Source organism: Pseudoalteromonas sp. 1_2015MBL_MicDiv (genome assembly GCF_002407505.1).
Taxonomy (GTDB): Bacteria; Pseudomonadota; Gammaproteobacteria; order Enterobacterales; family Alteromonadaceae; genus Pseudoalteromonas; species Pseudoalteromonas fuliginea.
The window spans coordinates 3,114,263-3,171,933 of sequence record NZ_CP012737.1; the positions used below are offsets into that span (position 1 = coordinate 3,114,263).

44 protein-coding genes, 6 tRNA genes, 2 other RNA genes and 2 pseudogenes (1 of these 54 cut by a window edge) are annotated in these 57,671 nt (G+C 39.1%); 21 read left to right on the forward strand and 33 right to left on the reverse strand.

Translation table 11 applies throughout. The features are described 5' to 3' along the window. Nucleotides 1–23: 23 nt before the first annotated feature. From AOR04_RS13895 to AOR04_RS13920, 6 genes are all read right to left on the reverse strand, one after another. Nucleotides 24–308, reverse strand: coding sequence for an addiction module antidote protein (locus tag AOR04_RS13895; RefSeq protein WP_096793685.1), 285 nt, complete (start codon nucleotides 306–308; stop codon nucleotides 24–26). Between the two features lie 5 nt (nucleotides 309–313). Next, nucleotides 314–610, reverse strand: coding sequence for a type II toxin-antitoxin system RelE/ParE family toxin (locus tag AOR04_RS13900; protein ID WP_096793686.1), 297 nt, complete (start codon nucleotides 608–610; stop codon nucleotides 314–316). 316 nt (nucleotides 611–926) lie between these two features. Continuing rightward, the gene (gcvP, locus tag AOR04_RS13905) at nucleotides 927–3,818 is read right to left on the reverse strand and encodes an aminomethyl-transferring glycine dehydrogenase (protein WP_096793687.1); all 2,892 of its coding nucleotides are present in this window, start codon (nucleotides 3,816–3,818) and stop codon (nucleotides 927–929) included. Between the two features lie 161 nt (nucleotides 3,819–3,979). Then, the gene (gene gcvH, locus AOR04_RS13910; RefSeq protein WP_096793688.1) at nucleotides 3,980–4,369 is read right to left on the reverse strand and encodes a glycine cleavage system protein GcvH; all 390 of its coding nucleotides are present in this window, start codon (nucleotides 4,367–4,369) and stop codon (nucleotides 3,980–3,982) included. A gap of 73 nt (nucleotides 4,370–4,442) precedes the next feature. Continuing rightward, a complete protein-coding gene (gene gcvT / locus AOR04_RS13915) occupies nucleotides 4,443–5,525 on the reverse strand; it encodes a glycine cleavage system aminomethyltransferase GcvT (RefSeq protein ID WP_096793689.1) in 1,083 nt (360 codons plus the stop codon). A gap of 98 nt (nucleotides 5,526–5,623) precedes the next feature. After that, a complete protein-coding gene (locus tag AOR04_RS13920) occupies nucleotides 5,624–6,223 on the reverse strand; it encodes a hypothetical protein (protein ID WP_096793690.1) in 600 nt (199 codons plus the stop codon). A gap of 126 nt (nucleotides 6,224–6,349) precedes the next feature. Between AOR04_RS13920 and AOR04_RS13925 the strand changes: the two genes are divergently transcribed. Next, on the forward strand, nucleotides 6,350–7,195 hold the full coding sequence (locus tag AOR04_RS13925; protein WP_007378851.1) for a LysR family transcriptional regulator: 846 nt from the start codon (nucleotides 6,350–6,352) through the stop codon (nucleotides 7,193–7,195). A gap of 282 nt (nucleotides 7,196–7,477) precedes the next feature. After that, nucleotides 7,478–9,634, forward strand: coding sequence for a TonB-dependent receptor family protein (locus AOR04_RS13930; protein ID WP_096793691.1), 2,157 nt, complete (start codon nucleotides 7,478–7,480; stop codon nucleotides 9,632–9,634). Nucleotides 9,635–10,053: 419 nt separating this feature from the next. Here the strand turns inward: AOR04_RS13930 and rlmB are convergent, their stop codons facing one another. The 7 genes from rlmB to AOR04_RS13965 form a co-directional block, all read right to left on the reverse strand. Beyond that, nucleotides 10,054–10,797 (reverse strand): 23S rRNA (guanosine(2251)-2'-O)-methyltransferase RlmB, encoded by a 744-nt coding sequence (gene rlmB, locus AOR04_RS13935; RefSeq protein WP_007378377.1) that lies wholly within the window; start codon nucleotides 10,795–10,797, stop codon nucleotides 10,054–10,056. After that, nucleotides 10,794–13,274 carry a ribonuclease R gene (rnr, locus tag AOR04_RS13940; RefSeq protein WP_096793692.1) on the reverse strand — a complete coding sequence of 827 codons (2,481 nt, stop codon included), beginning with the start codon at nucleotides 13,272–13,274 and terminating at the stop codon, nucleotides 10,794–10,796. Before rnr ends, rlmB begins: the two co-directional genes overlap by 4 nt. Before the next feature lie 189 nt (nucleotides 13,275–13,463). Next, a complete protein-coding gene (locus tag AOR04_RS13945) occupies nucleotides 13,464–14,198 on the reverse strand; it encodes an enoyl-CoA hydratase/isomerase family protein (protein WP_096793693.1) in 735 nt (244 codons plus the stop codon). 430 nt (nucleotides 14,199–14,628) lie between these two features. Beyond that, on the reverse strand, nucleotides 14,629–15,795 hold the full coding sequence (locus AOR04_RS13950; protein ID WP_008133779.1) for an FAD-dependent monooxygenase: 1,167 nt from the start codon (nucleotides 15,793–15,795) through the stop codon (nucleotides 14,629–14,631). Further along, complete coding sequence (gene ubiH / locus AOR04_RS13955) at nucleotides 15,792–16,979, reverse strand: 2-octaprenyl-6-methoxyphenyl hydroxylase (RefSeq protein ID WP_096793694.1); 1,188 nt, start codon at nucleotides 16,977–16,979, stop codon at nucleotides 15,792–15,794. The genes AOR04_RS13950 and ubiH overlap by 4 nt, the downstream gene beginning before the upstream one ends. Before the next feature lie 15 nt (nucleotides 16,980–16,994). Further along, nucleotides 16,995–18,317, reverse strand: a complete 1,323-nt coding sequence (gene pepP, locus AOR04_RS13960) for a Xaa-Pro aminopeptidase (RefSeq protein WP_096793695.1) — start codon at nucleotides 18,315–18,317, stop codon at nucleotides 16,995–16,997. Nucleotides 18,318–18,345: 28 nt separating this feature from the next. Beyond that, complete coding sequence (locus AOR04_RS13965; protein ID WP_007378383.1) at nucleotides 18,346–18,909, reverse strand: UPF0149 family protein; 564 nt, start codon at nucleotides 18,907–18,909, stop codon at nucleotides 18,346–18,348. A gap of 193 nt (nucleotides 18,910–19,102) precedes the next feature. Here AOR04_RS13965 and ssrS point away from each other — a divergent pair. Then, a non-coding RNA gene (gene ssrS / locus AOR04_RS13970) (6S RNA) lies at nucleotides 19,103–19,285 on the forward strand. A gap of 184 nt (nucleotides 19,286–19,469) precedes the next feature. On the opposite strand, the gene AOR04_RS13975 is transcribed toward ssrS, so the two are convergent. The 9 genes from AOR04_RS13975 to AOR04_RS14020 form a co-directional block, all read right to left on the reverse strand. Then, entirely contained in the window at nucleotides 19,470–22,553 is a 3,084-nt protein-coding gene (locus AOR04_RS13975) for an efflux RND transporter permease subunit (RefSeq protein WP_096793696.1), read from the reverse strand. After that, nucleotides 22,550–23,866 carry an efflux RND transporter periplasmic adaptor subunit gene (locus tag AOR04_RS13980; protein ID WP_096793697.1) on the reverse strand — a complete coding sequence of 439 codons (1,317 nt, stop codon included), beginning with the start codon at nucleotides 23,864–23,866 and terminating at the stop codon, nucleotides 22,550–22,552. The genes AOR04_RS13975 and AOR04_RS13980 overlap by 4 nt, the downstream gene beginning before the upstream one ends. Next, nucleotides 23,856–25,271, reverse strand: a complete 1,416-nt coding sequence (locus AOR04_RS13985) for a TolC family protein (RefSeq protein WP_096793698.1) — start codon at nucleotides 25,269–25,271, stop codon at nucleotides 23,856–23,858. Before AOR04_RS13985 ends, AOR04_RS13980 begins: the two co-directional genes overlap by 11 nt. Nucleotides 25,272–25,874: 603 nt before the next feature. Beyond that, nucleotides 25,875–25,950: transfer RNA gene (locus AOR04_RS13995), tRNA-Thr, on the reverse strand. A gap of 102 nt (nucleotides 25,951–26,052) precedes the next feature. Then, a tRNA-Phe gene (locus AOR04_RS14000) sits at nucleotides 26,053–26,128 on the reverse strand. Nucleotides 26,129–26,195: 67 nt separating this feature from the next. Further along, a tRNA-Thr gene (locus tag AOR04_RS14005) sits at nucleotides 26,196–26,271 on the reverse strand. 57 nt (nucleotides 26,272–26,328) lie between these two features. Beyond that, a tRNA-Phe gene (locus AOR04_RS14010) sits at nucleotides 26,329–26,404 on the reverse strand. A gap of 55 nt (nucleotides 26,405–26,459) precedes the next feature. Beyond that, a tRNA-Thr gene (locus AOR04_RS14015) sits at nucleotides 26,460–26,535 on the reverse strand. 71 nt (nucleotides 26,536–26,606) lie between these two features. Further along, nucleotides 26,607–26,682 (reverse strand) — tRNA-Phe (locus AOR04_RS14020). A gap of 338 nt (nucleotides 26,683–27,020) precedes the next feature. On the opposite strand from AOR04_RS14020, the gene AOR04_RS14025 reads away from it, so the two are divergent. Continuing rightward, on the forward strand, nucleotides 27,021–29,795 hold the full coding sequence (locus tag AOR04_RS14025) for a hybrid sensor histidine kinase/response regulator (RefSeq protein WP_096793699.1): 2,775 nt from the start codon (nucleotides 27,021–27,023) through the stop codon (nucleotides 29,793–29,795). A gap of 59 nt (nucleotides 29,796–29,854) precedes the next feature. Here AOR04_RS14025 and AOR04_RS14030 read toward each other — a convergent pair whose 3' ends face one another. Next, nucleotides 29,855–30,127: an oxidative damage protection protein gene (locus AOR04_RS14030; RefSeq protein WP_007378389.1), complete on the reverse strand. Its 273-nt coding sequence runs from the start codon at nucleotides 30,125–30,127 to the stop codon at nucleotides 29,855–29,857. Nucleotides 30,128–30,160: 33 nt separating this feature from the next. Then, nucleotides 30,161–31,221: pseudogene (gene mutY, locus AOR04_RS14035) on the reverse strand (A/G-specific adenine glycosylase). A gap of 161 nt (nucleotides 31,222–31,382) precedes the next feature. Between mutY and trmB the strand changes: the two are divergent. From trmB to arcA, 4 genes and pseudogenes are all read left to right on the forward strand, one after another. Beyond that, nucleotides 31,383–32,108, forward strand: coding sequence for a tRNA (guanosine(46)-N7)-methyltransferase TrmB (gene trmB, locus AOR04_RS14040; RefSeq protein ID WP_008133787.1), 726 nt, complete (start codon nucleotides 31,383–31,385; stop codon nucleotides 32,106–32,108). Nucleotides 32,109–32,172: 64 nt separating this feature from the next. Further along, on the forward strand, nucleotides 32,173–33,198 hold the full coding sequence (locus AOR04_RS14045) for a methyltransferase (RefSeq protein ID WP_008133789.1): 1,026 nt from the start codon (nucleotides 32,173–32,175) through the stop codon (nucleotides 33,196–33,198). Between the two features lie 149 nt (nucleotides 33,199–33,347). Next, nucleotides 33,348–34,951, forward strand: a pseudogene (locus tag AOR04_RS14050) (ATP-binding protein). A gap of 475 nt (nucleotides 34,952–35,426) precedes the next feature. Continuing rightward, entirely contained in the window at nucleotides 35,427–36,143 is a 717-nt protein-coding gene (gene arcA / locus AOR04_RS14055; protein ID WP_007378395.1) for a two-component system response regulator ArcA, read from the forward strand. A 13-nt stretch (nucleotides 36,144–36,156) separates the two neighbouring features. On the opposite strand, the gene arcB is transcribed toward arcA, so the two are convergent. Beyond that, on the reverse strand, nucleotides 36,157–38,475 hold the full coding sequence (gene arcB, locus AOR04_RS14060; protein ID WP_096793700.1) for an aerobic respiration two-component sensor histidine kinase ArcB: 2,319 nt from the start codon (nucleotides 38,473–38,475) through the stop codon (nucleotides 36,157–36,159). A gap of 232 nt (nucleotides 38,476–38,707) precedes the next feature. On the opposite strand from arcB, the gene folE2 reads away from it, so the two are divergent. The 4 genes from folE2 (at nucleotide 38,708) to AOR04_RS14080 (ending at nucleotide 42,118) form a co-directional block, all read left to right on the forward strand. Continuing rightward, nucleotides 38,708–39,628 (forward strand): GTP cyclohydrolase FolE2, encoded by a 921-nt coding sequence (gene folE2, locus AOR04_RS14065; RefSeq protein WP_008133794.1) that lies wholly within the window; start codon nucleotides 38,708–38,710, stop codon nucleotides 39,626–39,628. Nucleotides 39,629–39,743: 115 nt separating this feature from the next. Then, entirely contained in the window at nucleotides 39,744–40,340 is a 597-nt protein-coding gene (locus AOR04_RS14070; RefSeq protein WP_007378398.1) for a DUF2726 domain-containing protein, read from the forward strand. Between the two features lie 125 nt (nucleotides 40,341–40,465). After that, on the forward strand, nucleotides 40,466–41,173 hold the full coding sequence (mtnN, locus tag AOR04_RS14075; protein ID WP_008133796.1) for a 5'-methylthioadenosine/S-adenosylhomocysteine nucleosidase: 708 nt from the start codon (nucleotides 40,466–40,468) through the stop codon (nucleotides 41,171–41,173). Continuing rightward, nucleotides 41,174–42,118: a cobalamin biosynthesis protein CobD/CbiB gene (locus AOR04_RS14080; protein ID WP_096793701.1), complete on the forward strand. Its 945-nt coding sequence runs from the start codon at nucleotides 41,174–41,176 to the stop codon at nucleotides 42,116–42,118. It abuts the gene before it with no gap. 63 nt (nucleotides 42,119–42,181) lie between these two features. Here AOR04_RS14080 and tyrS read toward each other — a convergent pair whose 3' ends face one another. Next, nucleotides 42,182–43,381: a tyrosine--tRNA ligase gene (gene tyrS / locus AOR04_RS14085; RefSeq protein ID WP_096793702.1), complete on the reverse strand. Its 1,200-nt coding sequence runs from the start codon at nucleotides 43,379–43,381 to the stop codon at nucleotides 42,182–42,184. 323 nt (nucleotides 43,382–43,704) lie between these two features. On the opposite strand from tyrS, the gene AOR04_RS14090 reads away from it, so the two are divergent. Continuing rightward, nucleotides 43,705–45,018, forward strand: a complete 1,314-nt coding sequence (locus AOR04_RS14090) for a peptidoglycan DD-metalloendopeptidase family protein (RefSeq protein ID WP_096793703.1) — start codon at nucleotides 43,705–43,707, stop codon at nucleotides 45,016–45,018. 74 nt (nucleotides 45,019–45,092) lie between these two features. Here AOR04_RS14090 and AOR04_RS21725 read toward each other — a convergent pair whose 3' ends face one another. The 5 genes from AOR04_RS21725 to AOR04_RS14110 form a co-directional block, all read right to left on the reverse strand. Further along, nucleotides 45,093–45,269 carry a hypothetical protein gene (locus AOR04_RS21725; protein ID WP_007378927.1) on the reverse strand — a complete coding sequence of 59 codons (177 nt, stop codon included), beginning with the start codon at nucleotides 45,267–45,269 and terminating at the stop codon, nucleotides 45,093–45,095. A gap of 13 nt (nucleotides 45,270–45,282) precedes the next feature. After that, nucleotides 45,283–46,254 (reverse strand): aldo/keto reductase, encoded by a 972-nt coding sequence (locus tag AOR04_RS14095; RefSeq protein WP_096793704.1) that lies wholly within the window; start codon nucleotides 46,252–46,254, stop codon nucleotides 45,283–45,285. 139 nt (nucleotides 46,255–46,393) lie between these two features. Further along, the gene (locus tag AOR04_RS14100; protein WP_007378925.1) at nucleotides 46,394–47,524 is read right to left on the reverse strand and encodes a sodium ion-translocating decarboxylase subunit beta; all 1,131 of its coding nucleotides are present in this window, start codon (nucleotides 47,522–47,524) and stop codon (nucleotides 46,394–46,396) included. A gap of 13 nt (nucleotides 47,525–47,537) precedes the next feature. After that, nucleotides 47,538–49,319 (reverse strand): sodium-extruding oxaloacetate decarboxylase subunit alpha, encoded by a 1,782-nt coding sequence (gene oadA, locus AOR04_RS14105; RefSeq protein WP_096793705.1) that lies wholly within the window; start codon nucleotides 49,317–49,319, stop codon nucleotides 47,538–47,540. Nucleotides 49,320–49,330: 11 nt separating this feature from the next. Next, nucleotides 49,331–49,573, reverse strand: a complete 243-nt coding sequence (locus AOR04_RS14110) for an OadG family protein (protein ID WP_007583814.1) — start codon at nucleotides 49,571–49,573, stop codon at nucleotides 49,331–49,333. A gap of 551 nt (nucleotides 49,574–50,124) precedes the next feature. Here AOR04_RS14110 and AOR04_RS14115 point away from each other — a divergent pair. The 7 genes from AOR04_RS14115 (at nucleotide 50,125) to AOR04_RS14140 (ending at nucleotide 54,832) form a co-directional block, all read left to right on the forward strand. Further along, nucleotides 50,125–50,298 (forward strand): DUF1328 domain-containing protein, encoded by a 174-nt coding sequence (locus AOR04_RS14115; protein WP_002961939.1) that lies wholly within the window; start codon nucleotides 50,125–50,127, stop codon nucleotides 50,296–50,298. 58 nt (nucleotides 50,299–50,356) lie between these two features. Continuing rightward, nucleotides 50,357–50,548 (forward strand): hypothetical protein, encoded by a 192-nt coding sequence (locus AOR04_RS14120; protein WP_007378921.1) that lies wholly within the window; start codon nucleotides 50,357–50,359, stop codon nucleotides 50,546–50,548. Between the two features lie 327 nt (nucleotides 50,549–50,875). After that, nucleotides 50,876–51,013 (forward strand): hypothetical protein, encoded by a 138-nt coding sequence (locus tag AOR04_RS21600; protein ID WP_157770549.1) that lies wholly within the window; start codon nucleotides 50,876–50,878, stop codon nucleotides 51,011–51,013. Nucleotides 51,014–51,056: 43 nt separating this feature from the next. Then, entirely contained in the window at nucleotides 51,057–51,569 is a 513-nt protein-coding gene (locus tag AOR04_RS14125) for a hypothetical protein (protein ID WP_157770550.1), read from the forward strand. A 209-nt stretch (nucleotides 51,570–51,778) separates the two neighbouring features. Next, nucleotides 51,779–52,624 (forward strand): hypothetical protein, encoded by an 846-nt coding sequence (locus AOR04_RS14130; RefSeq protein WP_096793707.1) that lies wholly within the window; start codon nucleotides 51,779–51,781, stop codon nucleotides 52,622–52,624. A 60-nt stretch (nucleotides 52,625–52,684) separates the two neighbouring features. After that, nucleotides 52,685–54,073, forward strand: coding sequence for a reverse transcriptase domain-containing protein (locus AOR04_RS14135; RefSeq protein WP_096793708.1), 1,389 nt, complete (start codon nucleotides 52,685–52,687; stop codon nucleotides 54,071–54,073). Nucleotides 54,074–54,232: 159 nt separating this feature from the next. After that, nucleotides 54,233–54,832 (forward strand): SLATT domain-containing protein, encoded by a 600-nt coding sequence (locus AOR04_RS14140; protein WP_096793709.1) that lies wholly within the window; start codon nucleotides 54,233–54,235, stop codon nucleotides 54,830–54,832. Between the two features lie 289 nt (nucleotides 54,833–55,121). On the opposite strand, the gene rnpB is transcribed toward AOR04_RS14140, so the two are convergent. Next, nucleotides 55,122–55,501: RNase P RNA component class A (gene rnpB, locus AOR04_RS14145), an RNA gene on the reverse strand. Nucleotides 55,502–55,542: 41 nt separating this feature from the next. After that, nucleotides 55,543–56,400, reverse strand: a complete 858-nt coding sequence (gene rsmI, locus AOR04_RS14150; protein WP_096793710.1) for a 16S rRNA (cytidine(1402)-2'-O)-methyltransferase — start codon at nucleotides 56,398–56,400, stop codon at nucleotides 55,543–55,545. 61 nt (nucleotides 56,401–56,461) lie between these two features. Here rsmI and AOR04_RS14155 point away from each other — a divergent pair, with 61 nt between their 5' ends. Then, nucleotides 56,462–57,671, forward strand: partial view of a penicillin-binding protein activator gene (locus tag AOR04_RS14155; protein ID WP_096793711.1) — the 5' portion only. It continues 668 nt past the right edge of the window; 1,210 of the gene's 1,878 nt are visible here — the first part of the coding sequence; it begins with the start codon at nucleotides 56,462–56,464; its stop codon lies beyond the right edge, outside the window.

Consider the following 57,671-nt stretch of genomic DNA (forward strand, 5'->3'; position numbering starts at 1 on the left):
GGTTTCGTTTCACTCAATCCAGCTTATGCAACTTGTGTTGTAAGGCGAAAGTTAAGTGCTTTCATCACTTTAAAAATCGTTTCCCAACGTGGCTTGGTTTTACCGTTAACTGCTTTATATAAGCTTTCACGGTTTAACCCCGTTGCTTTAGCAATATCACTCACGCCATGTTTTTTTACTAATAAGCCAAGTGCTTCAATAAAGGTATTTGGATCATCATCAGCTAAACACTCTTCTAAAAATGTATTAATTTCTTGCTGTGTTTCCATATAGTCAAACGGGTTAAAATCTGATGTTTGTAGCGTCATAGTAATTACTCCAATTCACTTAAAAGGGCTTTTGCTTTGGTAATGTCTTTACCTTGTGTGCCTTTGTGTCCACCATTGAGTAGTAAAATAACTTCACCGCCTCTAATTATGTAATAAACACGATAGCCTTTCCCTACGAAAATTCGCATTTCAGATATGCCACCACCAACAGATTCACTATCGCCAAAGTTTCCATTTATGGCACGTGTAATACGTTTAGCTATTGCCATAAAAGCTTGACGATCTTTGAGCTTTTTAAGCCATTTATCGAACTCGTTGGTTTTCTTAATACGATATTTCATAAAACCATTGTAGCCCAAAGGCTACATACGTGCAATTTTATTTAAGGGATACCGAATTTTGATTTAGCAATCAACGCGTCAGCAAGCTAAACGCCTACAATAAATAACACATACTCTTGGCTTTTGAGCGAGTAAATATATTTGTGATTTGTTGAGTTTCGTTTCCCTCTACCCAACCTACGCCCATATAATTTATGGCGAATCACCACACACAAAAAAGCCGTTGCATTGCTGCAACGGCTTTTATAATTTTGATAAATCCCCAAACTATAATGGAACTTACTACCCATTAAAGTTCAAAAATTAGTCTCTGCTCTTAATCGCGATATGTCTCAACCGCAGGGCATGAACACACCAAGTTACGGTCGCCGTATACGTCGTCTATACGTGTAACGGTTGGCCAGAACTTGTTTTTAGCCACTGCAGGCACTGGGAATGCAGCGTAAAAACGGTCGTACGCGCGGTCCCATTCGTTACCTAACACATCGCCTTGTGTATGCGGTGCAAACACAAGTGGGTTATTTTCGATTGACCATTCGCCAGAGATTACTTTTTCAATTTCGCCTTTAATCGATACCATTGCTTCGATAAAGCGGTCAATCTCACCTTTTGATTCAGACTCAGTTGGCTCAATCATTAATGTGCCAGCTACTGGGAACGACATAGTTGGTGAATGGAAGCCGTAATCTTGCAAACGCTTAGCTACGTCCATTTCAGTAATGCCTGATAGCTCTTTAAGCGGGCGTAAGTCAACAATACATTCGTGAGCAACACGGTTGTTACGACCACGGTATAAAATTGGGAAGTGCTTGCTTAGCTCATGCGTTAAGTAGTTAGCATTAACAATTGCCATTTCAGTAGCTTGTTTTAAGCCCTCTGAACCCATCATGGTGATGTAAGCCCATGAAATAGGTAAAATAGCGGCTGAGCCGTAAGGCGCTGCCGATACCGCACCATTACCAATGTTAGTACCTGGTACGTTAATTACGCTATGGTTTGGCATAAATGGCGCAAGGTGCGATTTAACACCAATTGGGCCAACACCTGGACCACCGCCGCCGTGTGGAATACAAAACGTTTTATGCAAGTTTAAATGCGATACGTCTGAGCCGATAAAGCCTGGGCTTGTTACGCCAACTTGCGCGTTCATGTTTGCGCCGTCCATGTAAACTTGGCCGCCGTGCTGGTGAATAATGTCACAAATTTCGCGAATTGTTTCTTCGTATACACCGTGCGTAGACGGGTATGTGATCATGATGCACGATAAGTTTTCAGACACTTCCTCAGCTTTCGCTTTAAGGTCGCTCATGTCTACGTTACCGTTTTTGTCACAGTTAACTACCACAATTTTCATGCTCGCCATTTGCGCTGATGCAGGGTTAGTACCGTGCGCAGAGCTTGGTATTAAACATACATTACGGTGTGCATCACCGCGTGACTCGTGGTATTTACGAATCGCGATTAAGCCTGCGTATTCACCTTGTGCGCCAGAGTTTGGCTGAAGTGATACTGCATCGTAACCAGTAATGTTTACTAGCCAGTCGTGTAGCTCGCCAATCATTATTTGGTAACCCTCTGCTTGATCTAGCGGGCAGAATGGGTGAAGGTTTGCAAACTCAGGCCACGTAATTGGGATCATCTCTGCGGTCGCGTTTAGTTTCATGGTACATGAGCCTAACGAGATCATTGAGTGATTAAGCGATAAGTCTTTGCTTTCTAGTCGCTTAATGTAGCGAAGCATGTCTGTTTCGCTGTGGTAGCTGTTAAAGTTTGGATGCGTTAGCACTTCGTCATCACGTACTAAACTTGCAGGAATTGACTCGCTGCCATTTGCTTCAACGTCAGCTGCTATAGCGTCAACACTTAGGTCATGGTCTTCGCCTAAAATAATATCGAATAACTGCGCTACGTCTTCACGTGTTGTTGTCTCAGATACCGAAATTGAGTACTCGCCTTCGTGGTTTGTTGCAAAGTTTACGCCTTTTGCAATTGCACGTGCTGTTATGTCGTCTTTGCTGTCGTCAACGATTGTTAGCGTATCAAACCAAGTGCTGTGCTTAAGTGCGATGCCTTTAGCTTTAAGGCCAGCAGCTAAAATATCAGCAAAGCGATGTATACGCTGCGCGATAGTTTTTAAGCCTTGTGGGCCGTGGTACACCGCGTAAAACGCTGCCATGTTGGCAAGTAATACTTGCGCTGTACAAATGTTTGAATTGGCTTTGTCGCGGCGAATGTGTTGTTCGCGCGTTTGCATTGCCATACGTAGTGCGTCGTTACCTAAACGGTCTTTAGATACACCAATAATACGACCTGGTAATGAACGTTTGTATGCGTCACGTGTTGCAAAAAATGCAGCGTGTGGACCGCCGTAACCCATAGGTACGCCAAAACGTTGAGCCGAACCAAGTACTACGTCTGCGCCTAGTTTACCCGGTGCTTTTAATAGTAATAAACTCATTATGTCGGCAGCAACACAGGCAATGGCCTTTTTGCTTTGTACGCCAGCAATTAGGTCAGTTATGTCTACCACTTCGCCTGATGTAGTTGGGTATTGGAACAATGCGCCAAAAATATCGTGCTTTACGGCATCTTCTGCTTTACCTACAATTATTTCAAAACCAAACTGCTCGGCACGCGTTGTTACTACGTCGATAGTTTGTGTGTGTACGTCGTCGGCAATAAAAAAGGCATTGGCTTTTTTAGCTTTTGATACGCGTTTTGCAAGGCCCATAGCCTCTGCAGCGGCTGTTGATTCGTCAAGTAGTGATGCACTTGCTAAATCAAGACCAGTTAAATCTAGGGTCATAGTTTGGAAGTTTAATAATGATTCTAAACGCCCTTGTGCAATCTCCGGCTGATACGGTGTGTACGCTGTATACCAACCTGGATTTTCTAGTACGTTACGTAAAATTACGTGCGGTACGTTAGTTGGGTGGTAGCCTTGGCCAATGTACGATTTGAAAACTTTATTTTTGCTTGCTACTGATTTTAAGTAGCTTAGTGTTTCAACTTCAGTACGGCTTTGTCCAACTGTTAACGGTTGCTCTAGACGAATGCTAGCCGGTACAGTTTGGTCAATGAGCTCTTGCACACTCGATACTTCTAAAGCACTTAGCATATCGCTTACTTGTGCTGGGCTTGGCCCAATATGGCGGCGAATAAAATCTTGCTTTTGCTCTAGTTCTTCAAGAGATTTGGCGTTTGACATGTGTCCAGATTCCTATGATCCTAAATGCTAATGGGTAACTAGCATTAATTAAAATATTTGACGATTTTACAACTCACTAAGTATGGGGTGGTGAGCTGTAAAATCATAAAAGCCCCATTTTTGTACATTAAACGGGGCTTTTAGTTATCTTCAAAAAATTATTATTCTTCGTCGATAGTGTGCGAGTAACCTTCAGCGTCTAATAAGTTGTCTAGCTCAGACTCGTCAGATGCTTTAATACGAAATAACCAACCGTCGCCGTAAGCGTCGTTGTTTACTGTTTCTGGTGAATCTTCAAGTTCTTCGTTAATAGCAACAACTTCGCCACTGATAGGTGCGTAAATATCTGATGCCGCTTTAACCGACTCTGCTACTGCACAGTCTTCGCCGGCGTCTACTTCGTCGCCAACTTCTGGTAATTCAACAAATACCATGTCGCCAAGAAGTTCTTGTGCATGCTCAGAAATACCAACAGTAAATGTACCGTCGCCTTCGTTACGAACCCACTCGTGTGAAGGTGCGTATTTTAACTCGCTAGGAATGTTGCTCATTTTATTTGTCCTTTGGTTTATATTGGGAGGATACCAATCACTGTAATTACACTGATTGGTATAACCAAATTATTTAAATTATTGATTTACCGTTACGTACAAAGCTAGGCTTTACTACTTTAACGTTTACTAATTTTTTACGCATTTCTACTTGAGCTGTATCGCCTGTTGAACGTGGCACACGTGCAAGGGCTACACTAAAACCAAGTGTTGGTGAGAAAGTACCTGAGGTAATAACCCCTACCCCACCGTCAACAATTACTTTAGAACCGCTACGCAAAACGCCTTTTTCTTCAAACACTAAGCCAACTAGTTTGTCAGTGCTTTTTTCTGCGCGTTGCTTAACAAGTACGTCTCGACCAATAAAGTCACGACTCTCTGGTTCCCATGCAATGGTCCATGCCATGTTAGCTGCAAGTGGTGATACGCTTTCGTCCATATCTAGGCCATAAAGGTTCATACCTGCTTCTAAACGTAGCGTGTCGCGTGCACCTAAACCAGCAGGCTTAACACCTGCGTCTAGCAGTTGTTGCCATAAATCGGCTGCTTGGTCGTTCGGTACTACTATTTCGTAACCGTCTTCGCCAGTATAACCCGTTGTGGCAATAAATAAATCACCTACTTGAACACCAAAAAATGGCTTCATACCTTCAACAGCGGCTTGTTGCTCAGCATTTAAAAGAGTGGCTGTTTTTGCTTTAGCGTTAGGGCCTTGCACTGCAATCATTGCAAACTCTGGGCGCTCTGTAACAGCTACGTCAAAGTCGCTCGATACGTTAGCTAAATGCGCTAGGTCTTTTTCGCGCGTTGCTGAGTTAACAACTAGGCGGTAAAACGTTTCACTAAAGAAATAAATAATTAAGTCGTCTATTACACCGCCTTGCTCGTTAAGCATGCCTGTGTAAAGCGCTTTGCCTGGTACGGTTAATTTTGCAACGTCGTTAGCTACTAGCTTACGTAAAAATGCTTTTGCTTGAGGCCCTTCAATATCAACAATAGTCATGTGTGATACGTCAAACATACCAGCGTCGGTACGTACGCTATTGTGTTCTTCTATTTGTGAGCCGTAGTTGATTGGCATTTCCCAGCCATGAAAATCAACCATTTTTGCGCCCGCTTCTAGGTGCTTAGCATGTAGTACAGTTTTAGAAGTCATAACATTCCTTCACGTTTAAATTAACCCTGTTTAGGGCGTGGCTTAAATAGATATAAAAACAGGTAAACATTGTTATGCTTACCTGTTGTTTGTATTCGTTATGCGGCTTCACTATGCATAAGTGCAAAACCTTGCGCTTGCATGTAGCTTTGCCATTTTTGTAATTCTTGTTGTTTAGCGACTAATACAAAGTGTTGTTCGTCGTTTTTATCAATGGCGGTAATAAATACATCACCGCTTTGTGCACCGTAACAAAGTTGCGCGTCAGAAAGGCGCAAACCTGGTGTTAATTTAAAAGCATTTACTAGGGTGTCAAATGCATTGCTACCGCTTAAAGTAAAAGTAGCTAGGTCGGTTCGCATTACATAATCGATATCAAAACGAAGTTGTTGCTCATTTATAAGCGCTTGTAATTGAAGGCTTGCGCTGTGTGGCAGTACGAATCTAAACGCAGTTTCGCTAAAGTAATAAACAGCAAAGCTGTAGTCAGAATTATAGTCGCCATCAAGCGTGCCTTTTAAGCCTAAACCGCTGGCGGTAAGCTTAGTTAAATCAAGGCCTAAAATAGAACTTAAAAATACACTGGTTTCGGTGCCACTAAAATCCATTACAACATTGCTGCTGTTTGCTTGCAAAGCGTTAGTAACCGCACTACTTGCGTTGCTGTGGCGGGCAAACATTATTGGGTTAAAAGTCATAACAAACACCTGTGTATTTTCAATGCTAAAAGTATATTGCGCGAGGTGTGTAACAACAAATTGTAATTATTTATCAATTGATAAATAATACTTATATATATAGCCATATAAATTGTAATTATAAATATGAAAAACATATCAACCGACAGTTTACGCACCTTTGTAATGGTAGTTGAAGTAAGTGGTTTTGCTAAAGCAGGCGACTTACTTGGCCTATCGCAACCTGCGGTAAGCCTACAAATAAAACGTTTAGAAGATGTGCTTGGCTATAAACTATTTAAAAAACAAGGACAGCGCCAAGTATTAAACCAGTACGGCGAGCTATTACTGCCTATGGCAAAGCAGATGATGCAACACAACGATGCTATTTTGCAGCAGTTCACCTCAGAAAACATTGCAGGTAAAGTGCGCTTAGGTATTCCGAGCGAATTTGCGGCGCGTATTTTACCCTCAATTATTGGCGACTTTGTGGCACTCTACCCAGAGGTGTCGTTAGAAGTTAAATCGCGTTTAAGTAAACATTTGCTTTCGGCCTCAAGGCAAGATCAGTTTGATTTAGTGCTGGCGCTAAATGAGCGTCTCAGCTCTGAAAAATTCCCTATTTTTATGCAAGACAAACTCGTATGGGTGGGGGATCTATCACTTGCACAAAACGACGTGGTTACGCTGGTTACCGCACCAGAGGGGTGTATTTATCGTCGCCGTGCTACTGATGCATTAAAAAGTGCAGGTATAAAATACCGAATTGTCTATAGCAACGCCGATTTAACCGGTCTTATTGCCGCGTTAAAAGAAGGCTTAGGTATTACGGTACTTGCTAAAAGCACAGTACCGAGTGAACTTAACTATCAAGTTCAAACCAAGCATTTACCTGCTCTTGGTAATATTGGTATTAGTTTGGTTAAAAGTTCGGGCGAGTCGGAAAATGCAGTAGATAAACTTGCTGAGTTTATCGCACTGCGTTTAGGCTAACACCAATAAACATAACCAATTGAAAAGCAAACAAATTAGCAACAATCACATCTAAGCTAGTTAATATAAAGCGCTTAAAAGTAAATATACCTAGTTCAAACTTTATAACTAGTTAAGTAATTACAAACTGCTACAAAAGAAATAATTTAGTTAACTAAGTTGCATAAGTAGGTGTTTTTAGTTCTAAAAAACTGAATCATTAAATAGTTAATAACATTGATTCGTATTCGTTAACGTGTTCAAATTACGCCAATTAAGATAATTGACATGATTAGGAACACAATGAACCCTAAGTTTTTAGTATCTACTTTGGCAACTGCGGTTGCTTTGTCTTTTAGTGCTACTGCAATAGCAAAAGACACCAGCAATAAAGAACAACGCTTTGAACAAATTACTGTTATTGGCTCTCAGCAGGCAATTAACGATATTCCTGGTTCGGCTACGTTTATTTCTGAAGAAGATCTGCAAAAATTCCAGTTTACCGATATTTCTCGCGTTTTAGCGTCTGTTCCGGGCGTTTACGTGCAAGAAGAAGACGGTTATGGCCTTCGTCCTAATATTGGTATGCGCGGTACAGGTACTGGCCGTAACGATAAAATATCAGTAATGGAAGACGGTGTATTAGTTGCACCAGCACCATATTCAGCACCTTCTGCATACTACTTCCCTACTATGGGTCGTATGGAGTCTATTGAAGTATTAAAAGGCGCAGCCTCAGTTAAGTACGGCCCTCGTACTACAGGTGGTGTTTTAAACTTACTTTCGCGCAGCTTACCAACTGAGCCAAATAGCTCAAAAGGTATGGTAGATGCAGCCCTTGGTAGCGACGGTTACTACAAAGGCCACGCTTACTTTGGTAAAGAAAAAAATAACACAGCAGGTTTAATTGAAGTATTTACTTACGGCGCAGATGGCTTTAAAGAGCTGCCAGTAGGTAATGACAACACCGGTTTTGAAAAAACAGATTTACTATTAAAGTTTGGCCACACGTTTGGTCAAAACGATGCGCATAATCTTGAGCTAAAAATTAAGTACTCTGACGAAACATCAGACGAAACATACATGGGCTTAACTGACGAAGACTATCAAGAAAGTCCTTACCGTCGTTATGCTGCATCGCAAAACGATGAAATGAATACGCGCCACAACGCATATCAACTTAACTACGCGTACCGTTTTGGTGATGGCTATGAGTTTTTAGCAACAGCTTACTTAAACGATTTTCATCGCAACTGGTACAAAGCCAGCAAAGTAAGCGAAAGCTACCTTGAGCAATACAGCGAATTTGAAGCAAACCCGACAAGCGAAGGCATTGAAGGTATTGGTGTTAAAGCTAATAATCGCGATTACCAAGCTAAGGGTATTCAGTCTGAATTACATATTCCGGCAGGCGATCATTACATCACTGTTGGTGTGCGTTACCACGAAGACGAAATGGATCGTTTTCAGTGGGAAGACAAATACACACTTAATCAAGACCTAAGCTTAACGCTTACAGAGCAAGGCGTTCCGGGCTCTGATAGCAACCGCGTAGATAGTGCCGAAGCAAGCACCTTGTTTATTCAAGACGAGTGGACAATTGATGCATTAGTAATAAGTGCTGGTCTTCGTTATGAAGACATTACTATTACGCGTGAAGAGTGGTCTAAATCAGATCCAACGCGCAGCAACGGTTTAACTAAAGATGTGTCGAACGATACCGAAATTTTAGTTCCGTCGTTAGGTGCTACTTACACGCTTAACGAAAACGTAACGCTACTTGCGGGCATTCAAAAAGGTTATGCGCCAGCAGCACCTGGTAATGCAGACCAAGAAGAAGAAGAAAGCGTAAACATTGAGTTTGGCTCTCGCTTCAACATGGATAGCTTTAGTGGTGAAATAATTGCCTTTTATTCTGACTACGACAACATGCACGGTAACTGTACTGCAGCGGTTGGTTGTAGCGACGACAACATTGGCGACCAATACAACTACGGTGAAGTAGAAGTAGCAGGCTTTGAATTTAGTGCAGCACGTACGTTTGCAACTGATACAGCTATGTTCCCAGTTAAATTAACATACACCTACACAGACTCTGAGTTTAAAAACGATTTTGATTCAGAAATTTGGGGCGCGGTAGAAAAAGGCGATGCAATGCCTTACGTACCAGAAAACCAAGTAGCGTTATCGTTAGGTGCTGAGTTTTCTGCGTTTGTAGTTAACAGCCAAATACGTTACGTATCTGATGCGCATGCTAACTTAACGCAGTCGGGCTTAAACGCAATTGATAGCCGCGTAGTATGGGATTTAGCTGCTAAATACTTAATCGATGAAAATCAAAAAGTATACCTAAGCGTTGATAACTTGTTTGATAAAACATACGTTGCTAACCGTTCAAACGGTGGCATTCAGCCAGGTAAGCCACGTACTGTACAGATGGGCTACACTTATAGCTTTTAAGCTTAAAGCTGGTTAAACGGTTCACTAACAGCGTTAATAATTTTTTATGTAAGACCACTACACATCTAAATTATTGCCTTGTTATTAAACCGTTTACCTGCGCTTTGTATAGGGTAAGTGGTTCACTAACAGCGTTGATAATTTTTTATGTAAAAGCACTACACATCTAAATTATTGCCTTGTTATTAAACCGTTTACCTGCGCTTTGTATAGGAGAAATCGTTCACTAGCTGCGTTAAAAATAACTCATATAAGAACAACTATATTGCGTTATTTTTGCCTTGCTATAGAGTTATTTTCCTATCGCTATAATAGAGTATCAATTGGTGTAAAGTTAAAGCGTAAATTACAGACACAAAAAAGCCGAGATTGAATTTCAATCTCGGCTTTTTAATACATAAAACTTATCGTTTTATATATTAGTTATTTGCGTTACGTTGGCGTAATACTTCAAACAAACAAATACCCGTGGCTACCGATACGTTTAAGCTTGAAACAGTACCCGCCATTGGGATTTTAACGAGCATATCGCAATGCTCACGCGTTAAGCGTCGCATGCCCTCGCCTTCTGCGCCCATAACAATAGCCATTGGCCCCGTTAAGCTTGCGTCAAATACATGGTTATCAGTTTCGCCAGCGGTGCCTACAACCCATACGCCTGCATCTTTAATTTCGCGAAGCGTACGCGCAAGGTTAGTCACTTGAATAAGCGGTACTGTTTCGGCTGCGCCACAAGCTACTTTACGTGCTGTGCCGTTAAGCTTTGCAGAGCGATCTTTAGGTACAATGATAGCGTGAACACCAGCAGCGTCTGCACTACGCAGGCATGCACCTAAGTTATGCGGATCGGTAATACCATCAAGCACAAGTAAAAACGGTGTGTCTTCACGAGCGATTATCGCATCAAGATCTTTTTCGTTAAACGTTGGCGCTGCTTTTACGTTAGCAATAATACCTTGATGCTGCTCACCTTTTGATTTGCTATCAAGGGCTTTGCGCTGCATAAACTGTACTGAAATACCAAATTTACGTGCTTCATCAATAATCGGAGTTGAGCGTTTGTCGTCACGACCTTTAAGGGCATAAATTTCTACAAAGCGCTCTGGTTCGCTTTCTAAAATTGCTTCAACAGAATGAAAGCCAAAAATTAATTCATTACTCACGTATTGTCTGCTCCTGGGCTAGTACGTTTACGGGCATTTTTGCCTGCTCTTTTAGGCTTTTTAACGGCCTTTTTCTTCGGTTTTTTCTTTACGGCAGTGTCTGCAGGTTTTGTTGCAGACTTATTTGCAGGCTTGCCTTTATCTTTATTTGCTGGCTTTTTTTTACCTTTAGGTTTGTCATCGCTGTGCGACTTTTTACCCGGTACTTTGCCTGCTTTTAATTGCGAACGCACACTTGCTGGCGCATGCTCAGATTTGCCTGAGCCTTTTTTAGGTGCACGACGACGTGAGTATCTGTCTTGTGCAACATCGCCTTTAAGCGTTAAGTTTATACGGCGATCGTCTAAACTAACCGATGCAACTTTAACTGTTACTTTATCGCCAAGGCGATAAACAGTATGCGAGTGCTCACCTATTAGGGTGTGTTTTGCAGCATCATGTGCAAAAAACTCATCGCCTAAATTAGTAACGTGAATAAGCCCATCAATTTGTAAATCATCTAAACGAATAAACAAACCAAAGTTAGTGACCGATGAAATAACACCGTTAAACTCGTCACCTACGTGATCTTGCATAAACTCACATTTAAGCCAGTCGGCTACTTCGCGAGTTGCATCGTCAGCGCGACGCTCTGTTGTAGAACACTGCTCACCTAGCTGATCAACTTCGTCGTCGGTATAAGCGTATTCGCCAGACGTTTGCTGACCTTGTGCTCTTATTACTGCTTTAATAGCACGATGCACGACTAAATCTGGGTAACGACGTATTGGCGATGTAAAATGCGCGTAAGCCGATAACGCTAAACCAAAGTGACCAATGTTATCTGGCTGATATACAGCTTGTTTCATTGAGCGCAGTAACATAGTTTGAATAAGTTCAGCTTCTGGGCGGTCACCTAGTCGCGCTAATACTTGCGTTATTTCTTTTGGTGTTGGCTCGTCGCTTAATGTACTTTCGATGCCTAACTCGCCTAAAAACTTAGTAAAGTTACCTAGTTTTTCTTGGTCTGGTTCGTCATGCACACGATAAAGCGCACTCGCTTCATGCTTTTCAAGAATTTTAGCCGCAGATACGTTGGCTAAAATCATACATTCTTCAATGAGTTTGTGCGCGTCGTTACGAATAACAGGCACTATTGATTCTATTTTACGTTGAGCGTTAAATACAAAACGTGTTTCTAGGGTTTCAAACTCAATGGCACCACGGTCTTGGCGTGCTGCTTTAAGTGCCATGTACATTTGCTGTAGATCAGTTAAATGTGGCACAACGGCTGAGTATTCTTCGCGTAGTTTTTCGTCGTTTTGTAGAATGGCATTTACTTTGGTGTAAGTTAAACGTGCATGCGAGTTCATCACGGCTTCGTAAAACTTATAACCCGAAAGTTTACCCGCGCTCGATACGGTCATTTCGGCAACCATACATAAGCGATCTACCTTTGGATTAAGCGAACATAATCCGTTAGAAAGCACTTTTGGTAGCATCGGAATTACTTGCTCAGGAAAATACACTGAGTTACCACGCAAAATTGCTTCTTTGTTAAGCGGCGTGTTCATTCCTACGTAATGCGATACATCGGCAATGGCAACCCATAAGCGCCAGCCACCTGATTTTTTAGGTTCACAGTATACGGCGTCATCAAAGTCGCGTGCATCTTCGCCATCAATAGTTACAAGTGGTAAATCACGTAAATCTACGCGACCTTGTTTGTCAGCTTCTTCAACAAATTCACCTAGGTGAGCAACTTGTGCTTCAACTTCTTCTGGCCATACATGTGGAATATCGTGATTGCGCAGTGCGACTTCAATTTCCATACCTGGGGCTAAATGCTCACCAAGTACATCTATAACTTTACCTACCGCGTTCATGTTACGGCTTGGATTTTGCGTAATTTTAACCTGCACCATTTGGTTATGGCGGGCACCGTTTTCGTTGCCTGGTAAAATCATTATATCTTGCGTTATGCGCGGGTCTTCAGCGACTACCACAGCAACACCGTGCTCAACAAAGTAACGGCCAACAATTGCCGCGCGCTCGTTAGTAAGCACTTTTATAATACGTGCATCGCATTTTGAGCCAGAACCACGTTTAGTGCCTTTAGCTAGTACAATGTCGCCATGTAACACCATATTCATTTGGTGCTTAGCAATAAACCAATCTTTACTCTCGCCTTCAACTTCTAAAAAGCCGAAACCGTCTCTGTGGCCTATTACTTTGCCTTTGGTTAAACCGGCTTCGTCAATTAGGGCGTAGCATTTAAATTTATTGAAATACAGCTGTCCGTCACGCTCCATAGCGCGAAGGCGGCGTTTAAATGCTATTTGGCGTTCGTCATCGTTTACTGCTAGTTCTTCACATAATTGCGCGTAGTTAGCAGGCTTTGAACGCTCTTGAAGGTGAGTAAGTATAAACTCACGACTAGGGACTGGGTTTTCGTACTTTTCTTGTTCTCGACTGAGATTTGGATCTTGGTTTGACATTCACTATCTTGTTAGTTGGTTATGTAGGTATTTTAACCCATATAGTTATAATGAGACAGGTAAAAGCTATTAAACTTTTAAGAAAGCACTTTTACCTTGGTGTATAGTTGAAAAATCTAGCGCAATGGGACTTAACGATCCCTTAACTGCAAAGTGTTTAGTCATTTCGTAGCAATGCTAAAACCTATACTATTTTTTTTGTAGGTTTTTCCACAGCAGTTTACTTATATTATCAATAAAGCTTGGATCTTCTTCTTTCATCGTAAGTAAAATCTGCTTATTCATTTGTGTTTTATTTTGAGCGTAAATCCAACGATTTTTATTAAACTGCTGAGCAAACTCAAGTACACCCGCTTGTAGTTCATCGTTATTTGCAAACACAGCTTCAACTACTTTGTTCTCTAGCAGCTGCTCTGCACCAACCCGCTCTCCTGACATAGCTAGACGATTAAAGAATGTTTGCGAAATTGCTTTATTAATTATAGGAAACATCGACGGAACAAACGGCACCATTACATCCACTTCAGGAAAACAAAAAAAGCCTTTGTCTGATTTCATAAATCTAAAGTCGCACGCACACGCAAATACAGCACCATTACCATAGGTATGCCCGTTTAACGCAGCAATAATAGGCATAGGAAAAGTAACGATGCGTTTAAATAAATCGCCTATTTGCACCATAAAGTCAGAAATTGCTGCTGGTAAAATACTTGGATTAGACATCCATTGAAGGTCGATACCCAATGACCAATTTTTATCACTTGAAGACGTTAAAATAACTGACTTAATATTTTGATCTGCTTCAATGTGGTCTAGGTGTAAATTAAACTCAGCCAAAAACGCTGGATTATGACGGTTTTCAGCGGTATTCATGGTGAGTATAGCGGTGTTATTTTTAGTTGTTAGTTCTATTAAATTTGCCATTAAATCCTCTTTTTTGCTTTTTAAGTTAACTCTAAGCGCAGTTCATTATTTTTATAGTTATCAATAATACCAACTCGATTAATTAAGTGGTCTATTTTGGGGCAAGAAAACCTTGTCGATTATAAGGCAAATTAGTTGTTCTATATCAAAAATTTTAACACAGTTAGTGTCAGATTTAATCCCTCAAATTGATTAAGTATTATTGCGGATTGGTATAAGGCATGTTTATTTTTTGAGGTTAAATTTTCAGCGGTATGTTTAACTTGGCGCTTATAATATTCGAGGTTTGGTAATTAATCGTCTTGAATTCAAGTATTTAGTTTGGATGAATTTCAAAAAATAAGAAGCACTTAATTTAACTCAATATAAACATTAAAAAAGGCGCTCTTAAATTAAGCATCGTTCTTTACAAAACTTATTGCTGATGTTTTTACTTTCCTATCGCTTCTTTGGCGAACAAGTGTTTTATTGGCCCTAGGTTATCAACTAGCGACAACCCTACTCCGCGAATAAGCTTTTTAAACGGATTAGCCCCTTCAAATAACTCTTTTAGCCCTTGCATCATGGCTATGTGTTTTTGTGCGTCGAGCTTACGGGTACGTTCGTAATCGCGAAGTGTGCGCGTGCTTGCAAATTCTTTATTATTACTTGTTAAAAGCTCAATTAAATAAGCGGCGTCTTTTAGGCCTAGGTTCATACCAAGCCCTGCAAGTGGATGGATTGTATGTGCAGCATCGCCAATGAGTACCACTTTGCCTGAAACCCATTGCTGAGCGTAGCGCATTTTAAGTGGGAAAGCCACGCGCTTACTTTGCACTTCACACAAACCGCATTGACCATCTATTGCAGCCATAACGGCTTTATTAAAGGCACAATCGTCCATTGCAAGCAGCTCATCGCAGTGGTTTGGGCTTGTAGACCATACTATTGAATGCGTATTTGCATCGCTCAGAGGTAAAAATGCCAGTGGCCCGGTTGGTAAAAACACTTGGCGTGCGGTATTTGCGTGCGGCTCTTTAGTTTTAACAGTCGCAACTAGCGCATGGTGGTCGTAATCTTTAAAGCTCAGCGCCATATTAAATTGTTTGCGAATAGCTGAGTTTGCCCCATCAGCGGCCACCAGCAGTTTTGCAATAATTGGCTCGCCGCTTTTAAGCGTTATAAATACATCTGATTCGCTTTGATGTATTTGCTGATACTGCGTATCGAACATTAGCGTGGCGCTTGGTTGTTGCTCTAGCTCTTTTATAAGCGCGTAGCGGATAATGTCGTTTTCAACAATATGGCCTAAATGTTCAAGCTCAAGTTGTTCGTTATTAAACGCTATTTTGCCAAAACTGTCGGCGTCGCGTACGTCCATATGCGTATAAGCGCACGCTCGCTGTGCGATAATTTCGGGCCATACGTTTAATTGCTCAAGCAAGGTTTGACTTGCAATGCTTAGCGCACTTACGCGCAAACCATATTCGTCAGTTGGCAACGCTTGTGTTGGTGCGCCGTCGAGTACAACTACGCTTATATCGGCTTTTGCCAATCCAAGTGCCAGTGTCAACCCTACGCAGCCACCACCTACAATACAAACCTGTGCTTGCTTCATAAACGCCTACCTTGTTTAACTTGCCCCATTAACTGTTTGGCTAATGGCGCTTTTAATGCGGGAAATAAATCCATCGAAAACAACCCAATACTGCGCCCCAATGCGAGCACTCGCGATGAGTTTGAAAAAAGCCTAACAAGTGCATCGGTTAAACTCATTACGGTTTTTATATCATCACAGCGCTTTTTTGAATATTCACGTGTAAACGCATAGCTGCCTAAATCGTGTCGGCTGTTTGCTATTAAATTACTAAGGACTTGCACGTCGCGAAGGCCTAAATTAAAACCTTGCCCTGCAATAGGATGAATAGCATGTGCAGCATTACCAATAACCACTGTACGGTGCGCAATTAAAGACTCAACTTGCCCGTAAACGAGCGGGTAACTCGTGCGCGTGCCTACTTTAGTAAATTGCCCACCGCGATAACCAAACGCGCTTTGCAGTGCACTTATAAAGTCTTGTTCATTAAGTGCCATGTGCTGTTCGACTTGATCTTGACGCATACACCATACTAACGAATAACGGTTATTGCTCATGGGTAATAACGCCATAGGCCCGTTTTGTGTAAAGCGCTCAAAGGCATGATTATTATGCCCACCAGCCACTTCTACATTAGCAATAATAGCGCCTTGTTCATAAGGCTGGGTATTAAAACCAAGCCCAAGTAAACTACGTGTTGGTGATTGTGCGCCATCAGCAATAACCAATAGCGCTGCGTTTAATTGCTCGCCGCTTTGTAGGGTGAGTGTATTGCTATGCAGAGTTTGCTCAATGGCAGTTACGCTATCGGGGCACAAAAGCGTAATATTTGACTGCGTTAAACGCAGGTGGAGCGCTCGGCCAAAAGGGTTAACTTCTACTACGTAACCAAGTGAGGGCTTAGCAAATTCGTCGCAATTAATGTGCGCTTTGCCAAAGTGGCCTCTATCAGACACGCTCACTTTTTTGATTGCTGCGGTGTAAGGGGCATTTTGCTCAAATAAATTGAGGCTTTGTAAATACTCTACCGATTGCTGAGCAAGTGCAATACTTCTGTCGTCAAAGCTTGGGTGGTAGTCGCCGGTCACTTGATTAGCTTCTACAACGGCAATATTTAACGCGGGATTAGTTTTAGCCACACTTAATGCGCAGCTTGCTCCTGCTAAACCACCGCCAATAATAACTACATCAAACTGCTTAGCCACTTTACTCTCCGAGCTTTATACGTTTTTAGCACTTTGCATAAGTGCTTCTATATCGCTAATTTTTTTAGGTACGCTTAGGGTCAAGTTTTCATGGCCGGTTTCGGTAACTAGCAAGTTATCTTCGATACGAATACCAATGCCTTTGTATTTTTGCGGTGCGCTTGAGTCTTCGCTTATATAAAGCCCAGGCTCTATAGTGAGTACCATACCGGGCTCAAATGCACGCTCAACGTTATTTACTTTGTAATCGCCAACATCATGTACATCTAAACCAAGCCAATGCCCAAGCCCGTGCATGTAATATTCTTTACATACCCCTTTTGCCATTAGCTCATCAAAGTCGCCGGTTAAAATACCTAAATCAAGTAAACCTTGGGTCATTACTTCCATTGCTAGTTTATTAGCATGCGACATAAACCCGCCGGGTTTAACCTCTTCAAAAGCAACTTCTTGCGCTTTAAGAACAATATTATAAAGCGCGGCTTGCTCTTCGCTAAATTGTCCATTTACTGGAAAAGTACGGGTAATATCGGCGGCGTAACCTTGTAGCTCGCAACCGGAGTCTATAAGTACCAGGTCGCCATTTTTTAATACGTCGCTATTTTGCGTGTAATGTAAAATATTGGCGTTGTCGCCACTACCAACAATTGTGCCGTACGCCGGGTGCGGCGCACCATTCATGGCATAATGATGATGCAGCTCTGCCTCTAGCTGAAATTCAGTAGCTCCGGGGTGTGAAAAACGCATAGCGCGCATGTGCCCTCGCGCACTAATTTCACAGCCTTCTCGCATAACATCTATCTCGCTTGGCGATTTAAACAAACGCATTTCATGAATAAGGCCGCGTATTTCTTTTAAAGTACTCGGTGCTTTAAGGCCTTTTCGTGAGCCACTTCGAAGTGTACCTAGTAACAAAAACACTTTAGTATCAAATGAAGGATAAGCACCTTGTGCAAAATAAATCGCATCTTTTCCATTTAGTATATCGAGCAGCTTATCGTTTAATTCACTTAGTGGGTAAGCTTCATCAAACAAGTAGTCACTTTTAGCTTTATCAAAGCCAACTCTGCGGCCATGCCAAATTTCTGCAAGCTTGTCTTTATCTAGGCAAAATAAAGTACTGGGTGCATCGCTGTTGTTACATAGTACAAGTACAGCGTCGGGTTCGTTAAAGCCAGTTAAGTAAAAAAAGTCGCTATCTTGTCTAAATGCATATTCGGTATCGCGGCTGCGCGTAACTTCGCTCGCAGCAGGGATAATAGCAACGCTATTTTTATCCATTTGCGCAAGTAAACGCTCGCGGCGTGCTTTAAATTCTGACTTTTGTACTTCAACCATTATTAACCAACCCGTTTAACTTTTTAAACTAATGAAGTGTTTTTTTAGTACTTTGCGTGTTTTGCTCTTTACCAAGCTCTGCAAAACAAAGTAGTGCTGATACGCGCACATATTCAATCACTTCGTGCAGCGCTTGGCTGTCTTCTTCGGTTTCTTCAAAAGTGGTATCTAGGCGAGTGATTTCGCTAAAATCAGTAATAACTTCTTTAACATCGCTCGATAGTTTACCGTAATCTTTTTGCTTTAAGCCAAAACCAAGCATAAAACCTGCTACCCATGATACGAGGCCATTAGCCTGATCGATGAGTGTTTCGTCGTCGCTTGGTAAAAATAAATCAAACTGAAATTCATCATCATTAAAGCTCGCGACTACTTGCTTATAAATAGTGCCAAAAAACTGCTTTAAATCGTTACTAAACGATTCACCATCGTTAAACACATCGCTTAAAAGGCCTAAGTATTCTTTGTCGTCAATGGTTAAACCACACGCAAGTAAACCACTAATTACACCATGCGCTTCGGCAGGTGATACAAATATTTCGTTTTTTTCTAAAAGCAGTTGAGCTTTTTCGTAATCGGGTAGATCGTTCATAATCGAATCTTCGCTTTGCAAGTTAAGGCAATGCTACCACTCGATAAAAAGCAACTCCAATTAATTGTATGATCAAGCTCAAAAACCATGCGATTAAGTAAATGACGGGTTAAAGATGCGGAAAAACTAAGCGAACAGTTTAATTTTTTACGTTTGGGGTTTAAGGATTGGATTATGTCTTATATACTTAAATTGTTCCCTGGGGTACCGGAGCTTAGTTAAGTCCCTGAGCCGATAAATTTTATACCAGGGTTTCTGTTCGTCTACTATTGTGCAGGCTCGGCATGTACCGAGAAGCCTACGGTAAACCGCAGATTCCCGCCCTGAAACCTTCTGGTTTCAGGACTGAAACCGAGTACCGTATCTTGGGGAACACCTTTTTTGCAAACCCTCGCCTTTAAAAGGCTTTATCAAAAAAATTAACCTTCCTGTTTACTCTTATATTTATCTAAATTTTTTATTCACTTATCTTCAATTGTCTAACATTACTATTAGCTTATAAAAAAGCCGTAGGTAATTACTTACCCACAGCTTTAATAGTCATGTATTTAAGAGTGGAGTTATTTAAACCAACCTTGAAAGCGCTCCATCATCATGTAGTTTATTGGTACTAACAATAAAGTAATAAAGGTAGCAAAAATAATCCCAAACCCTAAGCTCACCGCCATTGGTATTAAAAACTGTGCTTGAGTCGCTTTTTCAAACAGTAATGGCATTAAGCCAATAAAGGTCGTTAAACTAGTTAGCATTACAGGGCGAAAACGCGATGCTCCTGCAATTTTAACCGCATCTAATAACTTTCCACCTTCACTGCGCTTTTTATTAATAAAATCAACTAGTACAAGGGAGTCATTTACTACCACCCCGGTTAAGGCGAGCATACCAAGCAAGCTCATAATGGTTAAATCCATGCCCATAATCCAATGCCCGACTACAGCACCTATCATGCCAAATGGAATTACACTCATTACTATAATTGGCTGTAAGTAAGATTTAAGCGGTATTGCTAATAGCGCATAAATTATGAAAAATACGAACACAAGCGCCCAAGCCAACGACCCAAACGACTCTCGCTGCTCTTTAGCCTCACCTTCTAGTTTATAATCTACTCCAGGATATTGCTGCATTAATCCATCTAAATACTCTGTTAGGTCAGCCTGAAGTATGGTCATGTTGGTGTTATTTTTTTCAATATCCGCTGTTACATTTAAAGTACGGTAGCGGTCTATTCGGTTAATGGTTGATGGACTTTGCCCAGCAGTAAGTGTTGCCACGTGCGATAAAGGCACTGAGCCTCCATCAGGCGTATTTATAAGTATATTTTGTAAATCGGCTACAGAGCGACGCTCTTCAATAGGCAAGCGTACCATTACACGTACATCATCACGTCCGCGCTGAATACGTTGGACTTGCGAGCCAAAGAACGAGTTACGCACTTGCCCTGCAACATTAACTCTATTTAAGCCCAGCGCTAAGCCTTGCTGCGTAAGCTCTATTTGTAACTCTTCTTTACCATCAGACATGCTATCGGCAATATCAAACACCGTTGGGTAGGTCGATAAACGGGTTTTAATGTGATCAGCCACGTCTTGTAAAATAGTCAACGAAGTCCCGCTAAGCTGAACATCAATTGGGTCAGAACTTCGGCCAATTTCAGCTCTAAATGTTAAGCTTTCAGCACCTGGAATGACACCAATTAAATCGCGCCATTCGCTGGCAAGCTCTCTTGATCCTATGTCTGATTCACGCTTTTCAGCCGGTGTTATTTCAAAGCGTACTGAACCTGAGTTAGATACACCACCGCGCCCACCTGTTGTGGCTAATATATTTAAAATAACGCTTTCACCTGTATCTGGGTCGCGGTATTTTTCTTGTAATTGCTGCGCTTTTTGCGACATATCAATTACGTATTTATTAGTGACTTCAAACGGCGTACCTGTTGGTAGTGTTAAGTTAACGCGGACTGTTTCGCTTGGTATACGCGGGAAAAATACAAACTTAGTCCAACCGCTAGTGATCATGGTTAAAATTATAACAAATACACCAATAAACAAGCTTACCGAAGCCAATTTATGGCGCAGTGCTAAATTTAAAGTGGGTTGATAGTATTTTAAAATCGCGTTTTCAAATCCATCTGCAAAACGCTGTTGAATAACATCAAACTTTGAAGGTTCGCCTTTTTCGTGGCGTAGTTTTATATATTTTAAATGTGCTGGTAGTACAAATTTAGATTCAATCAATGAAAACAATAATACCGGAATAACCACTACCGGTATTTGTGCAAACAAGGCACCACGCGCCCCTTCAATAAAGGCCAAAGGTAAAAAGGCAGCGACGGTAGTCAACACACCAAATGTTACTGGTGTTGCTACTTCTTGAGTACCTAAAATTGCGGCCTGCTCGCCCGACGTAGCTGTTTTTAAATGGGTGTAGACGTTTTCACCGGTAACTATGGCGTCATCAACAACAATCCCCAGTACCAATATAAAGCCAAATAAGCTCATAATATTAAGGGTTACGCCAAAAATAGGCATCGCTATAAACGCGCCCATAAACGAAACCGGAATACCAATAAATACCCAAAATGCAATTGCAGGGCGTAAAAACAAAGTAAGTAAAGCCAGTACTAAAATACCGCCTTGTAGGGCATTGGTCGTTAGTGTGGCAATTCGACTTTTAACCAGCTCCGAATCATCATCCCAGTAACTTAGTTCAAACCCTTGTGGAAGGAAGCTTTGTTGCTCTTTTATATAGTTTTTAACATCGTCAGCAACTGTAATCGCACTTTGTGGACCAATTCGATATACGTCGATAAATGCAGCTTGCTTACCATTAAAGCGAGTACGTACTGGGGTTTCTTCAAAATCGTCTTTAATTATTGCAATATCGCCTAAACTAATAATAGTGCCGTCAGCTTGGTTTTTAACAACAATATTGGCAAATTCATCTTTACGATATGCTTGCCCTTTAGAGCTTATAAGTACGTCCCCACCTTCAGTTTTTAAGTTACCAGCAGAAATATCAGAGCTTGAATTAGCAATGGCACTCGATATTTGTGCAAGGCTTAAATCGTACTGGCGAAGAACGTCTTGGCTTACTTCAATGGCAATTTCGTAATCACGAACGCCACTTAGCTCTACCTGTGTTACATTAGGCAAACGTAGAATTTGATCGCGTACTGTTTCTGCATATTCGCGGGTTTCTTTTTCGCCGTAGTCACTCGATACGGTAACCGCGATAACTTCGCGAATTCGCTCAGCAAGCGCGACTATTGGCTTTTCAGCATCGGCTGGAAAAGTGTTAATTGCGTCTACACGACTTTTAATATCGGCTAAAAGCTCACGCGGGTCGTAGCCCGTTTCAACCTCTATTGTTACAGAGCCAGAACCTTCAGAAGAGCGGCTAAATATTTGCTTAATACCTTCTAAATCTTGTACGGCTTCTTCTATACGAATTGTTACGCCTTGCTCTACATCCTCTGGTGTTGAGCCACGCAAACTTACGTTCACGCTTATCATGTCGGTTTCGAATGAAGGGAATACTTCAAGCGGTATTTTGCTTGATAGGCTAAAAAGCCCCGACAGTAACAGTGTCACTAGCAATAAGTTAGCAGCAACATGGTTTTTGGCAAACCAAGCTATCATGGCTTATCTCCTTGCTTTGCTGCACGACGTTTTTTTAACTCTTCAACACTAATACCAAGCTCTTTTGCTTTTTGTTCAAGCTGCTCTGGAGTCGGGCGCTTTCCTTTACCTTGCCCATTCGCTCCACGGCTTTTAGGTTGATCTGCACTTTGTTCACCTAAAATACTTACTTGAGTTCCTGAACTTACTTGACCAAGTGGAGTAATAACAAGCTTATCATTTGCGTTTAAACCGGTTTTTATCATCGCCTGAGTCGCATTTTGCCAAGCTAGTGTGATGTCTTTGCGCTTAAGTACGCCACCTTCAACAATGTAAACGTACGTTCCTTGATAAATTGTACTGTTAGGAATTATAAGTGCGTTAGAGACTGTTCTGCCGGTAATTTGCGCTTTTATATACTGCCCAATTTTTATTGGGTACTGGTTATTTGCTGTTGCTTTATACGGGTCATTAATTTTAGCAACTACATAAAGCTGCTGTGCGCCTTCATCTATAGCACCTTCTGTGCGTGCTAATTGACCTTGCCACGTTTGCTCACCTACTAAGTCAGAGGTAAATTTAACAATTGAACCCGCTTGGTTTTTAGCACCATCGCGATACTGCTCTGGTAAATTTACAAATGGGAGATCTTTATTTTTAATTGGTAGGCGAATCTCAACGCTATCGATTGCGTAAATGGTGGCTAGCTGTGTGTTGTTAGTAACAACTTGCCCTAAATCAACACTACGGCTGAGTATACGCCCCGCATATGGCGCCGTTACTTTAGTGCGCTCTAAATCAAGCATCGCTTTTTCAAGTGCTGCCTGCGCCGATAAAACCTCAGCTTCAGCGGCTGCTAGTTGTGGCTCACGTAGTACTAAGCTGCTTGCCTGATTTGAGCCGCCAAGGCGCTTCCAATCGGTAATAGCTTGTTGCCCACGCGCCTTCTCTTCTAGCAAACCTTGCTCTGCGGTTAATAAATTGGCTTGAGCAGATTTAACTTCAGCCTGATGATCTCTGTCGTCTAGTTTTAAAAGTACATCGCCTTTTTCAAAAAAACCGCCTTCTCTAAAGTCATCACTTACTTCAATTATTTGCCCAGATGCCTGAGCCACTAACAAGCTTTGTGTACGTGGTTTTACCGTACCGTAGCTGTCTACTATCACTTGATAATTTTGTGGTTTTAGCTCAAGCGCAGCCACACTTATTGATGCCTTAGGAGGTGTCCCAAAGCGTTTAGCCTCAGGCGTGTTATTTTTAATAAACATAACAATTAAAATAGTGGCAACTATAACCACCGCTGGAATAATAATTTTTGCTGTTTTAGTTTTCATCGTTATTGCTCTTTAGTTCACTTGAGGGCTTTGCAAAATCACCACCAAGGGCAATGTGTAAGTTAATTCTATTGGCTATTAATTGGTTTTTAATATCGATTAAGGAGCTTTGCGCGTCAAAAGAACGGTCTTGGGCATCAAGCACTGTCGTGTAAGTCACCAAGCCACTTTGATACTGCTCAAACGACAATTGCTCTGCAGCAAGTGCGTTTTCTTGTGCCTCTAATGTGCTTGTATATTGAGCTTTGAGGGACTGCTGCTGCGAAATTGCATTTTCAACATCGCCAAACGCGTCATAAAGCGTTTGTAAATAAAGCTGCTCTTGCTTTTGAGTATTAAGACGCGCTATTTCTTCGTTGGCTTTTAACCGCCCTCCTTCAAAAAGTGGCGCTGAAATACTACCTAATAAAGACCATGCAAGGCTTGATGGAGAAAACAAGTCGCTTACTCGGTCTGTACTATCACTTAATGAAGCTGTTAAATCTAAACTTGGAAAGCGTTGTTTATGCGCATATGCCAATGATGCGTCGGCTGCTAAAAGCTCATACCAACTTGCACGTAGAGTAGGTTTTCGCGTTATAAGCTCAGAAGGTAATCCTAGAGGAATATCGGTATTAATAACAGGTAAGTCACTACTAGCAGTAATGGCACCTTTTGGGTATTCACCAAGTAAACGCTCAAGTACACGTGCTGATGCCGATAAACTCGCTGTTTGAGTGGCAATGCGAGAGCGTTCATTATTAAGCTCATTACGAGCTAAATACACATCGAGCGCTTCGTTTATACCTTGGCGATAGCCAGACTCAATAATATCGAGATTTTGTTGTGCATTGGCTTCACGACGCTTAAATAAATCCAGTAATTGCTGCGCCGTAACCACATCGAACCAGCCTGTTACTACATCAGCAACGAGTTGCTGTTTAGCTTGCTCAAACCGTTCCTGTTGCGCTAAATAGTTAAGATTAGCTTCGCGCTTGGCGTCAGAAAGCTTACCCCATAAATCAACCTCGTAAGTTAAGTTTAAACTAACTGAACTTGCGTTGTCGTAGCTTACAGGGCGGTTGTTTTTACTACGGCTTGTACGCGTTGATAAATCAAGGCTAGGCCAAAGCGCAGCACCCGATACTATAAGCTGTTGTTTTTGAATTTCAACATCGTAACTAGTTTGTAAAAGCTGTTGGTTGTTTTTAAGTGCTTGTTGTACAAATTTGTTAAGCGTAGGGTTTTGTAATTGCGTAAGCCATTGCTCTTGTACTTTTAATACTGAGCTTGATGCTTCTTGCTGCCATTGCTGAGGCATATTATTAGGCGCTTGCATGCGCTGCGACGAGTTTAAATCACTCGCACAGCCGCTAAGCAGCATCACACTAATTGCCAATAGGGTTGGCTTGCATTGCCAAATCATAATTAAACCTAAATTACTGCTATTTATGAGGTTAATTCAAGCACTTTGGCAAATTTTGCTCAACCTACTTTACATAACATTACATAGCTAGCGATGAACTAACATATTTGCAAGTTATACGGTAAAAATGAGTAAATGATCAGCAGTTTTTAATAATAAAAAATTAATTTTTTGTAATGTGTTTAAGAGATTAACTATACAAAAACAAAAAAGCCCCACAATAAGCGGGGCTTTAAATAAATGTGCCGACTAACAAAGTCGAGCAGGTAACTTATACAGACTACTGATTACAAGTCAGTTGCTTTGCTCTTAATTATGGGTATTTTAAATTCTCAAGTTGAAAACAAAAAAGCCTCGCTATAAGCGAGGCTTTTAAATAAATGGTGCCGACTAACGAAGTCGAGCGGGTAACTTGTACAGACTACTGATTACAAGTCAGTTGCTTTAAGTTACATAAATAAATGGTGCCGACTAACCGACTCGAGCGGGTAACTTATACAGACTACTGATTACAAGTCAGTTGCTTTGCTCTTAACTATGGGTATTTTAAATTCTCAAGTTGAAAACAAAAAAGCCTCGCTATAAGCGAGGCTTTTAAATAAATGGTGCCGACTAACCGAGTCGAACGGTTGACCTACTGATTACAAGTCAGTTGCTCTACCAGCTGAGCTAAGTCGGCACACAAAACTGTGTGCTAAGGCACGTTCAATTTTAAAGATTGAGAACTTTTATAAAGCACTTAAAATAAAAAAACCTTGCATAAGCAAGGCTTTTCAATAAATGGTGCCTCGACGCGGAATCGAACCACGGACACGAGGATTTTCAATCCTCTGCTCTACCGACTGAGCTATCGAGGCACATAAACTGTGCTAGTTAACTAAATTTTCTAAGTTAACTTTTTACTAAACTAGTTTAGTAAATAAATGGTGCCGACTAACCGAGTCGAACGGTTGACCTACTGATTACAAGTCAGTTGCTCTACCAGCTGAGCTAAGTCGGCACACAAAACTGTGTGCTAAGGCACGTTCAATTTTAAAGATTGAGAACTTAAAGTAAATGGTGCCTCGACGCGGAATCGAACCACGGACACGAGGATTTTCAATCCTCTGCTCTACCGACTGAGCTATCGAGGCACATAAACTGTGCTAACTAAAAGTAAAATAATTATTTAACTTTTAGCTTTATAAATGGTGCCGACTAACCGAGTCGAACGGTTGACCTACTGATTACAAGTCAGTTGCTCTACCAGCTGAGCTAAGTCGGCACACAAAACTGTGTGCTAAGGCACGCGTAATAATGTTTAAACTGTTGATTAAACACCACTACTGTAATAAATGGTGCCTCGACCCGGAATCGAACCAGGGACACGAGGATTTTCAATCCTCTGCTCTACCAACTGAGCTATCGAGGCACTTAAACAGTGCTAATTAAAAATCTTAAATGATTTTTAATGCAATTCCCACTCTTCTCTACCGACTGAGCTATCTGGGCGTGCGGCGTATTAAACGAGTTTTGCCCTTACAAGTCAACTTTTTTTTTATCCTTTATAACCGTTTGCACGGTTTTCAGCCAACCCCGTACATTATTTATTAATAATGTTTATTTTTCCTACAACAAAAGTTGATGTAGCATATAAATACACTGAAACCAGACTAAAAACGTAGTGAATTATTTTTTTTAGGTGTTACGATTACTCAGATAAATACGATAAGGACTTATCGTATTAAAATATACCAACGGGAACAATCAATGCAGAGTAAATATTCTTCGCCGGTAAAGGGCTTACTACCTCTTTTTTTAATCATTAATATAGTAGTGACATCGCTTGCTATTGTTGCCTATTCACTTTACTCACAAAATCAAACTCGTTCTGAAAAAATAGAGCCGTCTATAAATATTGCAGATCTCGCAACTAGGCTTGATTTACCTATGGTCGATGCTTTAACTATGTATGGCCAAGGTAAAGTAAGGCAGTTACTCGATTTAACCTCATTATTAAATAATGACTTTCATTACACTTTGTATCGCTTTAACTCCACTTCACAAACAGAATTAGTATATAGCAGTACCAAACCAGCAATCGCTTCTATTAAACTAAATGAGCACCTAATTGACGATGGTGTTTTACATCACTTACTAATGTTAAACGACCAACCTATTGGAGAGCTTATAATTAAGCAAAAGCAATCCAACCTTTTACTTACCATGCAGAACTCCCAAGTTGTTACCTATCTAATCGCTATTGCCAGTGTTATAGCACTGTTTATATTTGCATTAATGTTTAATGCTTATATAAACAATCGCTTACGTGCAAGCACTGGTTTGCTAACCGAAGAGCTTCAAGCCATCGCTGAGAACGGTAATTACGATAGTAATGTAAGTGAACAACTTGAAATAGGTTTAAATGTTGTTGCGCAAAATATTAATCTGTTGCTGCAAAAAGTACAAACGGCAATGACAAATAACGACACAGCCCAAAAAGAGCTACAAAAGCTTCAAAACAGCTTAGAAACAGAAGTGCACAACCGCACACTGGCCCTTGAACAAGCAACGTTAAAGGCCGAACGAGCAAGTGAAACTAAAACAACTTTTTTAGCAACTATGAGTCACGAAATCAGAACACCGATGAATGGTGTTATAGGTACTATTGATTTACTTCGTCAAACAGAGCTTGATGGCGCTCAGCATCGTCTGAGTACCATTATTCGTGAGTCTGCATTTTCTCTACTAAGTATATTGGACGACATTTTAGATTTCTCAAAAATTGAAGCTGGTAAACTCAATATAGACCCAATCCCATTTTCAGTAACTGATACTATTGAAGAAGTTGCTCGAGTGCTTTCCTCAGTGGCAAAAAAACGTGAGCTTGATTTAGAGCTATCTATTGCCCCAGACATTCCGATTAACCTTATAGGTGATACTGTTCGAGTACGCCAAGTACTCTATAACTTATGTAGTAATGCAATTAAATTTACTAGCACGGATGAAAAAACGCAGGGCCATGTGAAAATTTCAGTTGAAGTTGCACATAATACAGCCGATCACTTCACTTTACGTTTTTGTGTAACCGATAACGGTAAAGGGATGACACAAGCTCAATTGCGAGAAATATTCAATCCATTTATTCAAGCAGAAAACTCAATCACAAGAGAATATGGCGGTACCGGTTTAGGCTTATCTATTTGTAAAAGCTTAACAGAGCTAATGCTTGGAACCATACACGTAAACAGCCATATTGGCATTGGTAGTGAATTCACTGTTGAGCTCCCATTTAGCACTTCGGGGAAAATAAAATATGATCACAAAGGAGCATTAAACGCTAAACATATTGTTGTTGTGAGTAATCACCTTGAGCGTCAAAAAGTAATGTATCGTTATTTATCATTTATGGGTGCTAAAATAACGAATGTGTATAATGAGCAGGAAATTGAAGAGCATCAATATGATCCGGATATAATTTGGGTCGTCGACGGTATCGACAATATGGATAAAATTAACGCACTTTTGAGACGTTTGCTTTATTCTTTGGAAGATAATAACCAACAAGTGGTAGTGCTGAGCAAACTAGATGAAGCAGCCATAAATCATAAAAATATTTTTTATATTAATGCAGCTCCATTATGTAAATCTAACTTTATGCTTTCAATACTTGTTGCCGCTGGCCTGCACCAACCAAAACAGATTAAGAAAACTAAAACGCTTAACAACTATTTGAATGTTGAGCAAGCCCGCCAAGCTAACAAACTAATACTACTTGTTGAAGATAACCTCTTAAATCAACAGGTATTAACCGACCAGTTACACATATTGGGTTACGGAGTAGAAGTTGCCAATGATGGCGTAGAAGGCCTTAATATGTGGCGTAAAGGCAATTACTCACTTATTTTAACTGATTTACATATGCCTAAAATGTCTGGCTACGACATGGTTGAAAAAATCCGAGGTGAAGCTGAGTTACTAGAAGCAATCGATGCCCAACCTTATATTGTAGCCGTCACGGCCAATGCTTTAAAAGGTGAGAAAGAGCGCTGTTTAGCAGTAGGTATTAATGATTTCATCACTAAACCCATTGAATTGAATGCATTAGAAAGTACTTTAAAACGCTGGAGCGATAAACAAAACAACGGTAAAAATGTTGTTATTCATCAAAATACCGCTTTACCTGTTGATATGAATGCCGTTGCTAAATATGTAAACGGTGATAAAGCTAAACAAATGCGTTTTTTCAAAATGTATTTAGAACAAAGCCAAAGTTTAATTAAATCTATTAATTCGGGTGTTATGGTAAGTGACTTAAATGAAATAATTGAAGGCTGTCACCAGTTAAAGTCAATATCAAAGACAATCGGTGCGCAAATGGTGGCCGATTTAGCAACGTCATTTGAAGATAAATGTAAGGCTGATGAACTAACAAGTGATGAGCTAATTTATTTAAGAGATAAGTTAGAGATTGAATATTCAAAAGCGGCTCAATTTTTAAAAGAACAAGTGAAAATTGCCGCACAAGACGATGAGCTAATTTAGCTATCGTTTAACAAAATTAAAAAGGGCTGTTAGACAGCCCTTTTTAATTTAAAGTAAAATTACTTTTCTGGAGGTCTATAACCTTCAATTTCTACATCTTTATTTTCAAACAAAAAGCCAACCATCTGCTCTTCTAAAAATATACGATGTTCTGGATCCATCATATTTAAATGCTTTTCGTTAATCAGCATTGTTTGCTTATGTTGCCACTGAGCAAATGCTTCTTTGGAAATATTATTAAAAATCTTTTCGCCAATTTCACCTGGGTATAATTGAAACCCAAGACCTTCTGCTTCTTTTTGTAACTTTTGACAAAATACTGTACGTGCCATAATTAATTCTCTTTAGCGATAAATGCAAACAGTTTAACCTATTGGTGCAATTTGTTTAACCAACTTTTTAGTCGGTGCGGCCAAACCAACTTCTATCGACTGATCTAATGGATACCATATTAACTGTCTGTCATTAACAACATCAGGAATACACTCTATATTCAGTACGTGTGGATTTATCGTTAGTTCAAAATGCGAAAATATATGTGCAAATGGATCAAGCTGTTTTAGCTGAGCCTTAAACCCTTGCTGCGCCATAAATACTTCTAGATTTGCGTACTCAGCAAATTCAAAAAAGCCAAATAACCCCCCCAAATTCCCGAATTAGGTCGTTTTTCCATTAAAACTTTGTCATTACACTTAATTATTAACTGATGACAGCTTTTTTTAGGCGTTGTTTTTTTAGGTTTTGAATGTGGGAACTCTTTTACCTTGCCTGTATTAAAAGCACCACAGCCTGAGTTTAATGGGCAAGCCTCGCAATCAAATCGACTGCGTGAGCAAACACTCGACCCTAAATCCATCATAGCTTGATTAAACTCGGTAACATTATCTTTAGGCGTTAACTGCTCTGATAAATGCCAAAGCTGGTTTTCGACTTTTTTAACACCATACCAGCCTTCAATCATAAAATAGCGCGCTAATACTCGCTTAACGTTCCCATCTAAAATAGGGTGATGCTGCCCAAGCGACAATGATAAAACAGCCCCGGCAGTAGAGCGCCCTATTCCAGGTAAATCCATTACTTCATCGAGTGTTTTTGGAAACTCACCTTGGTATTTGTCACGTACTATTTTGGCTGTTTTATGTAAGTTACGCGCACGTGCGTAATAACCCAAACCAGTCCAGTGGTGTAATACTTGATCTTCGTCAGCATCTGCTAAAGCTATGATATCTGGAAAGCTCTCCATAAATTTCTCAAAATACGGAATAACAGTAATAACTTGGGTTTGCTGCAGCATCACTTCAGACACCCACACTTTATAAGGTGTTTTACCTAGCTGCCACGGGAGTGTTTTACGCCCATGAAGGTGATACCAATCAACAACTTGATTAGAAAACCAGTGTGACTGTTCTTTATTTAAATCCAACATTTTTAACTTTTACTGATGCCCAATGGCGGCTCAGTCTATTGCAGTTAACAAAAAGATCAAGCTATACGGGGTGTAAAACCAGCTAATACTTGTGATTGCGGGCTCGGTCAGGGATAATATGCAACCATTTTTAAACACATTGTTTTTGTCAGGCCAATAATATGAGTGAATCAAGTAACACTAACCTTGAGCAAGCTAAGCAAGAAGGTAAATACATCCGCACCATTCGCAGTTTTGTAAAACGCGAAGGTCGATTAACCAAAGGCCAAGCCGCTGCAATCGAAAAATGCTGGCCAACAATGGGCCTAGAGCATAAAAACGGTATGCTTGATTTAAGCGAAGTTTTTGGCAACAACAACGATGTAGTAGTAGAAATTGGTTTTGGTATGGGTAAATCGCTTGTCGAAATGGCAACAAATGCCCCACATCTAAACTTTATCGGTATTGAAGTACACCGCCCAGGCGTTGGTGCTTGTTTAATGGATGCCGATGAAGCAGGCATTACCAACTTACGTATTTTTGAACACGATGCAGTTGAAGTACTTGCAGATTGCATACCTAATGAAAGCTTAACCACACTGCAATTATTTTTCCCTGATCCTTGGCATAAAAAACGTCATCATAAACGTCGTATTGTACAAGCTGAGTTTGTTGAAAAATTAAGAACTCAATTAAAAATGGGCGGTGTTTTTCACATGGCTACAGATTGGGAAAACTACGCAGAGCATATGCTTGAAGTTATGAAAGTAGCACCTGGTTTTAAAAACCAATCTGAAACAAACGATTATGTTCCACGCCCAGATTTGCGCCCTCTTACTAAGTTTGAGCAACGCGGCCATCGTTTAGGCCATGGCGTATGGGATTTAATGTTTGAGCGTACTGAGTAATTAAATTTTAATTACTTAATCTCACTTTTAATAAAACTAAACATACTGTAAGGCAAAGCCATTTATGAGCGTATTAACCAACCCAAGTTTACTGTTACTTCGAAATAGCGAGGCACTAACGGGTAAATCTATCTTGGTGGTCAACTTTGTTCAAGATGGCTTTTTAACAGAGCTTAAAGAACTTAACCCGCAAAGCAAAGTAACTGCATTTAGCTACAACCATGCTAACGGAGAGTTTGCTAAAAACACCAAAGATGTTGATATTCATGTAAGTCACACAATACCTGGTAACGACTACGATTTAGTTATTCTTTACTACCCTAAATCAAAACCAGAATTACTTATGGCACTTGATAATATCCGCTCTGCTATTACTGATGATGCCGAGCTATTGGTGGTAGGTGAAAACAAAAGTGGTGTTAAATCAATTGAAAAACAATTAGCTGGTAAAGCTGAGTTTAGTAACAAGATTGATTCAGCTAAGCACTGCGTTCTTTACTCATTTGCTGAAATAACCAAACACCCACACTTTGATATTACGACCTATCACAAAAAGTTTGTTGTTAATGTTGCCGACACTGAGTTTACAGCTATTAGTGTTCCTGGGGTATTTAACCACGGCAGTTTGGATGCAGGAACAAAAATACTACTTGAAAACGCACCAACGATAAAACAAGGTAAAGTGCTCGACTTTGGCTGCGGCGCAGGTTTAATAGCAACCTATTTAGGACTGCAAAACTCAGCCCTTGAGTTTGTCTGTAGCGATGTTAGCGCCTTAGCAACATATGCAACAGAACAAACTTTAAAGCTAAATGGTATAAAAGGCATTGCTATATTAAGCGATGGTCTGAAAAATATTAGCGGGAAATTTGATTTAATTGTAAGTAACCCACCATTTCATACTGGTATTGCAACTGATTACACTGTTGCTGAAACTTTTCTTGCAAACGCAAAATTACATTTGACGAAAGTGGGCAAGCTGAATATTGTTGCTAACAGCTTTTTAAAGTACCCGCCTATTCTAGAGTCTCAATTTGCAGACTATCAAACGGTATTTAAAAATAATAAATTTGCTGTTTATAGTAGCTAATTTAAATATTTAACTGATTGAGCACGTTAAGTGCTCGCGCTAACTTTCGAATAAATATAAGAATTAGCCTCGTTTTTTCCTTCATTTTTCTGCGTCTTTGCTAAACTATAACCTTAACTAATTAAATTAACTCAGGCGACGATCAAATAATGCCTAAAAAAGTACATCAAAGCAGTATTCGCAAAGCGCTAATAAACTTAATTATGCTTATAACAGCTATTTGCTTGTCGTTATCTATTTCTATTTCAACTTATTTAAGTGTTAAAGAACAAAAGCAGTTAATTATTAGCAAACTGGTTATTCTTTCTGAAATTGTTGCTTTTGATGCAGGAAACTCTGTAATAACAAACAATAGAAAAAATGAAGAAAGACGGCTTAAATCGTTTGATAAAATCCCACTTGTTAAAAACATCCATATTTATTCAATAGAAAAAACCTCACAAAAACCAGTTTTTTTTATCAGTTTTAATGCAAAAAAAACACCTCCGGTGCCACTTAGAATAGATAGCATTGACGAATTAGAAACACCACGTATCAACAATGAATATATTGAACTTATACGCCCAATTTTAAATGATGAAAAATTAGTTGGCTACGTTTACATGCGTGGAAGCCTTGAAAGCCTTGATGTATATATAAAACAAAAAATACTAATCGATATATTTTTAACGCTACTAATACTTATTGTGGTGTACTTTATTGCTATAAAAGTACAAAAACGGATTGCAAAGCCAATTGAGCATTTAAACAGACTATTGCAAGACGTATCAAAGAACCATAATTACGACGCACGAGCGCCATCAACCAATGTAAAAGAAATTACCGCGCTTTCTAACAGTTTAAATATCATGCTTGCCCGAACTCAAAAGCAACTTACCCGACACGAAAAAGATAAAGAAGAAATAAAACAACTAAACCAGAATCTAGAAGAAAAAGTAAATCGACGTACTATTGCACTTAGAGAAGCAAATCAAGATCTTTTAACGACACTTGAGCGTATGCACCAGTATCAAACACAAATTGTAGAAAATGAAAAAATGGCCTCACTTGGGCAAATGGTTGCAGGCGTTGCTCATGAGGTTAATACACCGATTGGACTTGGGATCACCGGCTCTACGTTGTTGCGTGATAAACTCGCTGATATAAAACTAAGCTTTGATGATAAAAAACTTACGTCTAACCAATTAAAAAACTTTATAGATGAAGGTATAGAAAATCTTGATTTAATTTATCGTAACTTAAATCGCGCTGCTGATTTAATTTCTAACTTTAAAAAAGTTGCGGTTCTCCAAGATGATGGTGACAATACCAATTTAAACATCCATAAGCTTATCAGCGATGTTCTAACATCAATGCAATCCGAGCTTACCGATAAAAACCCTGTCGTTACTATTAATTGTCCTACTGATTTAGCCATACAGAGTAAATCAGAGCCCTTACAGCAAATATTTCAACAACTATTACTTAATTCTGTAATTCATGGTTTTTTAGATGCTGAAAACAACGAAATACGCTTTGATATTGAGCTAATCGGGAAACAACTCACTATCGTTTATAGTGACAATGGCCAAGGTGTAGATAACAGTATTAAGCATAGAATTTTTGACCCCTTTGTTACATCTAAAAGAGGGCAAGGTGCAAGTGGTCTTGGAATGCATCTAGTTTATAATTTAGTTACGCAATCACTTGGGGGCGAATACTCTTTGATCTAGAAGAACAACAGGGTGCACGCTTTATAATTACAATTCCTTAATGGAATATAACTAAAAAGTACATTAATTTAAAATTTAGTCCTTGAATTACTACTTAATGACCACATAAAGAGTGCATGTGGTAAAATACGTAATATTAAATAATTAATACGAAGTCATTTGTGAACTTTATCATCTTTGTGATATCACATACATTGATGAAAGGTTAGATGATGATATAATTTCGCTTTGAATTGGTTTGATTATTTTAAGCACTTTTACATAATTGATGGATGTATCGATTATTAAAAGAAAATGGCTTCGACTTTACTATTCAAATGAGTACATCCGTAGATATATCTATTAAACAGTAGTTTTTGCACGGCCCTTTTTAGTAAACTTTGAACACGCTACTGTTTGAAATTTATCCACATTGTTTTTTCTTGTTAACAATTGGATATAATCCTATAATCTCTAGTAATCGGTTTTATGTGTAATACCGATTTTTTTGTAAATAATCCAAAAGGTTAATTAATAATGCAAACGCCAGTCATTCTAATCGTAGAGGATGAAGACGTAACTCGACTAAACCTCGTTAGTTTATTTGAAGCTGAAGGTTACAAAGTTATTGAAGCCATTGATGGCGATGACATGCATGACAAGCTTACAAATAACGATGACGTTAATCTTGTAGTTATGGATATCAATCTTCCAGGTAAAAACGGTCTTATATTAGCTCGTGAATTACGCCAAAAGCGCAAAGTGGGCCTTATCTTCTTAACGGGTCGAGATAACGATGTTGATCGTATCTTGGGGCTTGAAATTGGTGCTGATGATTATATCACTAAACCGTTTAACCCACGCGAACTGACAATTAGAGCGCGTAACCTAATTACACGTACAGCGCTAGGTGGTGAAGAATCAGCACTAGAAACAAATGGTGTTATTACATTTAATGGTTGGGAACTTGATGAAAACAGCCGTTGCCTAACATCTCCCAATGGTGATGCTAAGCGTTTACCTAAAGGTGAGTACAGAGCGCTGCGTTTAATGCTTGATTCTCCTGGCCGCATTTTTAGCCGTGAGCAATTAATTAAACACATGACGGGCCGTGAGCTTCGTGCAAACGACCGTACTGTTGATGTTACAATTCGTCGTATTCGTAAACACTTTGAAAGCGACAACTCAACATCAGAGTTAATCAGCACTATTCATGGTGAGGGTTATCGCTTTATTGGTAAAATTGATAGCTAATTAGGACGAACATTTACTCTAATTGCTGTAAAAATAAATGAAGGGCTTGTTGTCCTTCATTTATTTTATCTGCTAGAACATCTAACCATTCGTTCAAAACTTCATCAGTTTCATCAATAGCGCCATATTCCATTACTTTTGCATGAAGTTGCACATCATTTAAACCAACAGATCCAGCGGCTCCTTTAAGCTTGTGCGCTACCGATTTGTACTCTTCTCTATCACCGCTATTTAATGAAGCAAGTAACTCTTGTTGGTATTGTGGGTTTAACTTTTCAAACAACTGACTACTGCGTTTAAATACCACCACTCCCATTGAGTTAACAAAGTCTTCTATTGTCTCAACATCGAGTAAATGAGCATTAATGCCTTTAAGTGCTTCTGCACTCACTTTTAACTGAGGCGCTTTATTCTCTATTTTTTTAATATCGAATAGGTCAGCAAGCATTTTATCAAGTTTCACTGTATTAATAGGTTTAGCAAGTGCTCCTTGTATTGATATTCCCGCAAGCTCTTCTTCTGCGCTTCGAACGTTAGCAGTAAGTGCAACAATCGGTAATTTATCAAAATAACTATCTGCTCGTATCTGCCTAGCTACTTCGTCACCATTTATATCTGGTAATTGCATATCAAGTAAAATCAAATCTAAATCGTCTTCAGTTTCAACAAAAGATAGAGCATCTTCACCTGTTTCAGCCCATAATACTTCGTGTCCTCGCTGCTCTAATAAGTTAGTCGCAATCTCTGCATTGAGCGGCACATCTTCTACCAGTAAAATATGCAGGCTTCGACCAACATAACCTTGTTCCGTTGGAGCAATACAGAGGCTTAACGGTATTTGAACCGTAAAACAACTGCCCTTCCCTTCGGTACTATCGACAGTGATAATACCATTCATAGCACTCACTAAGGCCTTCGTAACAGCAAGTCCTATTCCTGAACCAATTGCATTAGTCCCTTTTATATCTGGTGCTTTATAATACATATCAAATATTCGTGGGAGTTGCTCTTGCGGTATGCCTTGGCCTGTATCTGAAATTTTCATGACTAACCAAGCGCCTTCAGAGCGATTTTCTCTACGGCAAACAAGCTTAACTTCACCTTGCTGAGTAAACTTAACAGCGTTATTAATTAAGTTCCATACAACCTGGCGCAATCTGGTCGGATCTAACTCTGCATATACGTCAAGCACACCATGACGCTCAATATTAAACTTTAGTTCTTTTTGTTCAGCAATAAGCCCAGCAAAATTCACAACGTCATTAATAAAGTCAGAAACATTAATTGAATTAGTGGCTATATCGAGTTGTTCTCTATCTATTTTATCTAAATCTATAATATCGTTAAAAATATTACCTAATGTTTCAGCACTCGAGAAGACTGTATTACACCAACTGCGTTGCTGTTTATTAAGATCCGTATCAAGTAACATCCGAGTTAACCCAACAATACCATTTAGCGGAGTACGTAACTCATGACTCAATGTTGCAATAAACTTACCTTTGTCTTTATAGGCTGTTTCAAGTGCTTGCGCGGCTTCTTTTCGGCTGGTGATGTCACGGCCAAAGCCAAGTAAACCTATGTAATCGCCCTCATCATTAATAAAAGGAAGTTTACGTAGTTCAAACCAACGAGTTTCACCGTTTACTTCGTAACCCACATCGATAGTTAGGGGTTGATGATTTTGCTCTACTTCTTTATCGGTTCTTAAAACTTCAGATAGAAAATCACTTGGAAATATTTGCTCAACTGTTTTACCAATAAGCTCACTGCTGGACTTTCCCATTACTTCTTCAAATACTTTATTACATCCAGCAAACACACCATTGTTATCGCGGTAATAAAATAAATCAGGTGATGAGTCAACAATAGAGCGTTGCAACATACTTTGTTGTGCTAACTCTTGCTGTGTTTTTTTACGTTCTGCTATTTCTCGGCGTAACTCTTCAATAGCGCGATGCTTAGCATGAAATGCCATTTTACGTTCATCAATTTCAATATTTAATCGGCTGATATTATCTTTAAGCGTCTGATTTAGTAATTTTTCTTGTTTGGTTGCGCTATCTAAATATGCATATGAGGCGTCTAACTGACGGATTGAATTGAGTAGCACACTAATAATTAGCGGAGACACAACAGCAGCAAAAAAAACCACGGCTAAAATATCAACAAAGTGAAATTCACCTATTGCGACATAATAAAACATGCTCGATAGAATAAGAGATGCGGCTAATAATAAAGAATAACAAATAGCGGCAGTTTTAAACTCACCAAATCGTGTTATTAAGCTGGAAAGTACCCGAACCCAAGGGCTCAAAGAATAATCGGTCATACGTAATTTTATCTCTTAGCGGTGTGCTTAAACATAAGTAAGGCAGTAAAAATTGCTAAACATACTATTTTTGCCGATTTTAGCATTTTTCTATTAGCTATTTTCATGTTGTGCGACAAAAACAGAAAAAATTCATGCTCGAAAGTAAACACTATTAAAGTCCTCATTTCAGGAGATGATTATTTCGTGTAAAATACGACGCCTTATCATTGCAATTAACGAGTAACATACCATGCAAACTAATATGCCCGATATAGCTGACACCGCCCCCGCTTTACAAACAGGTAAATTAGACTGGGTTGGTATGGGTGAAATTGAGCTGCCATTCATTTTCGAATCCCGTGATTTAGCGCCTGTTACTGTTAATGCTAAAGCCCGTGCATTTGTTAACCTTCACAAAGAAGAGGCTAAAGGCATTCATATGTCGCGCCTATTTTTAGCCCTTGATATGTTGTCTACTGAGCAGCAAGTTAACCCTCAAACTATAGCGCAAGCACTCGATACATTTATTACTAGTCACGAAGGCCTGAGCGATAAAGCACAAATTGAATTTAAATTTGAACTACCATTACGCCGTAAATCACTACTAAGTGGTAAAACAGGTTGGAAAAGCTATCCAATTACGCTCACTAGTACACTTGAAAATAACAATATTCATTATGAGCTAACAGTCGACGTTACTTATTCTTCAACCTGTCCCTGTTCAGCGGCGCTTGCTCGTCAGCTGATACAAAATGCATTTAGTGAGAAGTTTAATCAAGAAACACTAAGCCAGAAAGACGTACATGAGTGGCTTGGTACAACGCAAGGTATTGTTGCCACCCCTCACTCACAACGCTCTATTGCTAATGTAAAAGTAAAACTTAATAGCAAAACTGATGAATTTGACGTCGTAAATTTAATAAACATGCTTGAGGAGGAACTAAAAACACCTGTTCAAGCCGCAGTTAAGCGCGAAGATGAACAGGAGTTTGCTCGTTTGAATGGTCAAAACTTAATGTTTTGCGAAGATGCTGCACGTAAAATAAAAGCATTACTTGAACATAATAATTACGCAGATTATTGGCTACAAATAAACCATTATGAATCACTCCATGCCCATGATGCAGTTGCTATTGCAGTTAAAGGGCTCACTAACGGTTATCAAGCTTAACCATAAACTGAATAAAGCATAAAAACGCGATAACAATAAAACCTTAATACACATTATTTAGGCACACTAATTGCTTTAGTTATGCAGTGTCAATTTGTTGTTATGAGGTTACCGTATGGAATTCGCTTTATTATCTATTTTAGTATTAGTTGTGGGTGCGTCTGTTGTTGTATCAAAATTTAGTGACGATGGTGGGAATCCGTATCCATTTACTCGCAAGCAGAGCGTATTTACACAAGTAGAGAGTGCCTTTTTAAGTTTATTAGAACGTGCTGTTGGCGATCAATACAAAATTGTAAGCCGCGTAAAATTAGTCGATGTAATTGATTGTAAAGAAGGCTTATCACCTAAATCTAAACGTGCAGCAATTGCTAAAGCAAAAAATAAACAACTTGATTTTGTATTAATCGATAAAGATAAAATGACTATTGTAGCCGCAGTTGATTTAGTTAATAACGCAAATAAAGATGGCCACAAAGCACAGCGTGATTGGTTTGTTAATGGTGCACTTGAAGCAGCAGGTATTCCTCATATTCGAATGAAAGTAAAGTCGGGATACCGCCCTTCTGAAGTACGCGATGCTATTATGTATAAAATTGGTAAACCTGGCGCCTCTCAAGCAAAACGCCCAATTCGTAATCGTGTTCATAAACCGGCAGTACTATCACCTTCTCAAGCAAAGGCACAAACAACAGCTTTAGCTGAAATTTAGTAATACTCTGAGCTAAACACGTTTCTAAAAGTATTTTAAGCGAGCCGTGAAAACTGCTCGCTTTTTTGTTTTTTATGGCTAACTTCACGTATAATCAAGTCATTCAAACTCAGGAATTAAACATTATGAATGTTGGTATTATTGGCGCAATGGAGCCAGAAGTTAAAATTTTACGCGAAGCTATGCAAAATCCACAAATTTTAACTAAAGCAGGTTTCACTTTTTATACTGGCGAACTAGCTGGTAACACAGTAACACTTGTTCAATCTGGTATTGGTAAAGTGGCATCAACTATTGCAACCACCTTACTTATCGATAACTTTAAACCTGACTGCGTAATTAACACAGGCTCAGCCGGTGGATTCGATCCATCGCTAAGTGTTGGCGACGTAGTCATTTCGTCAGAAGTACGTCACCATGATGTAGACGTCACTGCTTTTGGTTATGAGATTGGCCAAGTACCACAAATGCCAGCAGGCTTTGCAGCTCACCCTAAATTGGTTGAAGCAGCAGAGCAAACAATCGCAAAAATTAGTGATGTTAAAACATTAGTGGGCTTGATTTGTACTGGCGACACATTTATGTGTGACCCTGTACGCATTGATAAAGCACGCAGCGATTTTCCTACAATGCTTGCCGTTGAAATGGAAGGTGCTTCAATTGCACAAACATGTTTTACGCTTAATACACCATTTGTGGTTATTCGTTCGATGTCTGATATTGCAGGAAAAGAATCACCGCAGTCATTTGAAGAATACCTAGAAACAGCATCAATCAATTCATCTAAAATGGTTGTTGCACTTTTAGAAAAGCTAACGGCAGTATCTCTGTAAATGCTTAGCAATATTGTTCAGAACCATTTGGACTTTATTGCCTTTATTATAGCGCTCTTTGCTGAGCGCTTTATTCCTCTTGTTAGTTGGTATCACCCCAATACAGCGTTAAATGCTGTTTTTAGTGCTATTGGTAAGCGTATATATAAAAGCAAAGAACCTAAAAGTTACCAATATTTAGCTGCAACACTCGCAAGCACGCTTATTTTAAGTGTCATTCTCATTATTGTGGTGCTATTGCTTGAATTCGCTTTTTACCCTGAATTACTCGCAGGCCTTATTTTATATTTATGCCTCGAAAGTAAAAGTATTGATAAAAAAGCGCTGCGTATTGCAAAACTAACTAAACAAAATCAAAAATCGACAGCACGCGAATTACTAAAACCACTGCTTGCCCGTGAAGTAAGCAGACTTTCATCTGCTGGTATTATCAAAGCATTAATAGAGAGTTTAATACTGCGCACTGCTCGATACTATTTCGTAGTTATATTTATATTTTTAGCTTTTGGCCCCATTGCCGCCCTTGCTTATCGACTACTTACCTTAATACTGCAAGCATGGCGTGGAGATATCTTTCCTAACAGCCCGTTTTTAAAGCCACTTAAAGTAAGTTTGTTTATCATTGAGTTTATTCCTATGCGCTTACTCGCTTTAACTATTGCAGCGAGTAGAGCAAGCAAACAAAGCATGCATTATATAAAGCATTATGGCCGGCACTTTTATCAAACAAATACGGGCTGGCTACTCAGTACATGTTCTGCATCTATTGGGGTACAACTAGGCGGACCAGCTGTTTATTTTGGAACTCGCTTTAATAAAATGCGTATTGGTACTGATAGATTACCCACACCCAATGATGTACCCGTAATAATTAATAGACTGAATCAGGCACGTGTATTTTGGTTGTTAGTGATAGTCAGCATAGAAATATTAAAAGTGATTTAAAGGGCTCAAAATACGAGCACAAAAAAACCAGCCGAGGCTGGTTTTTACGTTTTTAAACTGTGTTTAAGCTACAGTGATGTTTGCAAACTTACGTTTACCTACTTGGTAAATAGCCGTTGTGCCTTTTGCTATTTCAAGTTTGGTATCGGTGATTTTATCTTCACCGTTAAGTTTAACTGCACCTTGCTTAATCATACGCATTGCTTCTGATGTACTTACGACTAAGTTTGCTTCTTTAAGCAAGTTAGCAATTAAAATAGCATCTTCGGCAATTGTTACTGTCAGCTCAGGGATTTCATCTGGCAGCGCTTTTTTCTGAAAGCGTTGAATAAAATCATTATGAGCAGCTTGTGCATCTTCTTCACTATGAAAACGCGCTATTAACTCTTTTGCGAGCTCAATTTTAATATCGCGCGGGTTAGTACCTTGCTCAACACGTTCTTTTTGAGCTGCAATTTCCTCAATAGAAAGCCCGCTTAATAAATCGTAATAACGCCACATTAGCACATCACTAATTGACATTATTTTACCAAACATATCGTTTGGCGCATCAGTAATACCAATGTAGTTACCAAGCGACTTAGACATTTTTTGAACGCCGTCAGTGCCTTCAAGTAATGGCATCATTAATACTGTTTGCGGCTTTTGACCCTCTACTTTTTGTAGCTCACGGCCCATTAACAAGTTAAAGCGCTGATCAGTACCACCCAGTTCAACGTCAGACTCTAGTGCAACCGAATCCCAACCTTGTACAAGTGGATATAAAAATTCATGAATCGCAATTGGCTGACCGCTGCCGTAACGTTTTTTAAAATCATCACGCTCAAGCATACGCGCAACGGTTTGATTAGCAGCAAGTTTTATCATACCTGCAGCGCCTAACTTTTCCATCCAAGTAGAGTTAAACGCAACTGTTGTTTTTGCTGGATCAAGTATTTTAAATACTTGCTCTTTATACGTTTCAGCATTAGCCAGTACATCTTCACGAGTAAGTGGTTTACGCGTTACATTTTTGCCTGTTGGGTCACCAATCATGCCTGTAAAATCACCAATTAAGAAAATAACCTCATGACCAAGATCTTGAAAGGTTTTCATTTTATTAATTAGTACAGTGTGCCCTAAATGCAAATCAGGTGCTGTTGGATCAAAACCCGCTTTTATTTTTAGCTTTTTACCCGTCTTTAGTTTTTCAACTAATTCGTCTTCAATTAATATTTCTTCTGCACCGCGTTTTATCTCTGCAAGAGCGGTTTGTAAATCCACTGTGTATTACTCCAAAATTCTGCCAACGAAAGAGGCGACTAGCTAGTTGCGTTATCTCGATTTAATACAGGTTTAAACCAAGATTATATATGTAACTAACATAACAAATTTTACCTAATTAAAATAACTTTTTAAGTGATTAATGCAACTAAACATAATACGTATAGTCTGAGTTAACGAAGCAGTTAAAAAAGGTCTTCAAACCTCGATTCTAGCGCAATTCAGCGTTAGTTTAAATCTACAAAACACTAGTATTCGCACATTATTAGGTATATCCTGCAATATTATGTATTTATTATCTTGACAGCAGAAAAAGGCACGTTATGGTTCACGTGGTTAACACCCTCCCCAAAAAACACAAATTGCTTATTCTAGGTTTGGTTTCTGCTATTGCCGGCTTGCTCTTTCTTCCTTCTGAAAAAGCAACTGCATCTAAAGATAATAGTGTAAATGCACTAGAGATTGGTAAGCGCTATGAGTTACAAGTTAAAGTTGATAACAACGAAAAATTAACTGAGTTAAATTCAGAGCAAGCAGCAGAAAAGTTACCAGAATACGACTTTGTCGATCATAAAGTTAAAAATGGCGACAATTTAGCAATTATCTTTAAGCGTGCTGGTTTTTCGGCTCAAACGCTTCATAAACTAATTAACACTAATGCAGAGACTCGCAAACTGACTAAAATTCACCCAGGTGAAATACTTAGTTTTGCGACAGCTGAAGATGGCTCCTTAGCTCAACTGCGCTATGTAATTTCAAAAACAGATACTTTATTTGTTACCTTAAATGAAGAAGGTAACTACGATACAGCTATTGATAGCAAAGAAATTGAAACGCTAACCAAAACCGCTGGCGGCGAAATATCTAACAACTTTTGGACTTCAGCAATTGCAGCAGGTTTAAGCGAACGCCAAATAATGAACTTTGCTGACATATTTGGTTGGGATGTTGATTTTGCAAACGACATTCGCAAAGGTGATGTATTTGGCTTAATTTACGAGTCTCACTATGTTGATGGCGAGTTTATTGGTACCGGTAAGATTATTGCAGCTGAATTTGTAAACCAAGGTCAGCGCTTTGCAGCTATTCGCCATACCGACGGCAATTTTTATACGCCTGAAGGGCGTAGCATGAAAAAAGCATTTTTACGTGCACCTGTAAGCTTTAAGTATATTAGTTCGAGCTTTAATCCTCGCCGCTTACACCCTGTTACTGGGCAAGTTAGAGCGCACCGTGGTATCGACTTTGCAGCACGCACCGGTACACCAGTTGTTGCATCTGGTAACGGTAAAGTAATTAAAGCGGGTTACAGCAAGTACAACGGTAACTACGTATTTATTAGCCATGGTACGCAATATGTAACTAAGTACTTACACCTAAATAAGAAGCTAGTTAAAACGGGCCAAAAAGTTAAACAGGGCCAACAAATTGGTACTGTAGGTTCTACAGGTCGTGTTACTGGTGCACATTTACACTATGAATTTTTAGTAAATGGCGTTCACCGTAACCCTAAAACTGTAAAACTACCTAAGTCAGAGCCATTACCTCGCTCAGAACTTGCCAAGTTTAAACCTATTGCTGATAACTTTATTGCCCAGCTTGAGCGCAATCGCGAGCTACAGTTAGCACTTAAATAAAGTTTATTAATAAACATTAAAAAAGCCTTTGCAGGTTTAACCTGCAAAGGCTTTTTTGTATACGCTATAAACCATTAGTACATTAGTACATATATGAGCTGAATAACTAAAGACACCATCACTAATGGCCAAATATATTTACTGTATTTGGTTGCGCCGTTGAGCCCTATTTTAGTTTGATACTTTTCAAGTAACGGAATAAGCACAGCAAGTGCTACAAACAAACCAATTAAAATAACGAATATATTCATATCAGTGCCCTACTTATGGTAGCTCATGCCCTTTAGCGCTCACATAAAGTGCATACCAATGATCACGAGTTAGCTCTACATTTACAGCATCACAAGAGGCTTTAATTCGCTTAGCGTTAGTCGTCCCAATAATTGGTTGGATCGATGCGGGATGGCGAAGCAACCATGCAAGTACAATTGCCTCAGCAGAAGTACCATAAAATGCTGCCAGCTTATTAACTAAAATACTGGTGTTTATATCGGCCTGCGATGCATTTGATAAATCACTACCAGTGTACAAACCTTGGCATAAACTACCCCAGCTTTGAATTTGGATTTCAAAATGGCGACAGTACTCAATACTGCCTGGTGTAAAATTAAGATCTTTACCGTCACTGTTACCGGCATATATGCCTTCATCAACAAACTGATGTTTTTGCAGGCTCGCTTCTATTTGATTGGCAACAATTGGCATGTCAAGCGCATGTTGTAAAAAGTTCATTTGGTGCTGCTGCATATTAGATACTGCAAAATTGCGTACTTTGCCACTTTCTTTTAAACAACTAAACACACGTGCAATTTCATCAACTTCCATGAGTGGATCAGGGCGGTGCAACATAAGTACATCTAAGTACTCTGTGTTTAATCGCTTTAAGGACGCTTCGACTGATTGCTCAATCCATTTAGCTGAAAAATCATAACGCTTCGGCCCTAAGTCATCTTCAAATCGAATCCCACACTTAGATTGAATATATATATGTTCTCTAAGCTCTGCTCGCTCACTTAGCGCTTTACCAAATACTTGCTCGGCCTTACCAAAGGTATAAATATCAGCATGGTCAAAAAAGTTAATACCACTTTCAATGGCGTTATCTATACATTCATGAGCTTGCTTAACATGTGCGTCAGTGATTGCGTCTTTATTCCAACCGCCGCCCAGACCCATACATCCAAATACAAGCTTACTAACATTAGGTAAATATTTTGCTAAAGGTGTGTGGAGCATTATGACTATCCTTAAAATTGCGAAGAACATCCACTTTAAACAAAAATACAGAAACAAGAAACTATTAACGACGAGAAATAAAAGCAAAAAAAAGCGCAGTAAACTGCGCTAAATCATTTATTAACTACCACTTTAATTATTAGCCAACAAGTGCTAATAAAATACCCGCAGCAACGGCACTACCAAGTACACCTGCTACGTTTGGTCCCATTGCATGCATAAGTAAAAAGTTATGTGGGTTACTTTCAAGGCCCACTTTATTAACTACTCGTGCCGCCATTGGCACAGCCGATACACCTGCCGCCCCAATTAATGGATTTATAGGCGTTTTAGATATTCGATTAAGTCCTTTTGCCATAAATACGCCAGATGCCGTACCAATTGCAAAAGCCAGTGCGCCAAGCACTAAAATACCAATCGTCTCAACAGTTAAAAACTTATCTGCAGCAAGCTTTGAGCCTACAGCTAAGCCTAAAAATATAGTTGTAACATTGATGATTTCGTTTTGAGCACTGTTACTTAATCTATCAACAACACCCGACTCCCGCATTAAGTTACCTAAACAAAACATACCTACAAGCGGTATAGCAGCCGGTAAAAACATTGCCGTTAAACTAAGTACCATAAGGGGGAAAATAATCTTTTCCTTTTTAGATACCTTACGTAATTCAGGCATCTTAATTTGGCGCTCTTCTGGTGTCGTTAACGCACGCATAATTGGTGGCTGAATAATTGGCACAAGTGCCATGTATGAATATGCAGCTACCGCTATTGCGCCTAGTAAATCAGGTGCCAGTTTTGATGCTAAAAATATTGCCGTTGGCCCATCGGCACCACCTATAATGGCAATAGCTGAGGCATCTTGTAAGGTAAACTCAAAACCTGGTACATAGTTAAGTAATATAGCGCCAAACAATGTAGCAAAAATACCAAACTGTGCAGCCGCACCTAATAACAACATACGTGGGTTTGCAATAAGCGCGCTAAAGTCAGTCAGCGCCCCCACTCCCATAAATATCAACAGCGGAAAAATCCCCGTATCAATACCCACATAATAAACGTAGTACAAAAGCCCACCTGGGTCTGACAAACCTGCCACTGGTACGTTTGTTAAAATTGCACCAAAACCAATAGGTAGTAATAATAATGGTTCAAAGCCTTTAGCTATCGCTAAAAACAGTAATAAACACCCTACCGCAATCATTATTAACGATGGGATTGTAAAGTTAGCAATGCCTGTCGCATTCCAGAGGTTTAAAATACCGTCCATCCTCTATTTACTCCTAAGCTAATGCAATCATAGCGTCGCCGGTAGTTACAGCATCGCCTTCACTAACTAACACTTCAGCAATTGTTCCGGTATGCGTAGCGCGTATTTCAGTTTCCATTTTCATGGCTTCCATAATAATCACTACATCGCCTTCGTTAACAACTTGCCCAGCTTTTACCTTAATCTTAAAAATATTACCGGCTAGAGGCGCGTTAAGTGTTTCACCTGATGCAACCGAAGCAGATTGAGGAATGTGCTCAGAGTCTTTTAATGTTACTTCCTTAAGTTCACCACCTTTCGCCACTACTACGTCATAAACTTTACCATCTACTTTTACGCTGTACTGCTCAGCCTTCACTTTGTTATTATTTGAAGCTGATTTAGAAGGTGCTTTACCGCTTTTATCTTCAACAGAAGGGACTGGCTCAAATGCATCTGGGTTGTTGCGGTTTTTAATAAACTTCAAACCAACTTGTGGGAATAATGCATAAGTTAGTACGTCATCAATTTGGTCATCAGCCAGTGTTAAGCCTTGCTCTTGCGCTTCTTTTAATAACTCAGCTTCAAGCGTTGCAAGCTCAGGTGCAATATTATCTGCAGGGCGACAAGTAATAACTTCTGCTCCATCAAGCACACGCTCTTGTAGCTCTTTATTCATTGGTGCTGGTGTTAAGCCATATTCACCTTTTAATACGCCAGCAGTTTCTTTAGTAATTGTTTTATAACGCTCACCTGTTAGCACATTAAGTACCGCTTGAGTGCCAACAATTTGCGACGTTGGTGTTACTAAAGGTAAAAAACCAAGATCTTCACGTACACGTGGGATCTCAAGTAAAACCTCATTAAGCTTATCGGCTGCGCCTTGCTCTTTAAGTTGATTTTCCATGTTTGTAAGCATGCCACCAGGTACTTGAGCTAGTAAAATACGCCCATCAACCCCTTTTAAGCTACCTTCAAATGCCGCATATTTTTTACGCACATCTCTAAAGTAAGCAGCAATTTCTTCTAGGTGGTTTAAATCAAGCTCAGTATCACGCTCAGTCCCTTCAACTATCGATACGATAGTTTCAGTTGCAGAATGTCCATAAGTCATACTCATTGATGAAATAGCGGTATCGAGCATATCAATGCCAGCATCAATTGCTTTTTGATAAGTCGCAGTACTTAAACCTGTTGTAGCATGGCACTGCATAGCAATTGGAACCGATACGGTTTCTTTGAGCGCTTTTATAAGCTCTTCTGCATCATATGGCTTTAATAAGCCCGCCATATCTTTAATACAAATTGAATGACAGCCTAAGTCTTCTAATTGCTTAGCAAGAGTCAGCCACATATCAAGTGTATGAACTGGGCTAACTGTGTACGAAATAGTACCTTGAGCGTGCGCGCCTACTTTTATAGCCGCTTTAATCGCTGTTTCTAGGTTACGTACATCATTCATTGCATCGAATATACGAAATACGTCAACGCCATTTTTATGTGCGCGTTCTACAAACTTTTCAACTACGTCATCAGCGTAATGGCGGTAGCCTAATAGGTTTTGACCGCGTAATAGCATTTGCTGTTTAGTATTAGGCATCGCTTTTTTAAGCGCACGAATACGCTCCCACGGATCTTCGCCTAAATAACGAATACACGAATCAAATGTAGCACCGCCCCACGATTCAATAGACCAATAACCTGCATCATCTAACTTGCTAGCAATCGGTAGCATATCGTCTAAACGCATACGTGTTGCGAGCAATGATTGGTGCGCATCGCGTAATACCAATTCTGTTAATTTTAATTTAGCCATGTGTGTGCCCCTTATTTATTATTTGATTTGTACTGAGCAATGGCAGCACTAATAGCAGCGATGTGCTCATTAGGCACACCTTGAGATTTAAAAGACGGTGATTTAGCTGGTGATGCTTCTGGTTCGCTATAGCGCGTCACCAAATTAGACATAAGCGTTACTGCACCAATTAATATCGACAGAAATACAAACACCCCAACCATACCAGTAAGCATTAAACTACCAGCCGTTGTGAGTAGAGCACCTATATCCATTTTTCTCCCCCTTGAAACCCATATCGAAAATAAAAAATCGATTTAATTAAATATTTATTCACTGGATAATAACAAAACTAATTATTTTGTCTACATCTTGTAAATTGGTAAAACCAATTAAACTATAATCAACATAAAACTCAACTAATTTACATACCAGAACCCTGCAATCACGCACCCTACAATAGTTACAGGAAATAATGACTATAGCTAATAGTTATATATAAGTTGTTAATTAACTATCCGGTTAAATAAAAAAAACATGAAAAATCATATGAAACACAAAAACAAAGGATCAATTGTTAATTGGTCTTACCAAAATAAATGTATTTAGTGAATATTTACAAGCAATGTGTAACGGTGTGAATAACTTACATAGCAAAGCGTAACGGTGTGAATAACTTACATAGCAAAGCGTAAAAGTTACTAATCAACTAATTGCCCAAAACACACAAAAAAAACATAAACACATGATATTAAACAACAATACACTTTGGCATGTAACTGGCATTAGTTATTGTGAGCAAAATTTATAAACCAAGGAGAAAACAATGTTACGCTGGACAATCACATTTTTAGTTATTGCTTTAATCGCTGCAGTGTTAGGTTTTGGTGGCATCGCAGGTGCCGCAGCTGGTATAGCAAAAATTATATTTTTTATCTTTCTAGTACTTTTAGTGATTTCATTAGTTTCAGGTGCACTACGTGGTAAATCGCCCAGGTAGATAATCCATCGGACTAACAAACACTTATACTTAATTAACACTTACAAGGAATTACATTATGAATTCAACAACTGTAAAAGCAGCACTAATCGGTCTATTCGCAAGTTTTTTCATTATGGGTTGTGAAGACAATCATGCAGAAGACGCAGGTGAACGTATTGACGAAGCAGTAACTGACGTGCAAAACAAAGTAGAAGATGCATGTGAAAATGTTAAAGAAGGCGTAAACGCTGAAGAAACTAATTGTTAATTCTTCTTTTACTAAAAAAGCGGCTCTCAAGAGCCGTTTTTTGCCTGTTTATAAGTATCGAACAACTTCCCCCATTTTAGCTAATGAGTCAAACCGCACTGATACCAATCCGTAATAATACTTAATCAATTTGAAGGATTAAATCAGACACCAACTTCGTTAAAAATCTCTGATATAGAACAACTAAATAACGAAATTTTTACCTTGTTACCAACATGGTTTTCTTACCTCAAAATAATTGATTGATCAACTACTAACGCACCGCCGCATCGTAAAATCCATAGATATAACTATGAAACATGGATTGGCGCAATGTTAGGTGAGAGTATGGCTACAGATAAGACAGTGTTCTTAAATAAGCTTAGAAATACAAAAATGCTTATTAGAACAGGCATGTTACCTGCTAGAATATTTGAAAAAAGGATGAGTTATGGAAAGGGATCTAGTAATTTTCAAAATACATAAGCCATCAAAAACATACGACATAATCGACCTCACGACTGTTTCTATGGCAAAGCAAATTCCTAAAGAAAAAGAGAGCAGTTTTAACGAGGCAGTGAAAATAGCTATGGATGATTTCCCAAGAGGGAAAGCTAAAATATTAGACGTTGTAGAAAATGGGTTTAACTGTAAAGTTGAGAAAGAAGCTGAGCAACAAGACTATGATATAAACTTATTTTCGAGTTACTTGGTGTTAAATAAAAAAGCTTACACGGCCATAGGTAATCATTTACAAGGCTGCGGGGAATTTGTTCCATTGAATTGTGAGAAAGAATTATTTTTATTCAATCCACTAATTTTTGAAGAAGAAGATAAAGATTTGACGGAAAAAGCTTATCTAGATGGATTTGAAGATGGTCTAAAATCTCTGGCCTTTAAGTCCGATCTAAATCTAATTTTTAAGTCGAGCATGCAAGGTGGTAAATCAATTTACTGTAATGCCGCATTTAAAACTCTTGTGAAAGAAAATAATTTAACTGGGATTACTTTTAATAGTGACTTACTTAGCATTTTTGCATAGCAGCCTCTAAACGCAGCTTTATAATTCGGAATGCCCTCACTCACGACTATAAAAAGTATCCTTGAAATATTAAGCCTTTGTCAACTAACATAGGTCATCAATTATTTCGAAGTTGCTTGTTTACGCTCATATCATTTACATGTAACTTTATGCTAAGCATAAAGAAAGCTATATATTTACAAAAATAGCACTTGAACTAAGGACGGTAAATGCTCAATTGCATCTATAAAGAAGATAATTCAATTTGCACAACCACTGATTATGAAAATAACCCAGATAAGTATCGTGGCTTAATTTATTGTATAGAATGCGGTGTAAAAGCATGGTTTACAAAGGGTTATGAAACGCAGAAAGTAAACAGGATGGCATGCTTCGGTGCAAAACATAAAGATGGCTGCAATGCATCAACTGTAGAGTTTATTTCAGACGATCATGAGGTGAATGAGGGTGATGAATTAAACCAAAATAGCGATATTAGGGTAGATTTAGATAAAGCATCAACACAATCTATATATGTGTCTAATGATAATAATAAACATGGTGATGATGAATCCGAATGGAAAGGTAAATCCAAAAAAAGAGCTATTGGTAATTCAGATGGCTTCCCTTTAGGAAAATCTCTTCGTCAACTATTAACCAACCTATGTCGCAATACTGACTACGCCGATGATGATCAAACGATTACCATCGTAGCTAATTCTGGACGAGTAGTTATCGAAGGCGGACTTAACCAAAGCTTAGTAAAAATAGAAAATGTAACTAGAAATCATATTGGTAAAGACTATATTTTCTGGGGAAAGGTCAATAATCTGAGCACAGATAAAAATGGAGATCTTTGGCTCAACTATGGTGATTATAGAACAGAGCCAAGTATAGCTCTTAATTCTCGTTTGAAAGAGGAACTGCTCACAAACTTCAAGCTTAAAGATGTGTCTGAACTAGATGGTTCAGATGTTATCATTGTAGGCCATGTTGGATTTTCAACCCAAGGGAAAGCAATAATTAAAACAGGCTTTACTAAGTATATGTCATTTAGACGAATTAGAGTTGCTTAGAAGAATGCATTAATTGCTTACTAGCAAATTTTTAAGCCTAAATTTATGGATTTATAATTTATGGAAGATTTTGAAAAACAGTTTTTATTTAATTTTTCCCCAGCTAAGTTACAGAGTACTTTTCATGAAAAAATAAAAAATAAAACAGGTAAAGGTATCGATGGAGTAAGCAGTGCACAGATAGAAAAAAATCTTGGTTTAATTTCATTAGGAATATCAAAAAAAGTACTGAGCTCTCAATACCGTTTCAGCCCATATTTAGAGATAGTCAAATCTAAAGGCCGAGGGAAAACTCCGAGGATAATATCGAAACCTACCATTAGAGATAAATTAACCTTATGTGCTTTAAAAGATACTCTCCACTACTATTACGACAGCTGTATTCAAAAGCAGTTGCCGAATAGTTTCATTAGAGAGATTAAAGACCTAATAAGTAAAAATGACCTTGAAAAAACCCACTACCTAAAAATAGATATAAAAGGGTTCTATGACAATTTAGATCATACGAACCTTTTAGACAATTACTTGGGCGGACTAAATAATGAGCATGTAATTGCTTTAATTCGTCGTGCTATCAAAAACAAAACTGTACCTAAAAACTATAAGAAAAAAGACTCATCAAAATATCATGGAACACGAGGAGTTCCGCAAGGTTTGTCTATCTCTAACGTTCTTGCTGGTATCTATATGAGCAGCTTTGACAAGGAGCATTCTAAAATAGGTATTAAATATTTAAGATATGTGGATGATATTTTAATATTTGCTCACGAATATGAAATATTAGCTATAGAGGAACAAATCGATAAAGCTTTAAAAAAAATAGGTTTAGAAACAAACGACAAAACTGAAAAAGGTTTAATTTCAAAGCCATTTGATTACTTAGGTTATAAGATTTCATCTGAAAAAATATCTGTCAGAGAGTCTACTATTGATCGCTTTATTAACTCTATCATCGCTATGTTTACAGACTTCAAGTTAAACTTTCATTATAGGGTCGAAAATTCTAAGTGGTTAACACCTGAGCATATGAAAGCTCTTTTTTTATTAAATATTAATGAAAAGATTACAGGAGCTATTACTGAAACGAAGAGATATGGGTGGATCTTTTATTTCATAGAAATAACCGATATTCATAGTTTACATAAACTAGATTCTATTATTAGTAAACAATTTACTCGATTAGAGATGTTCAATAAGCAGCCCCCAAAAGAGCTAAAATCACTTGTTAAAAGTCATTATTCAGCTAAATACTCTACATTTGATGGCTATATACATAATTACGGCGTTTACAAATCAACAATTGAAAAAATTCGTTTTTTAGTTAAATTTGGTTATCTTAATGAGCAAGATACACAGAATTTTACAGAAGAAGAGATTGCAAGAAAGTTTGAGATTGCTAAAAGTACAAGATTAGTGAAATTAGAAGAAGATATTGGTAACATATCTTAGGTACCCCTCCTGTACAAATGTGCAAGTCCCTATCTTAAGATAACGGGCTAAGGTAATAATATCGGCTTAAGCTGTTTCTAGTTTCTAACTTAAACTTATCGTTAGAGAATAACTACTTGAATCACTAGAGGGGTGCCCTCATTATTTGGAAAAAAGATTATGGATAATAAAGAACTACTAAACAATAGAATTTGGCGAACAAAGGGTTCTAGGTTTAATGCTTACAGAAGGCTAGCGAAGAAAAATAGCACCTTAACATTTGTCACTTCATGTTCATCGATACATTTATTAGCCATTAGTATTATTCAACTGACCAATCTAGTTACTATATCTACAAACCAATCACAGTGGCTCAGTTTCATATCTATTATAATATCTATTATCATTTTGGCTTATGGTTTATATGAAAATGGTAAAGAGCACGGTCTAAAATCTGAAAGGCACCACTCATGTGGAATTGAACTCGATGGCTGTTATTCAAAGTTACAATTCATTCCGAATACTGAAACAGACAAAATTTCAGCTATAGCAAATGAATACAACCAAATAACTGCAAAGTATTTACTGAATCATGAGACAATAGATGATATTTATTTTCAGCTACAAAACCCTGATGACTTTCCAAATATAGCGAAAATAAGTAAATTTAAAAGACTAAGAATAGAACTAAACTATAAACATTATGACACTATTATTGGGTTTATATTCGTAATAGTCCCTGTGCTTATATCACTAGTAATTATGTTTTATAGAGCGTAGAAATATTTTTTAAAATTAAAAAGAGTTCACGACTTCTTCTAACCTTTTGACACTAGTCACGCCATGTGTATTTATCTGTAATCCTACCTTTGGAAGCTCATGACCAACAACCTTTTGAAAGCCAATGGGACCAAATCTTGACTTCATACATCATAATTTGCCACTGTTAGCTTATCGCTATTTGCTTAAACTCAGCTGAGTACACGATCATACGGCTCAAAACTAATAACTTATCCTAAAATTTAAACACAAAAAAGCCCGCAGCGTTAACTGCGGGCTTTTTATTGAATGAGTGAGTCAGCCGGTAAGCCGGGTTTTGTCCTTTCCGAAGAAAGTGATAATCATTCGTCTAGGCCATAAATCGCTCTATGGCTCAAGCAACCTACCCGGTTCTCACGTGGGCCACGCGTTCATTATTTAAAATGATAGAACCCTATTTGGTCTTGCTCCGAGTGGAGTTTACCTTGCAACCGACTATTACTAGCGGCCCGGTGCGCTCTTACCGCACCCTTTCACCCTTACCAATCCGAAGATTGGCGGTCTCCTCTCTGCTGCACTTGTCGTGGGCTCACGCCCCCCAGCCGTTAGCTGGCACTCTGCCCTATGGAGCCCGGACTTTCCTCCCCCTGATCATTTTCGTCACAGGCAGCGATCATCTTGGCTGACTCGGCGCGCAGTATACATGAGGCTCGCGCCAAGCGCAGTAAGATTTACTCTTTTTCTTCAATAATTGTTTTATATAAGGCGTTTTTTTTCATTCCAAAGTATTCGGCAACCACGCCACAGGCTTTTTTCATTGGCATTTCATTTTCAAGTAATGCCAACATTTTGCGCGCTTCTGGCGGAACGTCGTCTACTTGCTTGGGTTTACCTGGCAGCATAAGTACTATTTCGCCGCGTTGCTTGGTTGGATCGTTTGTTAAAAACTGTTTTAGTTCACTTACACTGCCGTTAAAAAATGTTTCAAACGTTTTGGTCAGTTCTTTAGCAAACACGACTTGTTGATCGTCGCCAAGTGCTTGGGCTAAATCATCAAGGCTTGCCATTATACGGTGCGTGCTTTCGTACATTATGCTGGTCATGCTTGAATTAACGGCTTCGGTAAAAAAGTCTTGGCGGGCTTTACTTTTAGCCGGCGTAAAGCCTAAAAATTGAAAGCGGTCTGTGGGTAGTCCTGAGCAACACACGGCGGTAATAGCAGCACATGCACCAGGTATAGGTGTTACATGTGCGCCTTGCTCACGGCATAAGTTTACAACCGCGTAGCCTGGATCACTAATTAGTGGTGTACCAGCGTCAGATACTAAAGCAATATTTAAACCTTGATTAAGTTGATCAATAATTTGTTGTGCTTTTTGCTTTTCGTTGTGGTCGTGTAATGCGAATGTTTTAGCCTTGATACCAAAGTGGCTAAGTAGCTTGCCGGTATGGCGAGTATCTTCAGCAGCTATTAAGTCAACCTGCGATAATGTCGCGATTGCACGCTGACTTAAGTCGTCATAATTGCCAATTGGGGTGGCTACAATGTAAAGAGTGCCAATTTTCTGTGAATTCTCCTCATTTAACATTGAGGTCTCCTGCGTCAGTCAGTAATATAAGCAAATCGCGTTAACGTATTGGGAAATCATTGTGCGACTTAAACTAGTTAGTCTATTAATTATATTGTCAGGGTTATCGGCGTGCAGCACAACCGAAAAACCAACTAAAAACAGTGATAACTTCAGTAACAGTGCAAATGCATTAAAAAATCAAGCTACCAGCGCACAATCTATCTATCAATTGGCTCAAAATCGTCAAGGGGCTGATAAAATACAATTGTTGTATAGCGCAAGAGATGCAGCTATTACAGAGCAAAACTGGCCGCTACTAGAAAAAATAGGTAGCGACCTTGAATTAACAGCCAGTGTTGATCAAATTCAAAACCGTCTTTATATTGCGTTTGCGCAAAAAAAACAGGATAAAAATGCTCAAGCCTTGGTTATTCTACAATCGCTAGACGGGCAACTAACCCAACCCGAGCACTTTGCATGGCATCAGTTTTTAACTGCCAGTATTTACGCATCACAAAATTTTCCTAAAAAAGCGGCCCCTTATTTCTTTAGGGCATCTGAGACAGCAGCTAAGAATAATATTGAGATCCCACAGCTTAATCAAAACTTGTGGGATAACTTAAAAAAACTGTCATCTTATGCATTAGAGCGCTTTAACCGAGGTTCAGTAATTCAACAAGGTTGGGCTAACCTTGCCTTATATCATCAAGTATATACAAGCAGCGGTGTTGAGTTAGATCAAGCAATCAATAACTGGCGACGCCGCTATGTTGGACACCCAGCGGTAACGGTATTACCTAAACAAGATGAATTGTTTACAGAGTTTTCCCCTATAAATATAGAACGTTTGGTTATACTGCTCCCACAATCAGGCCCAAATGAGCGATTAGGCGATGCACTCAAAGCCGGTGTTCTAGCTGCGCTTGATAAACAAAACATTAGTGAAACTCTGTTTCTAGATGAAAACCTAAACACTGAAGAACTTGCAGCTAAAATTGAGGAAATAAACCCCGACTTTGTTGTTGGACCTTTGTTAAAAGCCAATATTGATAAACTTACAGCAGCTAATGCCTTGATAAATATACCGGCTCTGCATTTAAATACCTTTGATGGTGAGCGTATTTCATTGCAGCATTACTTCTTTGCACTGAGTCCTGAACACGAAGTAGAACAAGCTTTAGAACACTTTTTAGCCATGGGCTACCAAAAACCAATGTTGCTTGCACCTAATAATGTAAATGGCCAACGTTTAATTGACTACTTTAATTTACAGTGGCAACGCTACAGTG

Excerpts from the sequence above, each read along its gene's own strand:
- AOR04_RS14135 (WP_096793708.1), top strand. The coding sequence starts at position 52,685 with ATGGAAGATTTTGAAAAACAGTTTTTATTTAATTTTTCCCCAGCTAAG.
- AOR04_RS13945 (WP_096793693.1), bottom strand. The coding sequence starts at position 14,198 with ATGGCAAATTTAATAGAACTAACAACTAAAAATAACACCGCTATACTC.
- pepP (WP_096793695.1), bottom strand. The coding sequence starts at position 18,317 with ATGGTTGAAGTACAAAAGTCAGAATTTAAAGCACGCCGCGAGCGTTTA.
- AOR04_RS13965 (WP_007378383.1), bottom strand. The coding sequence starts at position 18,909 with ATGAACGATCTACCCGATTACGAAAAAGCTCAACTGCTTTTAGAAAAA.
- AOR04_RS14095 (WP_096793704.1), bottom strand. The coding sequence starts at position 46,254 with ATGCTCCACACACCTTTAGCAAAATATTTACCTAATGTTAGTAAGCTT.
- AOR04_RS14120 (WP_007378921.1), top strand. The coding sequence starts at position 50,357 with ATGAATTCAACAACTGTAAAAGCAGCACTAATCGGTCTATTCGCAAGT.
- AOR04_RS14030 (WP_007378389.1), bottom strand. The coding sequence starts at position 30,127 with ATGGCACGTACAGTATTTTGTCAAAAGTTACAAAAAGAAGCAGAAGGT.
- AOR04_RS21600 (WP_157770549.1), top strand. The coding sequence starts at position 50,876 with ATGGCTACAGATAAGACAGTGTTCTTAAATAAGCTTAGAAATACAAAA.
- AOR04_RS14115 (WP_002961939.1), top strand. The coding sequence starts at position 50,125 with ATGTTACGCTGGACAATCACATTTTTAGTTATTGCTTTAATCGCTGCA.
- AOR04_RS14125 (WP_157770550.1), top strand. The coding sequence starts at position 51,057 with ATGGCAAAGCAAATTCCTAAAGAAAAAGAGAGCAGTTTTAACGAGGCA.
- AOR04_RS13900 (WP_096793686.1), bottom strand. The coding sequence starts at position 610 with ATGAAATATCGTATTAAGAAAACCAACGAGTTCGATAAATGGCTTAAA.
- folE2 (WP_008133794.1), top strand. The coding sequence starts at position 38,708 with ATGCAAACTAATATGCCCGATATAGCTGACACCGCCCCCGCTTTACAA.
- gcvH (WP_096793688.1), bottom strand. The coding sequence starts at position 4,369 with ATGAGCAACATTCCTAGCGAGTTAAAATACGCACCTTCACACGAGTGG.
- AOR04_RS14110 (WP_007583814.1), bottom strand. The coding sequence starts at position 49,573 with ATGGATATAGGTGCTCTACTCACAACGGCTGGTAGTTTAATGCTTACT.
- trmB (WP_008133787.1), top strand. The coding sequence starts at position 31,383 with ATGAGTGAATCAAGTAACACTAACCTTGAGCAAGCTAAGCAAGAAGGT.
- arcB (WP_096793700.1), bottom strand. The coding sequence starts at position 38,475 with ATGACCGATTATTCTTTGAGCCCTTGGGTTCGGGTACTTTCCAGCTTA.
- gcvP (WP_096793687.1), bottom strand. The coding sequence starts at position 3,818 with ATGTCAAACGCCAAATCTCTTGAAGAACTAGAGCAAAAGCAAGATTTT.
- arcA (WP_007378395.1), top strand. The coding sequence starts at position 35,427 with ATGCAAACGCCAGTCATTCTAATCGTAGAGGATGAAGACGTAACTCGA.
- AOR04_RS14080 (WP_096793701.1), top strand. The coding sequence starts at position 41,174 with ATGCTTAGCAATATTGTTCAGAACCATTTGGACTTTATTGCCTTTATT.
- oadA (WP_096793705.1), bottom strand. The coding sequence starts at position 49,319 with ATGGCTAAATTAAAATTAACAGAATTGGTATTACGCGATGCGCACCAA.
- AOR04_RS13950 (WP_008133779.1), bottom strand. The coding sequence starts at position 15,795 with ATGAAGCAAGCACAGGTTTGTATTGTAGGTGGTGGCTGCGTAGGGTTG.
- rsmI (WP_096793710.1), bottom strand. The coding sequence starts at position 56,400 with ATGTTAAATGAGGAGAATTCACAGAAAATTGGCACTCTTTACATTGTA.
- AOR04_RS13980 (WP_096793697.1), bottom strand. The coding sequence starts at position 23,866 with ATGAAAACTAAAACAGCAAAAATTATTATTCCAGCGGTGGTTATAGTT.
- AOR04_RS14025 (WP_096793699.1), top strand. The coding sequence starts at position 27,021 with ATGCAGAGTAAATATTCTTCGCCGGTAAAGGGCTTACTACCTCTTTTT.
- AOR04_RS13930 (WP_096793691.1), top strand. The coding sequence starts at position 7,478 with ATGAACCCTAAGTTTTTAGTATCTACTTTGGCAACTGCGGTTGCTTTG.
- gcvT (WP_096793689.1), bottom strand. The coding sequence starts at position 5,525 with ATGACTTCTAAAACTGTACTACATGCTAAGCACCTAGAAGCGGGCGCA.
- AOR04_RS13925 (WP_007378851.1), top strand. The coding sequence starts at position 6,350 with ATGAAAAACATATCAACCGACAGTTTACGCACCTTTGTAATGGTAGTT.
- AOR04_RS14045 (WP_008133789.1), top strand. The coding sequence starts at position 32,173 with ATGAGCGTATTAACCAACCCAAGTTTACTGTTACTTCGAAATAGCGAG.
- AOR04_RS14090 (WP_096793703.1), top strand. The coding sequence starts at position 43,705 with ATGGTTCACGTGGTTAACACCCTCCCCAAAAAACACAAATTGCTTATT.
- AOR04_RS14130 (WP_096793707.1), top strand. The coding sequence starts at position 51,779 with ATGCTCAATTGCATCTATAAAGAAGATAATTCAATTTGCACAACCACT.
- AOR04_RS14140 (WP_096793709.1), top strand. The coding sequence starts at position 54,233 with ATGGATAATAAAGAACTACTAAACAATAGAATTTGGCGAACAAAGGGT.
- AOR04_RS21725 (WP_007378927.1), bottom strand. The coding sequence starts at position 45,269 with ATGAATATATTCGTTATTTTAATTGGTTTGTTTGTAGCACTTGCTGTG.
- AOR04_RS13985 (WP_096793698.1), bottom strand. The coding sequence starts at position 25,271 with ATGATTTGGCAATGCAAGCCAACCCTATTGGCAATTAGTGTGATGCTG.
- AOR04_RS13920 (WP_096793690.1), bottom strand. The coding sequence starts at position 6,223 with ATGACTTTTAACCCAATAATGTTTGCCCGCCACAGCAACGCAAGTAGT.
- AOR04_RS14100 (WP_007378925.1), bottom strand. The coding sequence starts at position 47,524 with ATGGACGGTATTTTAAACCTCTGGAATGCGACAGGCATTGCTAACTTT.
- rnr (WP_096793692.1), bottom strand. The coding sequence starts at position 13,274 with ATGTCAAACCAAGATCCAAATCTCAGTCGAGAACAAGAAAAGTACGAA.
- mtnN (WP_008133796.1), top strand. The coding sequence starts at position 40,466 with ATGAATGTTGGTATTATTGGCGCAATGGAGCCAGAAGTTAAAATTTTA.
- AOR04_RS14070 (WP_007378398.1), top strand. The coding sequence starts at position 39,744 with ATGGAATTCGCTTTATTATCTATTTTAGTATTAGTTGTGGGTGCGTCT.
- AOR04_RS13975 (WP_096793696.1), bottom strand. The coding sequence starts at position 22,553 with ATGATAGCTTGGTTTGCCAAAAACCATGTTGCTGCTAACTTATTGCTA.
- AOR04_RS13895 (WP_096793685.1), bottom strand. The coding sequence starts at position 308 with ATGACGCTACAAACATCAGATTTTAACCCGTTTGACTATATGGAAACA.